General features: G+C 37.4%; 46 protein-coding genes. 37 read left to right on the top strand and 9 right to left on the bottom strand.

Annotated features, from left to right (window positions below):
- Nucleotides 1-132 precede the first annotated feature (132 nt).
- From VXN63_RS05205 to VXN63_RS05170, 8 genes are all read left to right on the top strand, one after another.
- Entirely contained in the window at nucleotides 133-447 is a 315-nt protein-coding gene (locus VXN63_RS05205) for a PadR family transcriptional regulator (protein ID WP_327756927.1), read from the top strand.
- Between the two features lies 1 nt (nucleotide 448).
- Complete coding sequence (locus VXN63_RS05200) at nucleotides 449-1129, top strand: DUF2812 domain-containing protein (protein WP_327756926.1); 681 nt, start codon at nucleotides 449-451, stop codon at nucleotides 1127-1129.
- Nucleotides 1130-1287: 158 nt separating this feature from the next.
- Nucleotides 1288-1557 carry a 30S ribosomal protein S14 gene (gene rpsN, locus VXN63_RS05195; protein ID WP_327756925.1) on the top strand — a complete coding sequence of 90 codons (270 nt, stop codon included), beginning with the start codon at nucleotides 1288-1290 and terminating at the stop codon, nucleotides 1555-1557.
- A gap of 52 nt (nucleotides 1558-1609) precedes the next feature.
- The gene (locus tag VXN63_RS05190; RefSeq protein WP_327756923.1) at nucleotides 1610-2605 is read left to right on the top strand and encodes a CobW family GTP-binding protein; all 996 of its coding nucleotides are present in this window, start codon (nucleotides 1610-1612) and stop codon (nucleotides 2603-2605) included.
- Nucleotides 2606-2620: 15 nt separating this feature from the next.
- On the top strand, nucleotides 2621-2746 hold the full coding sequence (locus tag VXN63_RS05185; RefSeq protein WP_327756922.1) for a putative metal homeostasis protein: 126 nt from the start codon (nucleotides 2621-2623) through the stop codon (nucleotides 2744-2746).
- Between the two features lie 11 nt (nucleotides 2747-2757).
- On the top strand, nucleotides 2758-2907 hold the full coding sequence (gene rpmG / locus VXN63_RS05180; protein ID WP_327756921.1) for a 50S ribosomal protein L33: 150 nt from the start codon (nucleotides 2758-2760) through the stop codon (nucleotides 2905-2907).
- A gap of 220 nt (nucleotides 2908-3127) precedes the next feature.
- Complete coding sequence (locus VXN63_RS05175) at nucleotides 3128-4210, top strand: GGDEF domain-containing protein (protein WP_327756920.1); 1083 nt, start codon at nucleotides 3128-3130, stop codon at nucleotides 4208-4210.
- Between the two features lie 30 nt (nucleotides 4211-4240).
- Complete coding sequence (locus tag VXN63_RS05170) at nucleotides 4241-6463, top strand: glycosyltransferase (protein ID WP_327756919.1); 2223 nt, start codon at nucleotides 4241-4243, stop codon at nucleotides 6461-6463.
- 80 nt (nucleotides 6464-6543) lie between these two features.
- Here the strand turns inward: VXN63_RS05170 and VXN63_RS05165 are convergent, their stop codons facing one another.
- Nucleotides 6544-6906 carry a DUF2512 family protein gene (locus tag VXN63_RS05165; RefSeq protein WP_327756917.1) on the bottom strand — a complete coding sequence of 121 codons (363 nt, stop codon included), beginning with the start codon at nucleotides 6904-6906 and terminating at the stop codon, nucleotides 6544-6546.
- 210 nt (nucleotides 6907-7116) lie between these two features.
- Here VXN63_RS05165 and VXN63_RS05160 point away from each other — a divergent pair, with 210 nt between their 5' ends.
- Together VXN63_RS05160 and purR are read left to right on the top strand one after the other, a co-directional pair.
- Nucleotides 7117-10548, top strand: coding sequence for a pyruvate carboxylase (locus VXN63_RS05160; protein ID WP_327756916.1), 3432 nt, complete (start codon nucleotides 7117-7119; stop codon nucleotides 10546-10548).
- A gap of 177 nt (nucleotides 10549-10725) precedes the next feature.
- Entirely contained in the window at nucleotides 10726-11550 is an 825-nt protein-coding gene (purR, locus tag VXN63_RS05155) for a pur operon repressor (RefSeq protein ID WP_225744708.1), read from the top strand.
- Between the two features lie 46 nt (nucleotides 11551-11596).
- Here purR and VXN63_RS05150 read toward each other — a convergent pair whose 3' ends face one another.
- Complete coding sequence (locus VXN63_RS05150) at nucleotides 11597-12217, bottom strand: general stress protein (RefSeq protein ID WP_327756914.1); 621 nt, start codon at nucleotides 12215-12217, stop codon at nucleotides 11597-11599.
- A gap of 309 nt (nucleotides 12218-12526) precedes the next feature.
- Here VXN63_RS05150 and glmU point away from each other — a divergent pair, with 309 nt between their 5' ends.
- From glmU to VXN63_RS05135, 3 genes are all read left to right on the top strand, one after another.
- Complete coding sequence (gene glmU / locus VXN63_RS05145) at nucleotides 12527-13900, top strand: bifunctional UDP-N-acetylglucosamine diphosphorylase/glucosamine-1-phosphate N-acetyltransferase GlmU (protein WP_327756913.1); 1374 nt, start codon at nucleotides 12527-12529, stop codon at nucleotides 13898-13900.
- Nucleotides 13901-14010: 110 nt separating this feature from the next.
- The gene (locus VXN63_RS05140) at nucleotides 14011-14985 is read left to right on the top strand and encodes a ribose-phosphate diphosphokinase (protein WP_225744705.1); all 975 of its coding nucleotides are present in this window, start codon (nucleotides 14011-14013) and stop codon (nucleotides 14983-14985) included.
- 121 nt (nucleotides 14986-15106) lie between these two features.
- Complete coding sequence (locus VXN63_RS05135; protein ID WP_327756912.1) at nucleotides 15107-15544, top strand: NusG domain II-containing protein; 438 nt, start codon at nucleotides 15107-15109, stop codon at nucleotides 15542-15544.
- Between the two features lie 72 nt (nucleotides 15545-15616).
- Here VXN63_RS05135 and menA read toward each other — a convergent pair whose 3' ends face one another.
- The 3 genes from menA to VXN63_RS05120 all read right to left on the bottom strand — a co-directional run bounded on the left by menA (nucleotide 15617) and on the right by VXN63_RS05120 (nucleotide 18255).
- Nucleotides 15617-16555 (bottom strand): 1,4-dihydroxy-2-naphthoate polyprenyltransferase, encoded by a 939-nt coding sequence (menA, locus tag VXN63_RS05130; protein WP_327756911.1) that lies wholly within the window; start codon nucleotides 16553-16555, stop codon nucleotides 15617-15619.
- Nucleotides 16552-17631: an FAD:protein FMN transferase gene (locus VXN63_RS05125; RefSeq protein ID WP_327756910.1), complete on the bottom strand. Its 1080-nt coding sequence runs from the start codon at nucleotides 17629-17631 to the stop codon at nucleotides 16552-16554. The genes menA and VXN63_RS05125 overlap by 4 nt, the downstream gene beginning before the upstream one ends.
- Nucleotides 17632-17757: 126 nt before the next feature.
- Entirely contained in the window at nucleotides 17758-18255 is a 498-nt protein-coding gene (locus VXN63_RS05120; RefSeq protein WP_327756909.1) for an FMN-binding protein, read from the bottom strand.
- 309 nt (nucleotides 18256-18564) lie between these two features.
- On the opposite strand from VXN63_RS05120, the gene VXN63_RS05115 reads away from it, so the two are divergent.
- Nucleotides 18565-20406, top strand: a complete 1842-nt coding sequence (locus VXN63_RS05115) for an NAD(P)/FAD-dependent oxidoreductase (RefSeq protein ID WP_327756908.1) — start codon at nucleotides 18565-18567, stop codon at nucleotides 20404-20406.
- A gap of 85 nt (nucleotides 20407-20491) precedes the next feature.
- Entirely contained in the window at nucleotides 20492-21472 is a 981-nt protein-coding gene (locus VXN63_RS05110) for a polyprenyl synthetase family protein (RefSeq protein WP_327756907.1), read from the top strand.
- Between the two features lie 145 nt (nucleotides 21473-21617).
- Here the strand turns inward: VXN63_RS05110 and VXN63_RS05105 are convergent, their stop codons facing one another.
- On the bottom strand, nucleotides 21618-22592 hold the full coding sequence (locus VXN63_RS05105) for an L-lactate dehydrogenase (protein ID WP_327756906.1): 975 nt from the start codon (nucleotides 22590-22592) through the stop codon (nucleotides 21618-21620).
- Nucleotides 22593-22952: 360 nt separating this feature from the next.
- On the opposite strand from VXN63_RS05105, the gene VXN63_RS05100 reads away from it, so the two are divergent.
- The 3 genes from VXN63_RS05100 to celB all read left to right on the top strand — a co-directional run bounded on the left by VXN63_RS05100 (nucleotide 22953) and on the right by celB (nucleotide 28460).
- Nucleotides 22953-24929 carry a S9 family peptidase gene (locus VXN63_RS05100; RefSeq protein WP_327756905.1) on the top strand — a complete coding sequence of 659 codons (1977 nt, stop codon included), beginning with the start codon at nucleotides 22953-22955 and terminating at the stop codon, nucleotides 24927-24929.
- A 216-nt stretch (nucleotides 24930-25145) separates the two neighbouring features.
- Entirely contained in the window at nucleotides 25146-26720 is a 1575-nt protein-coding gene (gene aspD, locus VXN63_RS05095) for an aspartate 4-decarboxylase (RefSeq protein WP_327756904.1), read from the top strand.
- A 402-nt stretch (nucleotides 26721-27122) separates the two neighbouring features.
- Nucleotides 27123-28460, top strand: a complete 1338-nt coding sequence (gene celB, locus VXN63_RS05090; protein WP_327756903.1) for a PTS cellobiose transporter subunit IIC — start codon at nucleotides 27123-27125, stop codon at nucleotides 28458-28460.
- A gap of 62 nt (nucleotides 28461-28522) precedes the next feature.
- On the opposite strand, the gene VXN63_RS05085 is transcribed toward celB, so the two are convergent.
- Nucleotides 28523-29161: a uridine kinase family protein gene (locus VXN63_RS05085; RefSeq protein ID WP_327756901.1), complete on the bottom strand. Its 639-nt coding sequence runs from the start codon at nucleotides 29159-29161 to the stop codon at nucleotides 28523-28525.
- A gap of 255 nt (nucleotides 29162-29416) precedes the next feature.
- Nucleotides 29417-31225: a glutamine--fructose-6-phosphate transaminase (isomerizing) gene (gene glmS, locus VXN63_RS05080; protein ID WP_327756900.1), complete on the bottom strand. Its 1809-nt coding sequence runs from the start codon at nucleotides 31223-31225 to the stop codon at nucleotides 29417-29419.
- A 430-nt stretch (nucleotides 31226-31655) separates the two neighbouring features.
- Between glmS and VXN63_RS05075 the strand changes: the two genes are divergently transcribed.
- From VXN63_RS05075 to hpt, 15 genes are all read left to right on the top strand, one after another.
- Nucleotides 31656-33116 carry a PTS mannitol transporter subunit IICB gene (locus tag VXN63_RS05075; protein WP_327756899.1) on the top strand — a complete coding sequence of 487 codons (1461 nt, stop codon included), beginning with the start codon at nucleotides 31656-31658 and terminating at the stop codon, nucleotides 33114-33116.
- Between the two features lie 115 nt (nucleotides 33117-33231).
- Complete coding sequence (locus VXN63_RS05070) at nucleotides 33232-35316, top strand: BglG family transcription antiterminator (protein WP_327756898.1); 2085 nt, start codon at nucleotides 33232-33234, stop codon at nucleotides 35314-35316.
- A 14-nt stretch (nucleotides 35317-35330) separates the two neighbouring features.
- Nucleotides 35331-35774 (top strand): PTS sugar transporter subunit IIA, encoded by a 444-nt coding sequence (locus VXN63_RS05065; protein ID WP_327756897.1) that lies wholly within the window; start codon nucleotides 35331-35333, stop codon nucleotides 35772-35774.
- Nucleotides 35774-36925 carry a mannitol-1-phosphate 5-dehydrogenase gene (locus VXN63_RS05060; RefSeq protein ID WP_327756896.1) on the top strand — a complete coding sequence of 384 codons (1152 nt, stop codon included), beginning with the start codon at nucleotides 35774-35776 and terminating at the stop codon, nucleotides 36923-36925. The genes VXN63_RS05065 and VXN63_RS05060 overlap by 1 nt, the downstream gene beginning before the upstream one ends.
- A 287-nt stretch (nucleotides 36926-37212) precedes the next feature.
- Nucleotides 37213-37767 (top strand): hypothetical protein, encoded by a 555-nt coding sequence (locus tag VXN63_RS05055; RefSeq protein ID WP_327756895.1) that lies wholly within the window; start codon nucleotides 37213-37215, stop codon nucleotides 37765-37767.
- A gap of 150 nt (nucleotides 37768-37917) precedes the next feature.
- Nucleotides 37918-38319, top strand: coding sequence for a hypothetical protein (locus VXN63_RS05050; protein WP_327756894.1), 402 nt, complete (start codon nucleotides 37918-37920; stop codon nucleotides 38317-38319).
- Nucleotides 38320-38491: 172 nt separating this feature from the next.
- Entirely contained in the window at nucleotides 38492-39052 is a 561-nt protein-coding gene (pth, locus tag VXN63_RS05045) for an aminoacyl-tRNA hydrolase (RefSeq protein ID WP_327756893.1), read from the top strand.
- A gap of 58 nt (nucleotides 39053-39110) precedes the next feature.
- Nucleotides 39111-42653 (top strand): transcription-repair coupling factor, encoded by a 3543-nt coding sequence (gene mfd, locus VXN63_RS05040; protein ID WP_327756892.1) that lies wholly within the window; start codon nucleotides 39111-39113, stop codon nucleotides 42651-42653.
- Nucleotides 42646-44235: a putative polysaccharide biosynthesis protein gene (locus tag VXN63_RS05035; RefSeq protein WP_327756891.1), complete on the top strand. Its 1590-nt coding sequence runs from the start codon at nucleotides 42646-42648 to the stop codon at nucleotides 44233-44235. Before mfd ends, VXN63_RS05035 begins: the two co-directional genes overlap by 8 nt.
- A gap of 18 nt (nucleotides 44236-44253) precedes the next feature.
- Nucleotides 44254-45306 carry a MazG nucleotide pyrophosphohydrolase domain-containing protein gene (locus tag VXN63_RS05030; protein WP_327756890.1) on the top strand — a complete coding sequence of 351 codons (1053 nt, stop codon included), beginning with the start codon at nucleotides 44254-44256 and terminating at the stop codon, nucleotides 45304-45306.
- A gap of 1 nt (nucleotide 45307) precedes the next feature.
- Complete coding sequence (locus VXN63_RS05025; protein ID WP_327756889.1) at nucleotides 45308-45583, top strand: RNA-binding S4 domain-containing protein; 276 nt, start codon at nucleotides 45308-45310, stop codon at nucleotides 45581-45583.
- Between the two features lie 169 nt (nucleotides 45584-45752).
- Entirely contained in the window at nucleotides 45753-46196 is a 444-nt protein-coding gene (locus tag VXN63_RS05020) for an FtsB family cell division protein (RefSeq protein ID WP_327756888.1), read from the top strand.
- 197 nt (nucleotides 46197-46393) lie between these two features.
- Entirely contained in the window at nucleotides 46394-46837 is a 444-nt protein-coding gene (locus VXN63_RS05015; protein WP_327756887.1) for a S1 domain-containing RNA-binding protein, read from the top strand.
- Between the two features lie 178 nt (nucleotides 46838-47015).
- Nucleotides 47016-48404: a tRNA lysidine(34) synthetase TilS gene (tilS, locus tag VXN63_RS05010; protein WP_327756886.1), complete on the top strand. Its 1389-nt coding sequence runs from the start codon at nucleotides 47016-47018 to the stop codon at nucleotides 48402-48404.
- A gap of 40 nt (nucleotides 48405-48444) precedes the next feature.
- Nucleotides 48445-48981 (top strand): hypoxanthine phosphoribosyltransferase, encoded by a 537-nt coding sequence (gene hpt, locus VXN63_RS05005; RefSeq protein ID WP_225744680.1) that lies wholly within the window; start codon nucleotides 48445-48447, stop codon nucleotides 48979-48981.
- 154 nt (nucleotides 48982-49135) lie between these two features.
- Here the strand turns inward: hpt and VXN63_RS05000 are convergent, their stop codons facing one another.
- Complete coding sequence (locus VXN63_RS05000; protein WP_327756885.1) at nucleotides 49136-50452, bottom strand: Na+/H+ antiporter family protein; 1317 nt, start codon at nucleotides 50450-50452, stop codon at nucleotides 49136-49138.
- Between the two features lie 637 nt (nucleotides 50453-51089).
- Between VXN63_RS05000 and ftsH the strand changes: the two genes are divergently transcribed.
- The 4 genes from ftsH to VXN63_RS04980 all read left to right on the top strand — a co-directional run bounded on the left by ftsH (nucleotide 51090) and on the right by VXN63_RS04980 (nucleotide 57354).
- Nucleotides 51090-53201 (top strand): ATP-dependent zinc metalloprotease FtsH, encoded by a 2112-nt coding sequence (ftsH, locus tag VXN63_RS04995; protein WP_327756884.1) that lies wholly within the window; start codon nucleotides 51090-51092, stop codon nucleotides 53199-53201.
- Between the two features lie 109 nt (nucleotides 53202-53310).
- On the top strand, nucleotides 53311-54195 hold the full coding sequence (gene hslO / locus VXN63_RS04990; RefSeq protein ID WP_327756883.1) for an Hsp33 family molecular chaperone HslO: 885 nt from the start codon (nucleotides 53311-53313) through the stop codon (nucleotides 54193-54195).
- Between the two features lie 221 nt (nucleotides 54196-54416).
- Nucleotides 54417-55919 (top strand): lysine--tRNA ligase, encoded by a 1503-nt coding sequence (gene lysS, locus VXN63_RS04985; protein WP_327756882.1) that lies wholly within the window; start codon nucleotides 54417-54419, stop codon nucleotides 55917-55919.
- 145 nt (nucleotides 55920-56064) lie between these two features.
- Nucleotides 56065-57354 (top strand): AI-2E family transporter, encoded by a 1290-nt coding sequence (locus VXN63_RS04980; RefSeq protein ID WP_327756881.1) that lies wholly within the window; start codon nucleotides 56065-56067, stop codon nucleotides 57352-57354.
- Nucleotides 57355-57671: the final 317 nt, after the last annotated feature.

Here is a 57671-nt window from a genome sequence, read left to right as displayed (position 1 = left end):
TGATAAAGAATCAGCGCAGATTGAATTCTGTGCTGATTCTTTTATTTACTTGTAGAGTGATATTGGTTATTATTATGTCACGCGGTATATCGTGTGACATAATAATAACTAATATAAAAGGAGGTTTACAAGATGGCTTATAAAGATGGACCAATGACGGAAGCCATGTATTATATACTATTATCTTTATTAAGACCGAACCACGGCTACCAGTTGATGCAGTCAGTTAATGAAGTTTCTGATGGAAGAATCAAAATGGGTCCGGGAACCCTATATGGTATTTTATCTCGTATGGAAAAAAATGCATTGATTGTATTGATTGAGAAAGAAAGTACAAAAAAAACGTATAAATTAACTAAAGAAGGTAGAAAGGCATTGAATAAAGAATTTGATCGGTTAAATGCGATGGTTGAAGATACCGTGCGTGAATTGGAAGGGGGAAAATAAAATGGGGAAATTTGTTTATAAACTTAGACCGACAGATTATTACAAAATGGGGCAGTTCGAAAGTTGGTTGTATGATATGTCCGCTCAAGGATTACATTTGAAAAAATTTGGCTTATTATTGGCAAAGTTTGAGAAAAATGAACCAGAGTTTATTCGTTATCGATTAGATATCAATAGTGGAAAAAAGTACTTAGCAGAACAAGATATATTCTATGCCCAAAACGGATGGGATTTAGTGACGCATTATGGAGACTTCAGTATCTACGCGTCCCCAGAATCTGAGGATATTCCAGAATTACATACTGATCCAGTTGAACAAGCCGATTCATTGAAAAAATTCGAGTTCCAACAAGGCATTTTAACAGTACTATCGCTGATAGTTAATTCGTTACTTGCCTATAGTTTTTATCGGTCTTGGGATACCCAACAATTGATGGATATGGGTTTCAATGACTGGTCAGAACTTTTACTTTCGATTATGTTGCTTAGCATGTGTATCGGATTTGCTATTGATTGGTACAAACTATGGTCTACTAGGAAAAAGTTGCTAGCAGGCACAGCAATAAACCACCAAGCTCCATGGAAAACGGCAATTTATCTTCGCAATAGCTATAATGTAATCGTGTTGGCCATTGCGATAACGATGATTATAATTTCAATATTGAGTATATACAGATACTAAGCGTATTTAATGATAGGCAAAAAGAGAACACCAACTTGCTGGTGTTTTTTTTTGCCTATAAATGTAAGAAAAATTAATAAATTGACTTGACGAAGGGACAGAAATAGCGTAATATTTAAATCGTAAACGTTACGATTTAGAGTAGGAGGGAAAATACAATGGCTAAAAAAAGCAAAATCGAAAAACTGAAAAAACAACAGAGAACAGTTGAGAAATATGGAGCACTTAGAAAAGAGTTAAAAGAAAAAGGCGACTATGAAGCACTATCTTTACTTCCAAGAGATGCTTCCCCTACAAGACTTCAAAACCGCGATAGACTAGATGGACGTCCGCATGGATATATGCGTCAGTTTGGACTGTCTCGTATCAATTTCAGGAAATATGCTCACGAAGGCAAAATTCCTGGAGTTAAAAAAGCTAGTTGGTAGAGTGAAACATCCCAATAAATAAACCGTAATGGATAAATAAAGGATGGGTTCGATGAACAAAATACCTGTTACAATTATCACTGGATTCTTGGAATCTGGTAAAACCACTTTAATCAATCAACTTTTAAAACAAAACCATACTGAGCGTATAGCGGTCATTGTAAATGAGTACGGAGAGATAGGTATTGATCACCAACTGGTTATTAACAGCGAAGAAGAAATCTTCCAAATGAATAATGGCTGTTTATGTTGTTCTTTAAGGGCAGATTTATCCAATGTACTGCATTCAATTTTAGAAGTTTCAGAAGAAAAAGAGATTGAGTTTGATCGTATTGTGATTGAAACAACAGGTCTGGCAGCACCTGGGCCAATTGCACAGACTTTTTTCCGGATGCCTTTCTTACAAGAAAATTTTGTGATCGATAGTGTAATGACTTTAGTAGATTCTACCAATGCTCTCCACCAAATTGCGCATTACGAAGAGTCAGTAGACCAAATTGCTTTCGCCGATCAGTTATGGCTCACTAAGACTGAAAAAGTAGATTCTGAAACAGAGAAGTACTTACGAAGAAAACTGAATAATATAAATCCCGGATCAACAATAGATGTTTTAGATATTGAGAATATTTCTTTTGACTCAATTTTTGGTAAGTATTTGTTTAATGCTACAAATATATTAGAAAAAGCACCAAAAAAGCACCACGATCATAATGAGTATGAGCATGACCACGCCCATACTCACGGAATTGTAACGATATCTTTGCAAGCGGATAGACCCTTAAATCCAATACTGTTCGACGAATGGATGAACGAACTGATTGTGACATTTAATATGGATATGTTACGTTATAAAGGCATTATTCACTTATATGGTGACCCTCATAAAGTCATTTTTCAAGGGGTGAATATGGCGCTTGAATTCACCCATGGTAGTCAGTGGGGAAAATATGAAAGGTCATCTGTTTTAGTGTTTATAGGGAAAAATTTACCTGTAAAAGAAATAGAGCAATCTTTTCAAGAATGCATGGTCAAGGCAGAATTCGTATAGAAAGGAGTTATCAAAATGCCCGAAAAAAAAGATTTAGCAACAGCCAGAAGAATGATGAAAAGTCCAAATAAAAAAACAGCAAGACGAGGACTGCAAGTCGTAAAGGAAGCAAAAAGAATTCGCAGAGGTTTAAAAAAATAGGAGGTTAAGTCATGAGAGTAAATATCACTTTAGAATGTACAGAAACAGGAGAAAGACAATATATTACAACAAAGAATAAGCGTAATAATCCTGAAAGAATAGAACTAAAAAAATATTCACCAAAATTAAGACGAAAAGCTTTGTTTAGAGAAGTAAAATAACCAGTAACTATAAAAAGAATGAGTTTATAATGAATCTCTGCTTAGGATTTTATCTAAGTAGGGATTTATTTTTTGTACATTCAGAGCTTTAATGATACGATTCTCTTTTAGATAGAGAATACAAAAATGTCATAATTAAATCTATTTTTACCAGACTTTTACAATCTAAAAAGTTATGATAGAGAGTATAGATAATAACTGTAGATTAAGGAGAAAAGATATGTTTGAAGATTTTTTCATTAATATCAACATCATGATCGCACTGATTTTTACGTATATGAAAATAAGATGGAGTATTCGTGAGGAAACACACTCTGCCTGGAAGTCTTATGTAATCGATGGATTATGTGGAGGCTTGTTAGGGTGGGCGCTGATGCACTTTTCAATTCGAGTAGGAACGGAAACGCTGGTAGACTTAAGATTCATCCCTATCTTACTGATGTTTCTTTTTATAGGGAAAGTTCCTACTTTTATTTCGGTTATTTTTATAGCCTGTATAAGATTTATTTATGGTGTCAATATATCGTCTTACTCGGCAGTTGTTATGCTGATTAGCTTATTCATAGGCTATATTTTTATTGAAAAATTTACACCAAAAGAAGATAGTGTCATTGTACGTGGAATGTACATGGTGATTTATTCCAACGTCGTTATTTCACTATTATTATATTATGTTGTTAGAGACTTTAATATTTTAATAGCACTGACGCCTACTTACTGGGTAATGGGGTCAATTGCTGGTTTGTCTTCAATACTGTTAGTGAACTACATGAGGACCTCGGAGTATTTGTACCGAAAATATGAAAATGAATCGACGATTGATTTTCTAACGGGTTTAAAGAATGTAAGAAATTTTGATAGTATCTGGAAGTACTCTGAAGAATTGGCCAACAAAAAAGGTAAACCGTTATCTTTAGTTATGTTGGATATCGATCACTTCAAAAGAATCAATGATACTTATGGTCATGCGGCTGGGGACTTTGTCTTGATGGAAATCTCACGCATTATGGAAGAAGTTGTTGGAAATAAAGGTTCTGTATTCAGAAAGGGTGGAGAAGAATTTGCCATCATTCTTCCTCTATTTAGAAAAGAACAAGCAGAAGAAATGGCAGAGACAATAAGAAGTAGGGTTGAAAGACATCGGTTTGCTGTTGATGACGAAACAAAACTGTCGGTGACGATTTCATGTGGCTATGTGAGTTATCCGGAAATTGTTAAGCAAACAGATAATATGGTGGAACTTGCCGACGTAGCACTTTACCAAGCGAAAGAGACGGGTAGAAATAAAGTATTATCGTTGTGATGTAAAACATATAGCGAAAGGATGAAAAATATGACTACGTATCAAATCATCTATCTAGCCACTGTATTACTGATTTTGTCAGGCTGTTACTTTTTTGGAAAGAAAAATCAGACTGTTTTGAGAGTCAGTATCGTATTATTTTTAGGATTCCAGCTTTCTTACCTTATCTGGAGAACGACAAGCACCTTGCCAACCATATCGGTTTTGAGTATCATCGCAGGTCTGGCATTACTCTTTACAGAATGGATGGGGTATATACAGAGTTTAATTACCTCAACGTTATTCTGGAAAAAGAACAAACGTAAAAAGGTTTTCCTTTCTTCTTTCGAAACACTACCGACAGTAGATATTATGATTGCAACATATAATGAACCAGTAGATTTACTTAGGAGAACGATTGTAGCTTCTCAGTTAATGGATTATCCGGATGACTTATATGAAATACTCGTCTGTGATGATGGAAAACGAGAAGATGTGAGAGTGTTATGTGAAGAATTAGGTGTGCGTCATGTGACTAGAGAAGACAATAAGCATGCTAAAGCAGGGAACTTGAATCATGCCATGGATGTTTCAACTGGAGAAATCATTGTAACAATGGATGCAGATATGATTCCAAGAGCTAATTTCATGCAAGAAACTCTAGGATATTTTTCGGATGAGAAAGTCGGATTTGTACAGGCACCTCAGGCGTTTTATAATGATGATCCTTTCCAGTTCAATTTGTTTGCAGGTGACCGCATTAATAATGAGCAAGATTTCTTTATGCAGAAGTTAGAGGAAAAGAAAGATATTTACAATGCTACGATGTATATTGGGAGTAACGCATTGTTCAGACGGAAAACTATGGAGGAAATCGGAGGATTTGCTACTGGCGTCATCACAGAAGATATGGCGACTGGAATGTTGATTCAAGCCGGTGGATGGGAAACGGTATTCGTCAACAAAGTTCTCGCAGTAGGGTTAGCACCTGAAACGTTCAAAGATTTATTGAAACAAAGAGACCGTTGGTGTAGGGGGAACATACAGGTTATAAGAAAGTGGAATCCTCTAAAAACCAAGGGCCTGAGCTTTATGCAGAAACTTCTTTATATGGATGGCATTCATTATTGGTTCTTTGGTCTTTATAAACTGGTTTATCTCATTGCACCTATTCTTTATTTGGTATTTGGAATTGTTGTACTCAATGCTACTTTCACTGATCTACTGATATACTGGGTTCCAGCCTTTGTTTCTTCTCAAGTGTTTGCAAATCTGATTTCTGAGAAAAAACGAACAACGATGTGGACGAATGTATATGATTCTGCACTAGCACCATCGATGTCATGGGCAATTCTTTCAGAGATATTCCTGAAAGGGAATGGGAAGTTCAATGTGACTAGAAAAGGCATTCAAACGAACGAGCGCCAATTTTTATGGAGATCCAGCTGGTTCCATATTGTTCTTGCTGTTCTATCGGTTATCGGTATCTTCAGGGTCATACTAGCTTTAGTTGCACCAGAACTTGTAGATCTTCAAGTAGACAGTGTTTATATCAACTTATTCTGGGTGCTGTATAACCTAGCTGGAGTACTGCTAGTGATTATGATTTTCTTTGAGCGCCCTCGTTACCGGACAGCGGAACGATTCGTTATTACTAAGGGAGCTAACATTACAGATAAAGACCAGAGAATCCAAGCGAATATAGAGGATTTAAGCGAGTATGGAGCACGATTATCTATTGATACTTACGCAATCAAAGAAAAACTGTCCACAGTAGATTTTGTTGTGGAAGGTGGCCCGGCACTGAACGCAGAAGTACGCTGGGTGGATAAGAACAAGGACGGTAAAACGGAACTAGGCATCCAATTCAAGTCCTTGGATAAAGAACAATATCGTTTTGTCATTCAGACAATTTATAGCAATCCAAAAAGTAATATTGGAGAAAAAAGTTACAAAAAAGCGGGGCTCTTACCAACAGCTCTTGGATTTTTCAAACAATCGAAAAAAGCTCCGGCTTCCAAATCACGGATGGTCCTTCGAGAAAAAATCAAGACAAATGGTTTGTTAACATATCAGCATTTGAAATATTCAGTCTCTGTTGTTGACCTTAGTGAAGAAGGCGCACAAATCAAAACAAAAGCAAAACTTAAAAAAGAAGACCGTATTCTTTTAGATGCACCTGAGAATAATATCATAGGGAAAATAGGAGAAGTCAGATGGGTTAAAAAATCGCTAGGGAATACCTACGCGGGGATTCAGTTTGTAGAGAAGTAAAAAAGAAAAAGACTAGTTTAGTTAGAAGTGCTTAAGCACCAATAACAGGCTAGTCTTTTTTTGTTTTAAACTGATTATACTTATTTCATTGAACGTTCATCGGGTACAACATGACTCTTAAGCAACCATGAGTGAAAGAACCATTCAAAGATTGCGATACCAGCAGAAGCAACTAGACTTTCAAGGAAATAACTTTCCCCTAAAGCAAGGTATAGATAACCCCAAAGAATTGCAAGGGCACCACCCATGTCCACAACAGTAGCAACGATATTACCAATTTTTCTTAAAACTAAAAGGTCTCCAATAACATAAATCATTACGGAAACAATCGCACCACCAATTACAGCATGCATAAGCGGGATATTCCAGATTAATGATAAAATAATCCATGAAATCAGAATAATCGCAACTGATTTAATGACGATAGCTTTCAAATGTTTCATTGTATTTCCTCCTTTTTTTAAGATAGAATTATCTTATATCTAATTTTTAAATTAAACAAATAATAAAACTTGTTTTTTTATTCTGTCTTAACGAATGGTTTTGAAAGAGAAAAAACAAAAAGTTTTTGATACCAAATGTAGAAATGTCTGGTAAAATGGTAAGATAATCATGAGTTATAGTTTTGAAATAATGAGTAAGAGGTGAAGGAATTGGAAAAGGTACTCGTAGCAAATAGAGGCGAAATAGCGATTCGAATTTTTCGGGCTTTGACTGAATTAGGAATCGATACAGTAGGTGTATATGCTCAAGAAGATGAAAAAAGTGTTCATCGTTTTAAAGCAGATGAAGCTTACTTGGTTGGAAAGGGTAAAAAGCCAATAGATGCTTATCTAGATATAGAAGACCTTATCCGTATTGCTAAAGATGCTGGTGCGGATGCTGTTCACCCAGGTTATGGATTCTTATCAGAAAATTTGGACTTTGCCAAGCGATGCCAAGAAGAAGGCATCACATTCATTGGCCCCACTACGAATCAATTAGATGTATTTGGAGATAAATTAAAAGCGAAAAAAGTAGCATTAGAAGCAGGTATTCCAACAATACCAGGTACTGAAGATGCTATTCATACAGTCGATGAAGTTGTGGAATTTGCGAACACGCACGGCTATCCAATTATCATGAAGGCTGCTCTTGGTGGTGGTGGACGTGGTATGCGTGTGGCATTTAACGAAGAAGAGGCAATTGATGGATTTAAGAGGGCTCAAAGTGAGGCAATTGCTGCTTTTGGTCGTGGAGATATCTACGTTGAACGTTATATCCAAAACCCTAAACATATTGAAGTACAGATCCTTGGAGATACCCATGGCAATCTTGTTCATTTATTTGAAAGAGATTGCTCTGTCCAACGACGTCACCAGAAAGTTGTAGAAGTTGCACCGTGTGTTACATTGTCGGATGAAGTCAGAGAAGAACTCTGTCAGACAGCGGTCAAACTGATGAAACATGTAGATTACGTGAATGCAGGAACTGTTGAGTTTCTACTTGAAGGAGAGAACTTCTTCTTCATCGAAGTGAACCCGAGAGTTCAGGTAGAACATACCATATCAGAAATGATTACAGGTATAGATATAGTACAATCACAAATTTTAATTGCCCAAGGCAAGGATCTTCATAAAGAAGTCGGGATTCCGCATCAAGAGGATATTAAATTGATTGGCGCGGCGATTCAATGTCGTATCACTACAGAAGATCCATTGAATCAATTTTATCCTGATACAGGAAAAATCAACACGTACCGCTCTCCGGGTGGTTTTGGAGTACGTTTAGATTCAGGAAACGGCTTCCAAGGCTCAGTGATCACACCGTTCTTTGATTCTTTACTTGTTAAAGCATCTGTTCATGCAACGGATTTTGCTGGTGCTGTTCAGAAAATGGGAAGAGTCTTGAAAGAATTCCGTATCAGAGGAGTCAAGACGAATATTCCTTTCTTGGCTAACGTAGTCAAACACCCAGATTTTATATCGGGTAATGCTTCGACAACTTTTATTGATAAAACACCAGAACTGTATATTTTCCCTAAAACACAAGATAGAGGGAATAAAACCCTACAATATATCGGGAACGTTACCGTTAATGGATTTCCAGGTATTGGTAAGGTAGATAAAGAACCATTGAAACCGTCAAGAATGCCAGGGAAATTGATTCTTCCAGAAAAAGATATCATCAGACCTAAAACGTTGCTTGATCAGCAAGGGCCTGAAGCCGTTACTAAATGGATTCATGAGAAGGATGCTGTTTTACTGACAGATACAACATTCAGAGATGCGCACCAAAGTCTGTTAGCAACTCGAATGAGAACAAAAGATATGCTTCAGATCGCAGATAAAATGGAACAAGGGATTCCTGAATTATTCTCTCTTGAAATGTGGGGCGGGGCGACATTTGATGTTGCTTATCGATTCTTGAATGAAGATCCATGGGAAAGACTAAGCAAACTTAGAAAGAAAATGCCAAATACCTTATTCCAAATGTTATTTAGAGGATCAAATGGTGTAGGTTACGAAAACTATCCAGACAACGTTTTGGAGAAGTTTATTCAGGTGTCTGCACAAAACGGAATTGATGTATTCAGAATTTTTGATAGTTTGAACTGGATTCCACAGATGGAAAAAAGTATTCAGTATGTCCGGGATAACAACAAGATTGCTGAAGCAACGATTTGCTACACAGGAGATCTAAATGATCCATCACAGACAAAATACACGATGGACTATTATAAGAAAATGGCAAAAGAACTTGAGCAAGTTGGTGCCCATATTATCGCAATCAAAGATATGGCTGGACTACTAAAACCACATGCTGCCTATCGTTTGATTTCGGAACTAAAAGAAACGGTTGATGTACCGATTCACTTGCACATGCACGATACAAGTGGAAACGGCGTCTATACCTATGGTGCAGCTATACGTGCTGGGGTCGATATCGTGGACGTGGCTCAAAGCGCTTTAAGTGGAAAAACAAGCCAACCAAGTATGGGCAGTTTGTATTACGCTTTAGAGAACACAGCTCGTGCGCCTGAAATTAATATCCAAAACGTTGAATATATTAACAGATACTTTGAAGATGTCCGGAAATCTTATGCTGTATTTGAAGAAAAAATGCCAGCAGCTTCAACGGAAGTTTACAAACACCAAATGCCTGGTGGTCAGTATACAAACTTGAAGCAACAAGCAAAAGGCGTTGGTCTAGAAGATAGATGGGACGATCTGAAGGCTATGTATGCTGTAGTTAACGACATGTTTGGTGATATTGTTAAAGTGACACCTTCTTCTAAGGTTGTTGGAGATATGGCGTTGTTTATGGTGCAAAATGATTTATCTGAAGAAGATATTTTCAACAAAGGGAACAGTTTAAACTACCCACAATCGGTCGTTAGCTTCTTTAAAGGAGAATTAGGTAGACCAGAAGGTGGTTTCCCTGAAGAACTACAGAAGATCATTCTGAATGGCCAAAAGCCCATTGAAGGGCGTCCTGGGGATCATAGAGAGCCGCTAGATTTCAATGCACTGAAAGAAGAAATGGCTGTTTTCCTCGAAAGAGAACCGAGTATCGAAGAAATGTTGAGCTATGCGATGTACCCACAAGTATTCAAAGATTTTATCTTTTTCCAGAACACTTATGGAGATATCACAAAATTTGATACAGCTTCCTTCTTCTACGGTATGAGAACCGGTGAACAGATTGAAATTAGTATCCAAAAAGGTAAAACACTGATTATCAAGTTGAATCAGATTGGTGATCCGGATTCTGAAGGAAATAGAGTCTTGTATTTCGAATTGAATGGTCAAGGCAGACAAGTAGAAATCAAAGATAAGAGTATTACTAATACAAAAGCAGTACGCAAAAAAGCAGAACTATCAGATAAAGGTCATATTGGCGCAACGATGCCTGGATCTGTATTACAGATATTGGTCAGTCGTGGGGATAAAGTCGAAAAAGGCGAACCTGTGATTATTACCGAATCTATGAAAATGGAAACAACCATTCGATCAGGCATTTCAGGTACGATAGAACACTTATACGTGGCTGAGGGAGATCAAATCGAGACGAATGATCTACTGATTGAAATCGAAACAAAATAAATTTAATAGAACAGCGCGCTTTATCTATTGAGTCAATCAGTAGTGAAGCGCACTGTTTTTTAAATTTCCGAACAATTACTAAAAATGTCAAAGAATTAACTAGGTTTTTAACACAATAAGATGTAGAATAGATAATGTAGAAATTGAATGTACGTTAAATAAAAGAGGTGTACGTGTTTGAAGATAAAAAGAAGTGAAAGACTGATCGATATCACCAATTACTTGCTAGAGCATCCGCATACGTTAGTATCGCTTACGTTTTTCTCAAAAAGATATGAGTCTGCAAAATCGAGTATAAGTGAAGATTTGACGATTGTTAAAAAGACCTTTTTAGAAAGAGGTATCGGCATTCTCGAAACAGTTCCAGGAGCTGCTGGTGGTGCAAGATACATACCAAAAATGAAAAGAGAAGATATTGAAGCGTTCATTGAGGAATTGTCTGCAGAACTAAATCATTCGGAACGATTATTGCCGGGCGGATATGTTTACTTATCGGATATGCTTGGCCAGCCAGACTGGTTAAGAAAGATTGGACGAGTAATTGCGTCGTTTTATATGGATAAGAAAATCGATGCAGTGATGACTGTTGCAACTAAGGGTGTGCCGATTGCACAAGCTGTTGCGACTTATCTAAATGTACCTTTTGTGATTGTCCGTAGAGATTCAAAAGTAACAGAAGGATCCACTGTGAGTATCAATTATGTATCAGGATCTTCTTCACAGAGAGTGGAGAAGATGGAACTCTCTCGTCGTAGTCTTAAGAGGGGATCTAGAGTCTTAATTGTAGACGATTTCCTTAAAGGTGGAGGAACAGTGAACGGCATGAAGAGTTTGATAGAAGAATTCGATGCAGAACTAGTAGGAGCTACTGTAATTGCAGAAAATATTTATCAAGGGGTGCGTTCTATTGATAACTATACAGCACTGCTTAAGGTTAAGAGTGTAGACGTTGAAGATAGAACGATACAGGTTGTCCCGGGGAACTTTTTGACATCATTATAAACGACAAAAAAGCTATGGAGCTATTCCATAGCTTTTTTTATATGCTTTAGAGTTCGTCGTTTATGCGTTTTTCTCTTTTGTTCTGAGTGTCGTCTACATCAGCTTGAGCCGTTGTATCCTCAAGTTCTGGAGGGGTACCTTCAGATTGTTCTGGCTCTAAAGGTGGTTGTCCGCCATCAGTCATCCCCTGGACAGCACCTTCTTCAGGAAACCCAGCAATAGAACCCATAGCTCCGGTTGCTTGTGAAAGGTCTTGAACTTCGTCTGAAGAATCTGACTGATCAGCTGAAGAATCAGAACCTTGTCCTTTGAAGTTGTTCACAACAACAATAATCTCACCTGAAGATAGATTATCTCTATAATGATGGAGCAAATCATCTTCAGTTGTGTAATTGGGATCATCAAAATGGTGATCTTCTCTTACTTTAAAGGCATCTTTAATAGAATCCCAGAAAGATTTTTCATTTCCGTGGTCTGCATCATTGCCATTGATATCTGGCTCAGCTACATCTAAATGCTCAGGATTTTTAAGGGAGTCACTTCTTTTTTGATTAGCGAATAATGTGATTTCATCTTTCAAATAGCCTTCGCTCATTAAACGGGTGACGACTTTGATAACTTCCTTTTCAGTTTTGTAGCTTCCAATAACGGTTTGATTTTTTTTCATACGAATTTTCCTCCTATTGTAAGTTATAAATTTTAATAGAAAATGAGAAATATTCTCTAAAACACTTAATTGTGACTAAAATATGTCAAGTCCTATAACTACAGTATAAAAAACTTCCCCTTTTCAAACAAACGAAACAACTCCGTAACTTGAAAAGGATCGTTAGGTAAAGTATGATAGATTCAGTATTCAAAACAAAATTTTTGAAGTTTTTAGTGAAACAGCTTTTAAAGTAATAAAACATAAATGTAAAATATGAGGACAAAAATAGTTCAAGTAATAACAGAATAGTAGAATGGGAGAATGATTGTGAGTAATCGTTATGCAGTTATATTAGCCGCTGGACAAGGCACGCGTATGAAATCAAAATTATATAAAGTGATGCACCCGGTAATGGGTAAACCGATGGTAGGACACGTTGTAGATCAAGCACAGATCGTTGGAATGGACCAAATCGTTACCGTTTCTGGTGTAGGAGCTGAAACCGTTCAAGATTATCTTGGAGACAAAAGCGCCTATGTGCTTCAGGAAGAACAATTAGGAACGGCTCATGCAGTAAAACAAGCTTCTTCTGTCTTAAAAGATAAAGAAGGTACGACACTCGTTATCTGTGGAGATACACCTCTTCTTACAGCTGAAACGCTGGAAGGACTAATAGAATTCCACGAAAAAGAACAGGCAAAAGCAACAGTGCTGACAGCTTATGCAGAAAATCCTTTTGGGTACGGTCGTGTCATTCGTACGGAAGAAGAAGGCGTTACGAAAATTGTAGAGCAAAAAGATGCCACAGATGAAGAAGCAAAAGTAAAAGAAATCAACACAGGTACGTATTGCTTCGACAACAAAGCGCTTTTTAAAGCGTTGGAAATGGTCAAAAATGAAAATGTGCAGGGGGAGTATTATCTTCCTGATGTTATTGAAATTCTGAAAAAGCAAGATGAACTAGTTGAAGCGTATCAGCTAGCCAACATGGACGAAGCTTTAGGTGTGAATGACCGTGTGGCACTTGCTCAAGCTAATAAAGTCATGAAAGAACGAATCAACGAAAAACATATGCGTAACGGTGTTTCGATTATAGATCCGTCTAATACGTATATTGAAAGTGATGTTCAAATCGGTCAAGATACGACGATTGAACCAGGTGTTTACTTGAAAGGTGAGACAACGATTGGGGACGAAGCATTCATTGGAGCTCACTCTGTTATTGTAGACAGCACAGTTGGTGATCGAGTCCAAGTAACCAGCTCAATGCTAGAAGAATCTATTATGGGGAATGATAGTGACATCGGACCGAATAGTCATTTGAGACCGCAAACTGTATTAGAAGAATCTGTTCATATCGGGAACTTTGTAGAAATTAAGAAAGCAACAGTTGGTAAAAATACAAAGATTGGTCATTTGACATATGTTGGAGACGCTGAACTTGGTGAAAATATCAACGTTGGATGTGGAACGATCTTTGTTAATTACGATGGAAAACAAAAGCATAAAGTCATTGTTGGAGACAATTCTTTTATAGGATGCAACGCAAACTTGATTGCGCCCGTTACTGTAGAAAAAAATGCTTATATCGCTGCTGGATCAACGATTACACATACGGTTCCTGAAAATTCTTTAGCAATCGCACGTACCAGACAAACGATAAAAGAGTCATATTTTACAAAAATGCCACAAAAAGATTAGAACTCTCTCTAAAAAAGCGTTATTATTGAAGAAGAATATTGATTTATCTTAAACTTCATCATAAACTTATAGATGGAAAAAATAGACGCATAGAAAAATTGGAGGCCCACATGTCCGAATTGTATTCTGATCCAAAACTTAAGATTTTTGCTTTGAGTTCTAACGTTCCCCTTGCAGAGAAAATTGCAAAAGACGTTGGTGTTGAACTAGGTGACGTTTCTGTCAAGAAATTTAGTGATGGAGAGATTCGTATCAATATTGAAGAAAGTATTCGTGGTGATCATGTCTACTTGATTCAATCTACATCCGCTCCTGCTAATGATCATTTAATGGAAGTATTGATCATGATCGATGCATTGAGAAGAGCAAGTGCTAAAACGATTAATGTCGTGATTCCTTATTATGGTTATGCAAGACAAGATAGAAAAGCTAGATCTCGTGAACCAATCACAGCTAAACTAGTTGCGAATATGATTACTCAAGCAGGTGCAGACCGCATTTTGACGCTTGATTTGCATGCTTCTCAGATTCAAGGGTTCTTCGATATTCCAGTAGATCATCTTCTAGGCGCGTCGCTACTTGCGAACTGGTTCTTAGATAAAGGTCTTTGTGGAGAGGACACAGTTGTTGTATCTCCCGATCACGGAGGAGTAACTCGTGCGCGTAAACTAGCAGAATTCCTTAAATCTCCGATAGCGATCATAGACAAGCGTAGACCTAAAGCGAACGTAGCTGAAGTCATGAATATTGTTGGAAATGTAAATGGTAAAACTGCAGTATTGATTGATGATTTAGTGGACACAGCAGGCACAATCACACTTGCTGCAGATGCCTTAATCAATCAAGGTGCAAAAGAAGTTTATGCATGTGGAACACATGCGGTATTTTCAGGTCCAGCTATTGAGAGACTGGAAGCTTCTCCGATTAAGAAAATGGTTGTTACGGACTCAATCAACTTGCCGGAAGAACAAAAAATTGAAAAAATCGCTCAGGTAAGTGTTGGTGAATTGATGGGACACGCGATTAAACGTATCCACGAAAATAAATCAGTCAGCCCTTTATTCGAGAAAAAATTCAAAAAATAAATTAAACGATATTGCAGGATGAAACACTAGACCTTTAAGCCGTAAATCTTCAAGAGATTTACGGCGTCTAGTGTTTTTAATGTTTACATAGATCCATTGGATAGAAAGGATGAATGAAGTGATGGAGAAGATCAGGTTTCATTTAAGTAAAATGAAACCACTAGATGCTGTTATTATCGTCTGCTTGTTTGTCGCGTCTTTCATTCCACATATTGTCTATGGGGTTCATTTAAGTACGATCGATGAAGATGCCAAAACAATTGCTACAGTTAAGATTGCTGGAGAAGAAGTGTATAGTGTAGAATTGTCTGAGGAAACACCTCACGAATTGATGACGTTCTATCCATCTGACGATCAGTACAATATTGTCGAGGTAGATGGAACCAGAATTCGGAATAAAGAAGACAATAGTCCAGATCAGTTGGGTGTTAGAAAAGGCTGGATCAGTCGTCCAGGAGAAACCGTTGTGGTCCTCCCGCACAAATTGATTATTGAAATCCAATCAAAATCATCTGATGAAAAACAAGATGATCAAGAAGAAATCATTATTCCACTTTAGATAAAAACAGGAGCGTAAAAAAAGAAGCTGACAGTATTTTTATTACTGTTAGCTTCTTTTTGTGCTGTGTCATTATAAAAATAAACTGATAGCGAGTAAAATAGTCTCTGCTCCACAGAATAGAACAAGATTCTTAATTGCGATAACAAATGTCTTTTCTTTGATCTGAGCTCGATTAAACTGCTGTAAATTTTTTCTGATGGGAAACAAGGTCAATAGTATCAGTAATAGAATAGGGTGTAATAGTGTCGATAAAACGGCAACCACAATGACAATATAACTAGCATAAACCAATACATTAAATAACTGGATTCCTCTTTTTTTACCAATATAATACGGAAGAGTATAGCGGTGATTTGAAATGTCTTGTTCAAGATCACATAAGTTGTTTGCCAGCATAATATTCGCAATCAAGAAAACGAGAGGCAACGAAACGAACAAAAGCACGATCAACAACAAGCTATTTCCCGTAACATTAAAATCGGGAAACTGATAAATCAAATCCAATAATAGGCCACTTTCTGTATTGACAAACACAGAAAGGAAAAAAATACCAAAGCCCATTGTTATACCGGAAACAGCTTCTCCTAAAGGCATTCTAGAAATAGGAACAGGACCAAAAGTGTAAAAGATACCAATCAAAAAACATAAGCCGCCCATAAACAACAGTAAAATACTAGTTCTAAAAACGAGTAGAATACCTAGCAAAGAAGCAGTTGCAAGCATAGTAAAGATTAAAGTAATAACGAGTTTTTCTGAAATTTGGGCTTGCCCAATGATGTTGACCTCTTTTTTATATCCATCAGCTTTAGCTTTCTGATAATCCATTAGATTATTAATAGCTGTTGTTGTCATATCAAAGATCAGCATGGAACAGAAAAAAATTAGTGTGTTAACAAAATCAAACATGTGAAAATAGTAAACTGTAAATAACGTACCAATCATGAATGGAAATAAACTGGCCAACTTAGTCTTAATTTCTACTAAATCAAAAAAAACTCTAGCTGTCATTGGTCGTCTCCGTTCATTAGAGTAAACGCATCATTGGTAAGATCAAAGTCTTTTAATCCATCAGATACATAAACCTCTTTATTTTTAGTGACAAAAATGGCATCTACACCATCTAGCTGATTAACAAAATTAAGTCCTTCGTCCAATCCTTTTGAAAAAAGAGAAGTTGATAATCCATCTCCGTCAATGGATTCCTTTGTAACGACACTGACTCCAGCTAGTTCATTGTCAAAAGGATAGCCTGTTTCGGGATTCATTAAATGAGCATATTGTTTGCCATCAACTTCAAGGAAACGTTCATAGACACCAGATGTCACAATGGACTCATCGCTAGCCGGCAAAGAACCAAGAATCGTTCCTCGATCTTCAAAAGGATCTTGAATACCAACTTGCCACTCGGTTTGTTCATCACTTGGGCTGTTGCCCATTACAAACAGGTTTCCTCCTAAATCGATTATAGCCGTGTTTACATCGTTTTCTTTTAGGACCTGGACAATTTCATCAGTAATAAATCCTTTTGCAATAGCGCCAAGATCTAGCCGCATACCAGGGTCTTTTAAAAAGACGGTCTGATCCTGATCATTAAGGATAACCTTATTGTAATCAACGAGCGTCAAAGCTTGATCAATTTCAGCTTGATCAGGTAATCGTGCTTCTGGATAACCAATTCTCCACAAGTTCGTAAGAGGTCCAATCGTAAGATCGAAGCTCCCATTTGTCTCTTGGCTATAAGTAACAGATGATTTAATGAGGGCATAAAGATCGTCTGATATGGCAACAGGTTCTTTACCAGCTTGCTCATTGATTCTGGAAATCATGGAACTTTCTCCATCTTCTTCGGTTGTAATAAATTCTGCAAGTTCTTTAATACGGTCAAAAGCTGTATCTAAAACAGCCTCTGAATTTTTATTATAAATAGCGATCCTCACAACGGTTCCCATTAAAAATTCTGTTTCTTCATAAGGTGTAGTTGCAAGGTTTCGGCTATCAGAGGAAGCAAATGACCCGCAACCTGTTAAAAATAATAATAAACAACACGAAAGTGAAAATAATGTGTACCCCTTAGTTTTTTTCATTTATATAAACTCCTTTAAAAATAAAACTGAATAAAAAAGCAGACCTTAGACGATTATCCAAGGTCTGCTTATCGTAAGGTTCTTTTCCTATTATAATTCAAAATAATAGGGGATGAAAGACCTAGATTAGTTGCTCACTTCAATAGGATCTGTATTGCCTTCTTTAGCAGCGTCCACTAATTGATTGGCATATTTGATAAAGCTTTCGGAAGAGTGTGTCGCACCAGAAACAGCATCGACTTCAGAAGGATCTTGTTTCTCTTCCAATTCTCCGTTTAACTGAGGAATATAATCAGCTGGACCAACACCAACCTTTTCAGACATATTTTCCTGATACTCTTCATTTTCAGATTTCAAGTTTCCATCTGCATCTTCATAATCGTAATCGGACTCTGTGATTTTGCCATCACTGACAGTTAGATCAAACAGGACGCGCCAGCCGTTTTCGTCAAAGTTTGTTTCCTTTAAAGAATAAGTGCCATCTTGTAGTTCAGCAGAAGTTGATTCTTCTGTTGTACCTTCATTAGCGCTAGATGCTGAATCATCTGAATTCCCACAAGCTGTTAATACGATTGTTGAAGCAAATAATGTTGCTGCGAATATGATGCCTTTTTTGATAAACATGGTATTCCCTCCATAATAAGTATGATAATCAAAAGAAGATTTCTCTTGATAAGTATTTAACAAGTGTAGTATACAACACTGAAATTGATTTGTCTATAAGTTCACAAACAATAATTATAGAGTTAGTGTTTTATTTGTTAAATCGTACGATAGTAACGTAAATGCCTAATATAAAAAGATTTTAAAGATCTTATAGACATATTGTCTCGCTTTCGTTATAATAAATGCATAAATAGTTTTGTGAAATGATTATCAATTAAAATTGAAATTTATTCACAATAATTAAGTATCTAAAAGGAGTATACCATTATGCCACAGATTAATATTGTTGTTGTTGGAGGAGGTTTTGCGGGTGTATCTGCTGCGAAACTACTTTCAAAAAAGCTGAAAAAAAATGATCAAGTAGCGATTACCTTGATTGATCGCCATCCCTATCATACTTATATGACAGAGCTACATGAGGTTGCTGGAGGACGAGTTGAACCTGATGCCATCCAGTATGATTTACAACGCTTATTCTCTAGAAGAAAAAACGTTCAACTGATTACGGATAATGTTACTAAGCTTAATCATGAGGACAAAACAGTAATCACAGAAAATGGTCAATACAAATATGATTATCTTGTACTCGGTATGGGTGGAGAAGCGAATGATTTTGGAACGCCGGGAGTTAAAGAAAATGGCTTTACACTATGGTCATGGGAAGACGCTGTTCGTATCAGACGTCATATAGAGGACACTGTTGCTCTAGCTGCTAGAGAGCGCGATTTAGAAAAAAGAGCAGCTATGCTTAGATTCGTTGTTTGTGGTTCTGGTTTAACAGGAATTGAAATGATTGGGGAACTGGTTGATTGGAAACCTGTCCTTGCAGAAAAATATCATATCGATGCAAGTGAAATTGAATTAATTGTAGTTGAAGCACTTCCGGAAATACTGAGTACAATTCCTAAAGTTTCTTCTAGTAAAGTAGAAAAATACTTACGTAAAAAGAAAGTACGCATATTAACCGAAGCACCCGTTGTAAATGTTACGGCGCATTCAGTTGAACTGAAAACGAATGAAGTACTAGCGACACATACACTCATCTGGGCAGCCGGTGTAAAAGCGAATTCAGATATAGAAGATTTTGGAACTGAAAAAGCACGTGCTGGAAGATTAGTTGCGAATGAGTATATGGAAGCGAAAGATCTAGAAGACGTGTATGTCATTGGTGACTTGGTTTACTATGAAGAAAACGGAAAACCTACACCACAGATTGTTCAGGCGGCGGAACAAACAGGACACACAGCAGCAACAAATATTGTAGCTAAAATAGAAGGTGGAGAAAAACATCCACATGAATCAAATTATCAAGGTACGTTGGTATCGGTAGGATCAACTTATGGTGTAGCCTATCTATTTGACAAAATTCATTTAAGCGGATTTCTTGCCATTTTAATGAAACATATTGTAAATTTGAAGTATTTCTTGGATATCCGCTCAGGCTATTATATGACGCAATACATCTTTCATGAATTTTTCCATATTAAAAACAAGCGGAACATTTTCCGCGGACACCTTTCTAGATACGGAAATGTTTTATGGAGTGTTCCTCTAAGGGTGTTTTATGGTAGCATGTGGTTAGTAGAAGGATTGAAGAAAGCGTTTGGTATATTAGGGGCGGAGAGTTGGTTTGGAGATCAGGTGCTACTGCCGTTCTCATGGCTTCAAGATCCGACTTCCGGAGCTTCAGAAGCTGTTGAAGAGGTTGCGAAACCGATATTTGGTCTAAGCTATGCTTATGGAGAGCAGCCGATGATGATTTTAGAGCACGCACCTAGCTGGTTCGAAAGTATAATGAAAATTATGATACCTAATACAGAAATGGCTCTATTCTTTCAGAAGTTTATGACATGCGTTGAAATCGCGATTGCTTTGGCTCTGATTTTTGGATTGTTCACTTGGCTAACAAGTGCAGCAACCATTGGCTTGGTTTTATCATTTACACTTTCTGGCATGTTCTATTGGGTAAATATCTGGTTTATCTTTGTAGCCATCGCATTAATGAATGGATCTGGTCGAGCATTCGGTCTGGACTACTATGTGATTCCTTGGATACAAAAGAAAGCCGGCACCATCTGGTACGGGAAAAGTGCTTCTATACACACGTAAAATTAAATAAAAACAGACAGAGTGGAGGCGGGGGAAGTAGCTCGCTTTCACTTTTTTAAATTCATGGGATTAAAAGGAGATACCAATGAAACTACATTCGATATGGGAACCGTATCCTGAATTAGCGACCGAACTGGGAGAAGTAACCAAGCTCATCGAACGGTCGATTCAGATGCGGAACAAAGAAGTGGAAACTGTTTTAAAGGATGTCTTTAATAGAGGCGGGAAAATGCTTAGACCAGCGTATACCCTTCTTTTTTCGACGTTTGGATCAGAGCATGATGCAAAACGAGCGCAAGCAGTAGCTGCTTCAATCGAACTGCTTCATACAGCCACACTGATCCATGATGATATCATAGATGATTCACCAAAAAGAAGGGGACAGGAAACGATTCAGTCTCGTTACGGAAAAGATGCTGCTGTCTACGCAGGAGATTATCTGTTTACGGTCTCTTTTCGATTGCTTGCACAATACGTACAAAGCAATCAGCAGTTTGAGGTCAACACAAAAGGAATGGAACGAATTTTAATGGGTGAGCTGGATCAGATGAGGCTGTATTATCATACGCACATGACGATTCGACAATATCTCACACAGATATCTGGTAAAACAGCACAGTTATTTGCTTTATCCTGCTATGCAGGAGCTCTTGAAGGTGGACTACCAGAGAAAAGAGCTAGAATCGCTTATCATATAGGAAGCCACATGGGAATGGCCTTTCAAATATTGGATGATGTTCTGGATTATACAATATCCTCAGAGGACTTTGGTAAGCCGGTTCTAGAAGATGTTAGACAAGGCATTTATACTGCGCCATTAATTTTTGCAATGCGAAAAAATCGTAGTGCATTTCTCTCTTTACTGAACAAAAAAGAAAAGATGACAGAAGAAGATACAAAAAAAGTGCGTCAGTTAGTTATTGAATTGGATGGTGTATCTGAAGCAAAGCGACTAGCAGAAAAATATACTGAAAAATCGTTAAAAAAAATCAAATCTTTACCAGATACAAAAGAGAAAGCAATCATTTATCAACTGACTAAACAATTGCTCAGTAGAAAAATCTAAAAAGATCATTCGGGTATTTCTTATCCGAATGATCTTTTTTAACCGTCGATGATCGTCATCTATAAAAACGATTAACCGATAGATAATCGTTTTTTTAAAGCATAATAAAAAGCATGAATCTTTATAGACTCATGCTAAAAGGTGGTTATTCGAAAGCTAAATCTGGACTATTTTTGATTACATCATTCAAGTGTTCTCTAATGGTTTGAGCAGAATGTTTCATTTTCTCTTGTTCAGAATCGTTTAATGGAATCTCAATAATCTGTTTCATTCCACTACGGTTGACTATAGCAGGTGTACCTAGATAAATATCTTCTTCTCCGTATTGACCTTCAAGATAAACAGATAATGGAAGAACAGCATGCTCATTATTCAAAATCGCTCGAGTGATTCTTGCTAGAGACACACCGATACCATAAAAAGTAGCGCCTTTTTTCTCTATAATATTATAAGCTGCATCTCTTACAGAAAAGAATATATCTACCAGTGCTTGCTCATCTGTGTCAGGGTTATGTTCTAACCACTCATTGATGTGTAAACCGGCTACATTCGCGTGAGACCAAACAGGAAATTCAGTATCACCATGTTCTCCAATAATATAACCGTGAACGTTTCTTACATCCACATCTAATAAATTTGCAATTGCTTGACGGAATCGAGCACTATCTAAAGAAGTACCAGAGCCGATAACTTGTTTAGAAGGAAGTCCAGACCATTTATATACAGCATAAGTCAAAATGTCTACAGGATTTGTTGCGACTAAGAAAATACCATTGAAACCACTTGCCATAACACTATCCACAACACTCTTAGTTATGCGTAGGTTTTTTTCGGTTAAATCAAGTCTGGTTTCACCAGGTTTTTGATTTGCTCCAGCAGTGTAGACGATTAAATCAGCATCTGCGCAATCTTCATAATCGGCAACATATAGTTTTTTAGGTGCGGTGAAAGCTAGAGCACTACTTAAATCCATCACATCGCCTTCGGCTTTATCTCGATTAACATCAATAATCCCTAGTTCTTGCCCAATGTTTTGATTGATTAGAGAGTAAGCATAGCTAGATCCTACTGCGCCATCTCCGATTAAGATGATTTTTTGTTTGTCATTTAGTGAACTCATATTGACACGCTCCTCTTAAAATTAAACTATTTTCTACAAGTTCATTATATCACAAACGAGAAATGAATACAGTGTTATACTTAAAAAATCAGAAGAATTTGCATGCAAAAAACTCAAATTAAAAATCAAAGGTTAAATGAGATTTTTATCATTAAACGCTATTGACTATCTAACATAAGAATGGCAAAATTGTATTAAGTTATTTCTATGTATATTAGAATAAATAAGTAGTTATATTTATATCTAAAGTATTAAGTATCTTTTAAAACCTACAAGGATTTAAAAAAAGTTACTTAAAAGCAATAGTTATAATTGTTAGTTATATTTTAATGCAATTTAAAAATGGAGGATGATTTGATTTTGAAAACTTTGACACCTGAAGGTATATTTGATTTAAAAACTGTTTCACAACCGAAAGTTTGGAAAGATCATGTTTTTTTTGTCGAAACGGATCTGAAAGAAGAAACAAATGAATACCGTACCTCTATTTATAGTGTACATCAAAAGACTGAAGAGAAAACGCACTGGGGAGATAGTGGATCTGCTAATGTAGAAATTAGTGTTTCTCCTAATGGTAAATGGTTGGCCTATCTTTCAAATAATACAGAAGACAAGAAAACCCAAATTTTCTTGATTTCACTCTCCGGAGGTTCTGCTTTTCAATTAACTTCGGAAAAAAATGGTGTATTTTCGTATGAATGGACCAGCAATAGCGCAAGTGTTTATTATCAGACCTCAAAGAAAACAAAAGAAGATTCAAACGCTGATCAAACGGAAGAGATTAAAGACAAGAAAAAGCACCCAGAGCCTAAAGTAATTACAACCCTTCAATATAAAATGGATGGAAGAGGTGTCAATCCCGTAGATCTCACTTACCAGATCAAAAAGGTAGATCTTGCGACTAAAAATGACCAGCTTATTTTAGAAAAAGACCGCCCAGTTGGATTGAGCTACGTTTCAAAAGACGAAAGCTATCTTTTGATTTCTGACAAATTGGATCCAGAAGACGAATGGGTTTATGGTGGCAGTGTCTTTAAATATTCTATTGAATCAAAAAAGACAATAACTATCACAAAAGAAATTCCCCAAGGCAGTTTCCAGTTTGTAGCAGCAAACGAGGCTGAAGATTTTTATCTATTAGTAGGAAATGATTTTAAATTTGCATTTGTATCACAAGCGAAGCTTTATGGGTACGATGTAACCGAACAAACACTTGTCTGTTTAACTAAAGAATTGGACGCAGAGGTAGGCGATACGATTATCGGGGATTTCCAGCAGAATGTATCCGACTTCCCGGTTCAGTGGCTAAATAATGAAGACTATCTTTTCCCAGTAACAGAACACGGAAAGTTGCAAATTTTTAAAGGGAATCGAAAAGGCCAGCTAGAGAAACTGGTTGACGAAAAAGTTCAGTTCACAGGTGGAGATCTAACAGATGAACAAGATAGAGTTGCTGTAACCTACTCGACAGCAACAATCCCAAGTGAAGTTGGTTTACTGAATTTGAAAACTGGAACAATTGAAAAATTGTATGATCCGAATGCTACTGTGGTTTCTGAATACACAATCGTTGAACCAGAGATGTTCTGGTATAAAGGAGCTGACAATTGGGATATTCAAGGATGGTATATGCCACCCGTCGATAAAAAAGAAAAACATCCTGCAATTCTTTATGTACACGGTGGACCGCAAGTCTGTTATGGAGAAACCTTCTTCCACGAAATGCAGAAACTATCTGCTCAAGGGTATGGTGTGATTTTATTGAACCCACGCGGCGGAAATGGCTATGGTCAGGATTTTGTTGCTTCAATCTTAGGAGATTATGGTAACAAAGACTATGAAGATTTGATGCTTGGAACGGACTACGTTATAGAGCAACATCCAGAAATCGATACAGAAAAATTGTATGTCGCTGGTGGAAGTTATGGTGGATTCATGACGAACTGGATTGTTGGACATACGGACAGATTCAAGGCTGCCGTTACACAACGCTGTATTTCTAATTGGATCAGTTTCTATGGAACAAGTGACATCGGACCTCATTTCGTAGAATTTCAGTTGCAGCACGATCTTAGCGAGATGCAAGAACTCTGGAGAATGTCTCCTCTAGCATATGCTGAGAATGTAAAAACACCGCTACTTGTTATTCATGGAGAAGAGGACTTAAGATGTCCACAAGAACAAGCAGAGCAAATGTATATCGCAATGAAGAAACATAAAGTCGATACAAAATTGATCACATTCCCTAAATCCAGCCATGGACTTTCGAGAATGGGTTTACCCAATTTACGACTTGCAAGAATGGATGCAATCACAGATTGGTTCGAACAGTACTAAAAAACTAGGAGACTGGCATTCTTAATTTCTAGGGAGGCTAGTTTTTTTGTTTAAATTTCGTCTATTCATTAAATTGTTCACATAATAATGAGCTTATATGAGAATTTATATAAATTCTTTATCTAATGTCCTATAGACTTGGGGTCGTTCGATATCTTTGTTACAATTACAAATGGAGATAAAATAAAATCATTACAAAAAACTAGGAGTGGAATTTTGAAGCAGGATCTTGAAAGTCTGAGCCCTTTTGAATTAAATCTTTATTTAGAAGAACAAATGCAGAAAACCCCTAATACGAAAGAATTTTTGAATGCTGGTAGAGGGAACCCGAACTGGACGGCACCAATACCAAGAGAAGCTTTTTTCCTATTAGGGGAATTTGCAGTCAAAGAAACAATGCTCGGAGAAAACAGACAAATCGCTGGAATGATCAAAGAAGATGATAGTAGATCAGAAAGGTTCGAAACCTTTTTAGATTCCAAGGAAACGCAAGGAGCTCGTTTGCTTCAAAGTATTTGGGAAAAAGGCAATCATTTAATGGGTATGCCAAAAGAAGTATGGTTGAAACATATGCTGGACGACGTGATCGGAGATAATTATCCACATCCGGAACGTATTTTGAATGCCAGTGAAGAACCAATCAAACAGTATTTGCATCATGAACTATTCGACTCAAAAAGTGTCCCATTCGATGTATTTGCAGTAGAGGGTGGAACCGCTGGTATTGTTTATACATTCAATTCTTTAGTTAACAATGCCTTATTAAATCAAGGGGACACCATAGCTTTACTGATTCCTACTTTTGCACCTTATATGGAAATACCAGAGCTGCCAGAGTACGGATTTAATGTTCATTACATTCGCTCAGAACTCGTGACGATTAATGGAGAAACAAGCTATCAATTTCCGAAAGAAGAGTTGGATCGTTTGAGAGACGATGCTATAAAAGCGGTTTTTGTCGTCAACCCAAGTAATCCCACTGCTAATGCAATTTATGGGGATTCTATTGATCAGTTGATTGATATCGTTGAAAAGGACAATCCGGATCTGATGATTTTATCGGATGATGTATACGGCACTTTTTTGAATCAATTTACTTCGTTATTTACTGTTTTACCCTATAATACGGCTTGCATCTATTCTTATTCAAAATATTTTGGTGCAACTGGATGGAGAATAGGAACGATTGCGGTCGCAAAAGAAAATATTTTTGATGACCGTCTGGCTCAATTACCTGAAGATGAAAAAGCTCAATTGAATCATCGTTATGAAACGCTCACCTCAGATCCTGAGTCTATCCGATTTATTGACCGGATGGTTGCAGATAGTCGATCAGTGGCTTTAAATCATGCAGCAGGTCTATCGGCTCCGCAGCAAGTGATGATGACCCTATTCAGTCTTTATGCATTACTGGACACAGAAGATGTGTACAAGAAAGAAGTTATAGGGATTTGTCAGGAGAGAGGCAAGGCTCTATACGATTCTCTAGGTATGCGCATGCCAATCAAAGAATTGAATACCGCTTATTATTGTGAAATTGACTTCGAATGGTGGTTGAAAGAAAAATACGAAGCATCTTTCGTAGACTATATTCAAACCAACTGGTCTATGACAGATATTGTCACTAAACTCGCAAAAGAAGAGCAATTGATGCTACTAAAATCAGAGGCATTTGGTTCAAGTAAGTGGACTGTAAGAGTATCGTTAGCGAATCTTCCGACTAACACGTATAGAGAAATCGGTCAAAGAATCACAAACATGGTTGACCGGATGTATCTTTCATTTAAATAAACAGTAAAGGAGCTGCATATTTGCAAGCTCCTTTTTAATGATGAATATTAAAAAAAATTATCATTTTATAATACAATAATGCATAAAACATACGTCGAGTTATATTGAAAAAAACTTTCAAAATAGATAAGTGTTAATGACGCGCATGTAATGGATTACACACGCTTAATGTTGATATAACAGTAAAGAAAACGCTTGCTTAAAATGTGTTTCCTACATATAATTGTCTTATAGAAAAAGTTATAACTTTTCATTTTTATCTTTTATTCTCTCAGAATGCATAATGATAGAAAGAACTTTTCTTGAGCTCACTTTATGCATTAGAGAAAATCAGGACTGTTTCACTCTGGAATGAAAACGCTTTAAAATAATCAAACTATTTTGAGGAAGAAGGTTTTATATATGGAAAACGCACTGGATAAATTATCGGATGTACTTTCTCCTATTGCATTCAAATTAGATTCGAATCGGTATTTGACTGCTGTCAAGGCGGGGTTCTTCGGAGCAATGTCTCTACTTATTATTGGCTCTATTTTTCTGCTTTTTGCCAATTTACCTATTGAGAGTTACCCTGGATTTATGGAAGGGTTACTTGGAGCAGATTGGAAATCGTATTTTCAAGTTCCCTATGACATGACAATGGAAATCATGACACCTTTTGTTATGATTGGTATGGCTAAATCATTGGCTAACTACTATAAAGTGGATGACATTGGTGCCATCTTAATTTCGCTAGTAGCGTTCTTTGTTTTGACACCTACGATAACCGCCGCAAACGAGGCTAGAGGAATTCCAATGTTGAATCTAAGTGCTAGTGGATTATTTGTTGGAATGATATCAGCTATTATTGCAACAGAAATTTATAGACTTGTCATTCAAAAGGGATGGGTCATCAAACTTCCGGATTCCGTTCCTTCAAATGTTGCAAGATCTTTCTCGGCTCTCGTGCCAGGATTTATTGTTATTGTTCTTTTTAACTTTATTCGAATCGGATTTAGCTTGATTTCATACGAAACAGCGCATGCATTCATTTTTGAAATTTTACAAACACCTTTACTGGCTTTATCTAGAACGTTACCAACAACTTTTATCATCTTTATCTTTGAAGGATTATTATGGTCATTTGGTATACATGGCTCTAATATTGTTGGAGCAGTCATGAATCCAATCTGGTTGAATCTGACTGCAGAGAATGCGACAGCTTTTGCTTCTGGAACGGCTTTGCCGAATATCATCAATGCACAATTTTACAATAACTTTATTAAAGTTGGAGGAGCAGGTGCAACATTAGGTTTAGCACTCTGTATCTTGATGTTTGCTAGATCTGAGCAGTACAAGACGCTAGGAAAATTAGCTTTTGTACCTGGATTATTCAATATCAACGAGCCACTGATATTTGGACTTCCTATTGTTTTAAATCCCATTATGATGATTCCATTCTTATTGATGCCACTGGTGATGTCGGGTCTGACTTACTTTGTGATGTCAGCCGGTATTGTTCCTTACGCAAATGGGGCGAATATTCCTTGGACAACCCCACCAATCATTTCGGGGTTCTTGCTTAGTGGATGGCGAGGTGGAGCATGGCAGATGGTGCAAATATTACTTTCGGCAGGCATTTACTATCCATTCTTTAGAATCGTAGATCAAAAAGCTTACCAACTGGAAACAGAAGGAACAGAGAGTGTCGAACAAGTAGAAGAAGGTGCAGTTCAAGCCACACAACCTACTGAAGCATAAATTTAATGATAAAAAAGAAGCATCAATTCAGTATTTGCCCACTGGATTGATACTTCTTTTTTTTAGTGATTTTTTTCAATCTGGAAATCAGTTATCGTCTGTCTGACAATGATGTTAAAAGACTTACTGAAAGGATGCATGAATATAGTATATTGAATACGTCGTTCAGCATGAGAATTTGTCAGATAAGATAATGTAGTATTTCTCTCAGATACATCTCGGTTCGTTCTACGTACCCATTCAGTATCATCATCCGTATGCAGATAGATTGAAAGATCGATTAGTTCTGGATCGATAAAGGCCACGCTCATACCTTCAACAATTGTAATAGACTTTTCAGGAAGCATTGTCGTTTGAGGTAGATAAGGAACATCGATTGTCTTTAAGAGGAGACCGTTTCTAATCATTGAAAGGTCTCTTTCTAGAGCGGGTATAAAATGTGCTTCTGGGTGACAAGCGGTCATTTTGAATTTATGGGTAGTATCTATATAGTCGTATTCAATCGTTGTATACTTTCTAATACTTGAATCTAGAATATAGGGATCTGTATTCAAGTAGTTGACTTTATGTTTTCCTAATGTCTCAATCAAAGAGAGTGCGAGTGTTGTTTTACCAGCTGCTCCGTGACCGGAAATACCAATAATTATCGGTTCGGTAGTAGTGCTGATTTTCTCTAATATTGAAGCGATTAATGTATCCAAATTTTCACGTCCTTGTGTAGAAATAATCTTCTACACCAAAGTATAAAGGATCTTTACCCAGACAGAAAGCATGAGTGCATTAAAAAAGATTTTAAGGTGAAAAAGGAATAGGTATTAACTGATAGAGTATTAAAAAGTAGATAGAAGGGAGTTTATATCTACAACGACTAAATCAAATAATTGATTTAAAAAATCCCCTTTACGGAACCAACGAAATTGGTCTGCATAAAGGGGATGGCTTTTTTATTCTATTGATTATTCTACAGTTACAGATTTTGCAAGGTTACGAGGTTTGTCGACGTCGTTACCACGGTGTAGCGCAGTGTAGTATGCAATCAACTGAGTTGGAATCACACTGATCAGTGGAGTCAATAAGTCGTGAACTTTAGGAAGCACGTATGCATCTTCCTGGCGATCCAGACCTTCCATAGAAATAATCATACTGTGTGCACCGCGAGAAATCACTTCGTGTGCATTCCCTCTTGTATGAGGACCAGAAACTTCATCTGTAATAATAGAGATAACAGGTGTGTTTTCTTCGATTAAAGCAATCGTTCCGTGTTTCAATTCTCCAGAAGCCCAACCTTCAGCTTGAACATAAGAAACTTCTTTCAATTTCAACGCTGCTTCCATAACGATGTAGTAGTCAATACCACGTCCAATATAGAAAGCATTTTTACTCGTGCTTAAGTGTGTAACAGATAAGTGTTCAAAGATTTCGTGATCATCAATAACTGTTTCAATGGCATTTGCAATAATACCTAATTCGTGAGCGACATCAATAGAGTGTTCTACTCCGTTAAATTTAGCCACACATTCAGATAAAATCGCTAGAACAGCGATTTGAGCTGTATAGGCTTTGGTTGAAGCAACAGCAATTTCTGGACCAGCATGTAAGAGCAATGTGTGTTTAGCTTCACGGGACAACGTTGAACCAGGTACGTTTGTAAGAGTTAGTGAAGGATAACCGGCATGGTTCACTTGAACAAGTACTTGACGGCTATCAGCAGTTTCACCAGATTGAGATAAGAAGATGAAGAATGGCTTCTTAGTCAGTAATGGCGTGTTGTAAGCAAATTCGCTCGCTAAATGCACTTCAGTAGGTGTTCCAGTTACACGTTCAAGAAGTTGCTTGCCAACCCATCCAGCGTTGTAGCTTGTACCACAAGCGACTACATAAATGCGGTCACTCTCTTGGATTTCTTTTAAGATCGTTTCATCAACTTCAAGTTGACCTTCTTCATTTTGGTATTGTTGAACAAGTTTACGCATAACAGCTGGCTGCTCGTCGATTTCTTTGATCATGTAGTAAGGGTAAGTTCCTTTACCTAAATCATTCGCATCGATATGAGCAGTATAGCTGTCACGTTCGATTAGTTCACCAGCTAAATCTTCGATTTTGATTGAATCTTTTGTCAAAGTAGCGACTTCGCCATCCATTAATTCAATGAATTGAGTCGTTTCTTGTACCATTGCCATGGCATCAGAAGAAATGACGTTAAATCCTTCGCCAGTACCAAGTAATAGTGGAGATTTGTTTTTAGCTGCATATAAAGTTTCAGGAGCTTCGCTATCCACTAACGCTAAAGCGTAAGAGCCTTTAAGGGTAACGGTTGCTTTTTTGAAAGCATCAATGGTTTCTAAACCTTCAGTTTCCACAAACCAAGCGATCAATTGAACGATAACTTCCGTATCTGTCGTACTGTGGAAGTGAACATCTGAAAGATAAGCGTCTTTTACTTCTTCAAAGTTTTCGATTACACCATTATGTACAATAGTGAAACGACCGCTTGTAGATTGGTGTGGGTGAGCATTTTCAACACTCGGAACACCGTGTGTAGCCCAACGTGTATGGCCAATACCTGAATAAGCAGTAACAGAGTTGTCGACTTTAGCACGAAGTGCAGAGATGCGACCTTTTTCTTTAAATAGATGACCTTTGTCTGATTCATCCGTGACATAAATACCAGCAGAGTCATATCCTCGGTATTCCAAAGTATCTAATCCTTTTAATAAAATCTCTTTTGCATCTTTATGTCCAATATAACCTACGATTCCGCACATATTTGTTTTCCTTCTTTCTTTTTTAAGGTATAGACCAAAACGATATTGGTATATACTGTTTTTTGTAATTCGTTTCCTTGTCGCATCACAATATTATAATCATTAGAGGTGTTTGTCAAATAGAAACTTGGAATAATAAATAAAATTGGTATACATGACAATAGAAATAGAGTATCGCTGACGTTTCACTTAACAATCTAAAGTTTGACACAGGAGACTTAAGATTGTTAAGTGAAAGGACTCTCTTGGTTAATAATCTAAATGTAAAAGGAGGGTTCTGCACAAAGAACGTCATAACCAAGAGTTTGTCAAAAATGTTGTGACAAAGCCCTGACTAGTTGGGCTAGTATTCAAGAAACGGAGCGCTTACAATAAAAGAGTAAAGAAAGCCATTATTTTAAAAAATATAGATACAAAAGGAGAATGCATAATGCAACAGACACAGAGTAAGGGTGGGAAATCAGCTATTCAACGTTTAGGTTCATACTTAAGTGGAATGGTTATGCCGAATATCGGAGCATTAATTGCGTGGGGGATTTTGACAGCGCTATTTATTCCAGATGGATTTTTACCCAATGCAGAGCTTGAAACGATGGTTGGGCCAATTATCAACTATTTGATTCCGATCTTGATTGCTTATCAAGGTGGTAGTATGGTTCACGGTCAGCGTGGAGCAGTTGTAGGGGTTATCGCTACTATGGGTGTCATCATGGGCGCACCAGGCGCACCAATGTTACTTGGAGCAATGGGTGTTGGACCACTAGGTGGATATGTGATTAAGAAATTTGATGATTTCTTTGGAGACAAAATTCCGACTGGTCTTGAAATGCTTGTTAACAACTTTTCAAGTGGTATTATTGGTTTCGGACTTTCCTTATTAGCTTTCGTTGCAATCGGACCAATCTTCTTAGGACTGAATCAAGCAATGGCTGCCGGTGTAGAATGGATCATTAATGCTAATCTATTACCACTTGTTAATGTCTTTATTGAACCAGCAAAAGTATTGTTCTTAAACAATGCAATCAACCATGGTATCTTTACACCACTTGGTGCGCAACAAACAGCTGAAACTGGTAGATCAATCGTTTACTTGCTTGAAGCTAATCCTGGACCAGGACTAGGAATTTTACTTTCTTATATGGTATTTGGTAAAGGTTCAGCAAGATCTTCATCATTTGGTGCGGTATTTATTCATTTTATCGGTGGGATTCACGAAATTTACTTCCCATACGTACTAATGAAACCAGCAATGTTTTTAGCAGCTATCGCTGGTGGAGTTTCAGGAACGCTTACGAATGTACTTTTAGGAGGCGCGTTGCGCTCACCAGCTTCTCCGGGTTCGATTATTGCGGTACTAGGCGCAACTGCTAGTGGAGCTTATGTCGCAGTTATTGCAAGTGTACTAGTTGCAGCAGCAGCATCATTTGCAGTAGGGTCACTTATCTTGAAGCTAGACCGTTCAGATGATAGCGAAGAAGCGCTAGATGAGGCAATTGCTAAATCGAAAGCAAACAAAGCAACAGCAAAAGGTCAAACAACAATGAACGATGCTGGCGCAGTAGGTGCTGGAGATGTTGCAACAGGTGTTGACGCAGTAGAAAACAAACTGGTTAACAAAATTATCTTTGCTTGTGACGCTGGAATGGGTTCATCTGCAATGGGTGCTTCACTAATGAAGAAAAAAGTAAAAGAAGCGGACTTGAATATTAGTGTAACGAATTCTTCTATCAATAATTTGCAAGATGAAGAAGGATTGCTGATTATTACTCAGGAAGAATTAACAGAAAGAGCTTCACAACGGACACCAAGTGCGGTTCATGTATCTGTAGATAATTTCTTGGGTAGTCCAAAGTATGACGAAATCGTTGAAAAAATAAAAAATCAGTCTTAATAACAATTTGAGCCCACAAGGTTCAAATAATAAAGAGCACAGAAAACAGTGGAGAAATTCACTGTTTTCTGTGTTTCTAAAATCATAATCTGATACGATAAACTTATGAAAAGAGGTGAACGACCTGTACATCTCAAACAGAGAAAAAGTTATATTGGAATTACTACTGAATCAGAAAAACGGAATCACAATCAATTATCTAGCTAGCCAATTAGACGTGAGTACGCGAACCGTCTACCGTGAATTATCTAGTATCGAAAGTACACTAGCCCAATATCAATTGAAACTGTACAGAGAAAACGAAGGATACTTCATTAAAGGCAATAAAGGGTTTATAGAAGAACTGAAATCGGAACTTTATAGCGCATCTGATGAACTGACTACTCAAAAAAGACAAAGTTTGCTGATGGTTACGTTACTTCTAGAAGAAGAGGAACTAAAAACAGAATCATTGGCCTATGACTTAAAAGTCAGTGCAGGTACAGTGCAACAAGATCTACAAATAATAGAAGAGATCTTCAAAGAATATGATATCGAAGTAAAAAAAAGAAAGGCGCGGGGCATCAAAGTAACGGCTTCTGAAGCGTCACTAAGACTCATTGTCAGTGGACTGATTGCGAGTGAATTAAATGAATACAATTTTTTCAAATTATTTGATGAACAAGCTAGAATATCGAAACAGGCATTTCATGAAAGTAGGAATCCTTTCTTGGATATTCTGGACCCAGAAATCATGGAGACTATTTATCGACTTGTTAGACAATATGGAGAATTTCAGTTTGAAGATGTTAATGATACTCAACTTCAAAGTTTGATTTTATTTTTAACCTTTTCAATCATACGTATTAAACAAAACCATACTGTTAAACAATCTATCCATAAAGACAAACTGGACAGTGAAGTTCGTAAGCGTAGTATAAGTATTTCAAAAGAGATATTCAGTGAACTGAGCGAAGTTTATGGATTAAATTCTTTATCGCAAGAAGAAATTGTGTTTCTGGCACTTCAAATTGATGGATTGAATGTACCACTCCGAGATGAGTTTTCTGATGATTACGATTTACAGTTAAGCTTCAAGGTTCGTGAGTTGATTCGATTAGTTTCGGAAGATATGTATATGCAATTTTATCAAGACGAGACATTATTTCAAGATTTGTTTGCCCACATTTCAGCAGCCATTCAGCGAAATAAAGCGCCTATGCCTGAAGTAAACAACCCACTACTTGAAAAAATTCATGAAGAATACACAGAACTAAGCACGGTTATTCGGAACCGAATGGCCAGTTTGTTCCCTGAATTTGAATTTCAGTTCAATGAATTATTATATGTGGTTGTGCATTTTGCTTCAGCATATGAGAGGAACTCTAATGCCCAATTACTAAATGTACTCATTATTTGTTCTAGTGGAATGGGGACTGCCAAAATACTGGAAAGCCGATTGAGGAAAAATGTACCAGAAGTAACGACAGTTGATGTTTCTAGGATTTCGCAGTTACACCAACTGAATTTCGAACAATATGATCTGATTTTATCCACAATTTTTCTTCAGGGGTTTGAAAAAGATTATAAAGTTGTTACACCATTGCTAATGGAAGATGAGCTTAAGAGTATTCGCAAGTACATTGAACAAGTGTTACGTGATAAAATCAAAAAACTGAGACAAGCTGATAGTAGTTTGAAAGTAGGTGTGAAACACCAAACCTTTCAAGATTTCTTTTCAAAAATAACAAAAGTGAACCAGTTATTGGAGTCCTTTGCTATTCAAAAGACAGGCAATTATGATACGCTAAAATCGACGCTGCAGCAGATTTGTTTGAATTTACCTGATAGCGTTTTGAGTGATCCGCTAGCTGTATCAGACAAACTTGAAAAAAGAATGGTTACAGCACCCATTGGTATTCCCAGTACTGGTCTAGGTTTGTTTCATTGTGTGCATCCATCTATTAAAGAGCCGTATTTCAGTATAGTTGATCTTCCAGAACCATTTGAAATGATGAATATGGAAAGAAAGACTATGAAACTAGATCGTATCTTATTGTTACTTGCTCCAGATCCAATGGATGAACTGACTCAAGACATGATGGGAACGATCAGTGCATCTATAGTAGAAAGTGATGCCAATCTGAATTTATTCAATAAAGGTTCAGAAAAACAAATTCAACAGCATTTAAATCAATTGTTTTTAGAGAAAATAAAGTAGGAGAGATGATGAATATGACGATATTAAGAGAAGAGAATGTAGTGTTAAACCAAACGTTCAACAATAAAGAAGAAGCGATTAGAAAAGCGGGTCAATTACTAGTTGACGGAGGCTACGTTCAGCCAGAATATATTGAATCTATGCTTGAAAGAGAGAACACAGTGTCCACTTTTATGGGCAACTTTATTGCGATCCCTCATGGTAAGGAAGATGCTAAGCAACTAATTGATAATACAGGTATTTCAGTTGTTCAAGTACCGAACGGTATCAACTTCGGAGGAGAAGGAGAAGATAAGCTTGCGATGATCCTGATTGGAATTGCAGGAGCAGGAGATGACCATTTAGAAGTTCTTTCTCAAATAGCGATCTATTGTTCAGAAATTGAAAATGTCACAAAACTGGCAGATGCAAAATCTGAAAAAGAAATCGTACAATTACTGGGAGGTATCGAAGGATAATGCTGACAGTACATTTTGGAGCAGGAAATATTGGTCGGGGATTTATTGGTGAGATTCTGAATCAAAATAATTCTCGTATTGCTTTCGTAGATGTGAATAAACAAGTGATTGATGCTTTGAACGAACAAAAAGATTATACAATCGAAGAAGCTTCAGAAGAAAACCGATTGATCTTAGTCAATAATATTTATGGAATTAATAACGCAGAAAATCCTGATGAAGTAATCGATGAGATCGTGAATGCAGATTTGATCACAACAGCTATCGGACCAAATATCTTACCTAGAATCGCTCCACTAATCGCAAAAGGAATCGAAAAGAGACATCAGGCAGATTGTAAAAATCCTATAGATATTGTAGCCTGTGAGAATATGATTGGTGGCAGTAGCTTTTTGAAAGCAGAAGTAGTGAAGCATATTGAAGATGCTGAAGTAATCAAATATATTGAAAAATATATTGGGTTCCCAGATGCTGCTGTTGATAGAATCGTGCCACAACAGACACATGAAGATCCGTTGAAAGTAACTGTTGAACCTTATAAAGAGTGGGTTATCAGTTCAACTCAATCTAAAAATACGAAGTTGAAATTAGAGCACGTACATTACGTCAAAGATCTTGAACCGTATATTGAAAGAAAATTATTTACAGTAAATACTGGTCATGCAACCGTAGCCTACAACGGAGCATTCGCTGGATATAGTACAATTGACGAATCTTTGAAAGATCAATCCGTACTTGACGAAGTGAAGAGTGTCCTTAAAGAAACTGGTGCGCTTTTAGTCGAAAAATGGTCTTTTGATCCTGAAGAGCATGAAGCGTATATTGAAAAGATCATTTCCCGTTTCGAAAATCCAAGACTATCTGATGCAGTTACTCGAGTTGGCAGAACGCCTATTCGAAAATTAGGATACGACGAACGATTTATCAGACCGATCAGAGAAGCATCCGAAAGAGGTCTTGAAGTTGATTATCTTGTCAATACAGTAGGTAAAGCTTTACATTATAACGATGCTGCTGATGAGGAAAGCGTAAAACTACGGACTAAACTTGAAGAGCAACCAGTATCTGAGGTGGTAAAAGAAGTGACAGGTCTTAAAGATGAGATGGTGATTGAAAAAATAGTCAAAGTTTATGATGAGTTGAAAAAGTAAAAGCAGCAACCTAAATAAATAATGATTAATATAACTTGCTAATTATATTGTTATATTAATCATTATTTTTTAATTGTGCAAATTCCAGTTTCTTATCGCGTTTAAATATCGAAATCACCTTTATTAGCAAGGTTTTCTCTATGTAGAATAAGATCTTTAAAATTTCTCGAGGGAAATTTGATTGTTATAAAAACTTTTATATGGTACCATATTCTTGAAAGAAAAATTTGTCTTACTGTCTTGAAAATATCGAGATAGAGAATACGGATAATAGGGGGAGCAAGAAAATGGATTATAAAAAATTAGTGGGGCTTTTAGCTGTATCTGGATTACTACTGGGTGCATGTAACTCAGGTGAAGATGACGCAACAACTGAACCTGAAACGGAGACAGAAACTGACACAACAGATGAGTCAGCAACTGAGACAGAAGGTTCTGATGACAGTGCCATGGACATCATAGATGACATTGACTCGGATAGTTTAAGCTATACTTCTGCAATTGAATTAGAAATTGTTGGAGCACAATGGACTGCAGATGGTTATGTGTACTCTCCAGTAAGTGGAGAAGCTGTTGTTACTGGTTCTGTTGCTGCAACAGAAGAAGGTGTTGAACCAGTTGCTTACGTGATTACTGATGGGGAAGTCACTGAAAAACCTGCTGTTGAAGAAGGCGGATTTACTTACGCTGTTCCGACACCTGAAGAAGATATGACGTTTGAAGTCGGCGTTTCAGATGATGATAGCTGGGAAGTTGGAGACCAAGTAAACGTAGATGATTTAGTTCGTCACGAAACAATTATCGTGTCTTCAGAAGAAGCTGCACCTGCAGAAGAAGAGTAAGCACTCATTAAAAACGAGTAACGACCGGAGTTCCCTTTCGAGGGAACTCCGGTTTTTTGTGCTGATTAAACTGTTTAAATGAAAGATATTCACGAATTCTTAACATTTTTTTGGTACACTGAATAGACAAATAAAAAAGGAATGATTCTTGTGCAATGGATCCAGAAAATGCTTTTTTACATGAATGGACGCTACGGAATAGATGAGCTATCAAAAGTACTGATGATGTTAGGGTTGATTATCAATGTACTTTCTAACTTTGTAGGCGGAATGATTCTCTCAGTTATAGGAATCGCATTAATTGCCTATGCTGCTTTACGTATATTATCCAAAGAAAAAACAAATCGCTACAAAGAATACAGATACTATATTGCCATAAAACAAAAAGTCACGACAAAAATTCAAAAACTAAAAAACAGACAAGCACAAAGAAAAGTCTATAAATTTTATACTTGTTCAGAGTGTAAGAAATCGATTCGTGTACCTAAAGGTAAGGGTAAAATCAAAATTACTTGTCCAAGCTGTAAAAATCAATTTATCAAGAAAACCTAATACTTCGAGCGGGGCTTTTGTAGTGACCTAATGTAAGGTAGAAAGATGTTATTCGTTATACGACTATGGTATAATTGGAGATAAGAGAACAATAAATAAAAATAAAAGTCTGGACGGTTTATCTGTTCAGCTTTTTTGCATGTATATATTAAAAATCAAGAGGAGTTTGAACATGAAATTAGTGATTGGCCTAGGGAATCCTGGTGCAAAATATAGTGATACGAAGCATAATATTGGTTTTATCGCACTAGATGAGTTGGCTTACCAGTTGGGTTTAGCATTTAACAAAAGTAAATTTGAGTCAGTCTATGCTGAAGGGCGGATTGGTTCGGAGAAAGTCTTACTGATTAAACCACAGACTTATATGAATGATTCTGGAAGATCTATTAGACCCTGGATGGATTACTATGATTTGACAGAAGAAGATATTGTTGTTGTATATGATGATATGGATCTTCCTGCTGGTAAAGTTCGTCTAAGAACAAAAGGAAGTGCCGGAGGACATAATGGAATCAAAAGTCTCATTCAACACATTGGCACAAAAGAATTTAATCGTATTCGAATCGGCGTAGGCAGACCTTACCCAAGTCAGTCAGTTGTCTCTCATGTACTGAGTGGATTTGAAAAAGAGGTACATCAAGACATGCTTGAATCTGTTAAAGTGACCGCTGATGCTGTGAAGTACTGGTCAGAAGGCAAAAGCTTTCAAGACACGATGACAAAATTTAATTAAATGAAAAAAACTTGAATCATAAACGAGTAGGTATTTCAGAAAAAGGAGAAGGAAACTATTGTCTACTATAACGAATTTTTTAATAGAAAAACCATCGATTCAAACAGTCTTCTCTCATATAGGGAAACGACAGACGCAACTTGTTACGGGGATTGCTGGATCAGCTAGATCATTATTTGTTTCTTCTTTGTTGAAAGAAAAGCAGAAACAAATCGTGATTGTTACACAGAATTTGTACCACGCTAACCAATTATTGGCAGATTTCACTGGTCTCGTTCCTGATGACCAGTTATTTGTATTTTCAGTAGACGATATGATTCATGCAGAAATGGCCATTGCATCTCCGGAGGCCAGAGCAGAAAGAGTGCAGGCACTTGATTATCTCGTATCAGGAAAACCTGGTATTATCATTGTACCTTTAGCAGGCGTGCGTAAGTTATTACCGCCAAAAGAGATGTTCGAGCAGGCGCACATTACGATTGAACTAGGATCAGAGGTCGAGTTTGATCAATTGGCAGATACGTTAGTGAGAATGGGTTACCGTAGAGAACAAAAAGTTGCAGCCCCAGGAGAATTCAGTGTTCGTGGGGGAATTGTCGATATTTATCCATTAACTGAAAAACATCCTGTTCGAATAGAATTCTTTGATATCGAAGTCGATTCAATGAGATATTTTAATGCGGATACACAAAGATCAATCGGCAATGCAAAAAAACTGTCGATCCTCCCAGCGACTGATTTTCTGATAACAAAAAATCAGATGGCACCAGCAGCTGAGAAATTGAGAAAAGCTTTATCCAAAAACTTGGCAAAAATAGAAGATCATGAAGAAAAACAGAAACTTAGTAAAAATATTCAGGCAGTCATTACTGCTCTTGAAGACGGTGAACAGCCAGATGTACTGGTGAAATTTAGAGACTTTCTATATGAAACCCCAGCTTCTGTAATGGATTATACAACAGAAGATGCCATTATCGTAATGGATGAGTATCCAAGAGTTCTTGAAAGAGATGCATTCTCAGATGAGGAAGAAGCAGAATGGGTAACCGCTCAACTAGAACAAAGACAAATTCTTCAAGGACAATCTTTTTCAAATGATTTCAAAACTGAAATCAAGAAGCATCATCAAGACACGATCCATTTTGCCCTTTTTCAAAAAGGAATGGGTGGGTTGAAATTTGACGCGATTCATCCTTTTCAGTATAGAAGTATGCAACAATTCTTTGGACAGATGCATCTGTTAAAAACCGAAATGGATCGTTGGGGAAAACAAGGCTACACAGTAGTCGTGATGACAGTTGACGAAGACCGTGCAGATAAAGTGAATCGGACTCTTTTAGACTTTGAAATCCCAAGTGTACTTTCAGATGATCAGTCTATTGTTGAAAAAAGAATTCAAGTGATTCCTTCCACTGTTCAACACGGATTTGAACTTCCTACAGAGAAACTAGCTGTACTGACTGAAAAAGAACTCTTTAACCGAGTGAACAAGAAAAGAGCACGTCGTCAGAATATTTCGAATGCAGAAAGACTGAAAAGTTATTCAGAACTAAGTCCTGGAGATTTTGTAGTTCATGTCAATCATGGTATCGGTCAGTATACAGGTATGGAGACAATGGAAATTGGTGGCGTACATCAGGACTATATGTCTGTCGTTTACGACAATGAATCCAAGTTGTTTATTCCAGTCACACAAATTAACCTGCTTCAAAAGTATGTGTCTTCTGAAGGCAAGACACCTAAAATCAATAAACTTGGCGGAACAGCATGGTCCAAAACAAAACGAAAAGTTGCGAGTCAAGTAGAAGATATTGCCGATGATTTGATCGAACTGTATGCAGAGAGAGAAAGAAAAACTGGTTATCCATTTTCTAAAGACAATGCTTATCAATACGAATTTGATGATGCCTTTCCATATACAGAGACAGATGATCAGATCCGTTCAATCAAAGAAGTTAAGCGGGATATGGAAAAAGACAAGCCAATGGACCGTCTGCTTGTAGGCGATGTTGGGTACGGTAAAACAGAAGTAGCTATGCGTGCAATTTTCAAAGCTGTGCAAGACGGTAAGCAAGCAGCGATTTTGGTTCCAACGACTGTACTAGCACAACAGCATTATGAAACGATGGTGGAACGGTTTAGCGATTTCCCTGTTGAAATCGGCTTGATGAGTCGCTTTCGAACAGGACAGCAAATCAAGAAGGTAAAAGATGGATTACGCAAAGGGCAAGTAGATATTGTTGTTGGGACACACAGAGTACTTTCTAAGGATGTTGAGTTTCAAGATCTAGGACTACTTGTGGTGGATGAGGAGCAAAGATTTGGTGTTAAGCACAAAGAGCGACTGAAACAACTGAAAAACGAAGTCGATGTATTAACGCTGACTGCAACGCCGATTCCAAGAACTTTGCATATGTCGATGCTTGGTGTTCGAGATTTATCCGTTATCGAAACACCACCAGCTAACCGTTATCCCGTTCAAACCTACGTTATGGAAATGAATGGAGCAGTCGTTGCTGAAGCTATGAAACGAGAAATTGCTCGTGGAGGACAAGTGTTTTATCTGCATAACCGAGTAAGTACAATCGAGCAAAGAGCTGAAGAGCTACAGCAACTTGTACCAGATGCTAAAGTCGGTATTGCGCATGGTCAAATGACAGAAGGTCAGCTTGAGAATGTTCTGTTTGAATTTATTCAAGGAGAATATGACGTGCTCGTCACAACGACCATCATTGAAACAGGTATCGATATGCCCAACGTGAACACCTTGTTAGTAGAAGATGCTGACAGAATGGGGCTATCTCAGCTGTATCAGTTAAGAGGGCGCGTTGGGAGAAGTAGTAGGGTAGCCTATGCGTACTTTATGCATCAACCGAACAAGATTCTGACTGAAGTGAGTGAAAAAAGACTGCAAGCCATCAAGGATTTTACAGAACTAGGATCAGGATTCAAGATCGCTATGCGGGACTTGTCTATCCGTGGAGCCGGAAATCTACTTGGACAGCAACAGCATGGCTTTATCGATTCAGTTGGATTTGATTTGTATTCTCAAATGCTATCTGAAGCCGTTGCTAGAAAACGTGGAGATAAAACGCATTATCATACAAATGTTGAGCTTGACCTTGCAGTGGATGCGTATCTTCCAGGAACCTATGTAGAAGATGAAAGACAGAAAATTGAGCTTTATAAACGAATCAGAGAATTCTCAAGTGATGAGGATTACATTGAGCTTCAAGATGAACTGATTGATCGTTTTGGGGACTATCCTCAAGAAGTCGCGGACTTACTGACGATTGGGCAGTTGAAAATGTATAGTGATCTCGCGCTAGTTGATACAATTAAGCGTGGAAAAGGGAAAGTAACCGTCACATTCTCAAAAGAAGGAACACAAAGTTTGCCTTTACCGGAGGTCTTTAAAGCATTAAAGTCAATTCAATTGAAAACAGACATGCATACAAACGAGTTATTGAGTATCGACTTCAAAGTATCTCTTAAAATGGCGGCCAACGAATGGCTGGATGTGCTCGTATTATTTACTAAAACAGTTGCTGAGTACAGAGCCAGTAAAGTAGAAGCTACGGTAGGTCAGGAAAATGAATAACACAGTCGGTAAGCATCAGAATCATATGATGCGCGGAGCGGTTATTCTATCTGTTGCAGCATTTATAACCAAAGTTTTAAGTGCTGTATACAAGGTGCCGTTTCAGAACTTAACTGGAGATGAAGGCTTTTATGTTTATCAGCAAGTTTACCCTTTTTACGGTATCGCAGTTGCACTGGCGCTAAATGGACTACCGCTTTTCGTATCCAAACTCATTGCAGAAGAGAAAGATCCAGCTATGCAGCAATCGATCGCAAAGCAAGTAGGAGTTTGGCTTGCACTAGGATCGATCAGCCTTTTCGCTGTGTTTTTTCTAGGGGCATCATGGTTAGCGGAACAAATGGGCGATCCGGAATTACTGCCAGTAATTCGGTCGGTTTCTTTTATTTATCTGTTTATCCCTTTCTTATCAAGCATAAGAGGATACTTTCAAGGGAATTTAGATATGGTACCAACTGGTATCTCTCAAGTTGGCGAGCAGGTTGCGAGAATCGCAGTCTTACTGGTAGTAGCTTATCTGTTTACAATCACCGATTGGACTGTATATGAAATGGGGACTTTTGCAATCTCTTCTTCGTGGGTTGCGGGAGTCATCGGATCAGTTATATTACTGGGGTACGCAGTGAAGCGAATTGAAAAAGCACCGAACTTAGAGCCGGTGGATAAGAAAAAAATTCTAATTATAGGAAAAAGGCTGGCAGTTGAGGGGCTCCCTTTGACAGCAATGAGTAGTATGATGGTCTTATTTCAACTAATGGATTCCTTTACAATTTATAACGGTCTACTTGATTCAGGCGTTTCCGAAGAGCTTGCCATGAGTTTGAAAGGAATATACGATAGGGGTCAGCCGTTTGTTCAGCTGGGGTTAGTTGTTGGTCTAGGAATTTCAACAAGTGCCCTCCCGTTATTGAGGAAGTACAGACAAGAGGAAAAAGAAGCTGAGTGGCAAAATAGTACCTTTTCAGTGCTGAACCTTACCTTACTTTTCTCGGGAGCCGCTTCTATTGGATTAGTCGCAGTCATGCCTTGGATAAATGAGGCGCTGTTCTCCGATAAAATGGGTACAGATGTCCTTCAAGTGTATGTGCTTAGTATCATCTTTGCTTCTCTGATCAGCAGCACACATTCTGTCATCCAAAGCGGGACAGAAAAAATGATGCCTGTGCTTGCGCTCATTATTGGATTAGTATTTAAAGCATCACTTAATCGTTTCGCTGTGATGTATATGGGGATTATAGGGTCTAGCTATCTTACGATTTTAGCACTTTTACTTGTACTAGTGCTCATGAATTTACAGATGCCAAGAACGGTATGGCATAGATTTCTGAACGAGTGGAGAATTGTTAAAATGATTTCTGTTCTAGCCGTTATGGGGATCGTTACCTACATGAGTATGCTAGGGTTAAATCAGTTGCTGCCTACTTCAAGTAGACTACTTTCATTATTGATTACACTGGTAGGAACAGGAATCGGTGGATTTGTCTTTCTGATTGGTCTGATTCGACTAGATTTATTATCCGAACAAGAGTGGCGGTATATTCCATTCAAAAAACTGATGGATCCACTTAGAAAGAAATTTTAAGTTAAAGGTGGTACGAAAATGGGGAAAATCGAAATTATCGGATTAGGTTCTTCGGACTTAGATCAAATTCCTTTAGGTGTATACAGGAAAATCAAACAAGCAGATAAACTGTTTGTCCGTACAGAAGATCATCCAGCAGTTGTAGAGTTGCAAGCTGAAGGTGTTGAAATGAACTTTTTTGATGATTATTATGAAAAATTCGATACATTTGATCAAGTCTATCCAGCCATTGTAGATAAGTTGATAGAACTCTCACAAGAAGAAGATATCGTATACGCTGTTCCAGGACATCCGATGGTAGCAGAACGAACGGTACAGCTATTGATTGAATCCAATCAAGAAGTGGATGTTATCGGAGGGAAAAGCTTTATTGACGATATGTTTCAGACACTGGAACTAGATCCTGTCGACGGCTTTCAATTACTAGATGCGTTTGACCTGTCGACGGACGTCATTCAAACTGGTCAGTCTGTAATCATTATGCAAGTGTTCAATCAGCTGATGGCTAGTGAAGTGAAGCTAACTTTGATGGAAAAATATCCGGATGAGCATCAAATCTGTGTCGTAGATGCCGCTGGGGGGTTATCTGAGCAGAAGCAGTGGATGCCGTTATATGAACTTGATCGTTTTGAAGGTGTGCATAATTTGAGGTCCATTTATGTTCCGCCACTAGACAGAGATGAAAGAACCACCTCTTTTGAGTTGCTTCAGCATTATATTGACGCGATCACAGGAGAATCTGGAGATATCTGGGTGAGGGAACAAACAGCGTTGACCCTTCTGCCTTATTTAAAAGAGGAAACGCAGGAGCTGATTGAAGCTTACGAAAATGATGATATCGATAATGTGATCGAAGAGCTAGGCGACGTTTTGATGCAGATTCTCTATCATACGAACCTTGCAGAAAACAATGGTATGTTCTCCCTAGAAGAAGTACTAGATGGAATCAACCGTAAGCTTAGAAGAAGACATCCTCATGTGTTTGACGGTGTCGAAGCAAACACACCAGAAGAAGTCGATGCCTTGTGGCAAGAAATTAAGAAAAAAGAAAAAGAAGAGAGAGGGTTTTAAAATGAGATTAGATAAATTTTTAAAAGTATCCAGAATCATTAAAAGAAGATCTGTTGCAAAAGAAATAGCGGACAAAGACCGTATTCAAATCAACGGTAAAACAGCTAAATCTTCTAGTATCGTAAAAGTGGGCGATGAGCTGGAAATCAGGTTTGGAAATAAAACGTTGATTGCTAAAGTAGAAGATTTAAGAGACACAACTAAAAAAGATGAAGCTAAAGAGCTTTATAGTGTGATTGAAGAACGCTATAAAGACCAAGATTCATCAAAGGAATAGAAGATAATCTTTGATGAACTGATTAAAAGTGATAATCTTTCTAGAACAAAACATGTCATTTAATCCATAAGTATTAAATTAACGTGACAATCCTTTGCTTAAGGAAAGATTATTGCTATAATCAGGGTTATTACTAGAAAAGAGATTCTGCGAAAGGATAGAGGGTAAAATGGAAAAGAAAAAACGACCAGTCGTCACTAAATTGGAAAACCAGTACATAGAAGAAAAAACACTTGAGAATATTCGAAATAAAAAAAGAAAAAAAATGATCAAAAGACGGACGACGCTGATCATGGTTGTAGGATTGTTTTTCGTTTCTCTTTTAGTTGCACCTTTATTCAGGAATCAGTCTCAACTTCAAGATTCAAGGATTGAACAAGCAGAAGCTAGGGAAAAGTTTGAATCTTTGGAGATGGATCAAGAAAAACTGAATTATTACATCGGTCTGCTGGAAAATGAAGAATACGTTTTGAAACTAGCTAGAAGCGAATATTATCTAACAAAAGATAATGAAATTGTCTTCAGCTTTCCAGAAGATAAAAAGCCAGATCATCTGAATGTCAAAGACCAAAAAGGGTCTGATCAGGAAACAGAAGTTGATGAACAAGAATAGTCTACAAGATAAAAATAAAAAATTGTAGACCAGGTAAAGGTTATTTGTAATTAAAAAAGTACGTCTTGTGGTGGAAATAAAGTAGGAAAAAGCGAACGATTTTGAACATTATAGTCAAAACCTTTCTAAAAGACTTTATTCTAAAAAATCAGCATGGTATAATACGTACAAATTAACTAGGAGGCAACAAAGAAAACATGTCAATCGAAGTGGGAAGCAAAGTAGAAGGTAAGGTTACAGGGATTGCGAATTTTGGTGCATTTATCGATCTTGGAGATAAAAAAACAGGATTAGTACACATTAGTGAAGTATCCGACAGTTATGTAGAGAATATCAACGAAGTATTAGAAGTGGGACAAACCGTATTGGTTAAAGTCTTGACTATAGCAGATGATGGGAAAATCGGATTATCTATCCGTAAAGCTCAGGAAAAACCTGCCGAAGAAGCTCCTAAGAGAAAAGCGCCTCAACGTCCAAAACCAAGTAATCATTCGAACAAACGCAGTAGTGCTGCAGCTCCTAAAAAAGAAGACTTTGATTCTTTAATGAATTCTTTCTTGAAAGACAGCGAAGATCGCTTGACGACTTTAAAACGTAGTACAGAAAATAAACGCGGTGGACGTGGCGGACGCCGAGGATAAGTGAAACATACTATCCTGAGGGGGTCACCCGATTCTATTTCGAATCAGGCGCACCCCTCTTTGCTACTCAATTAAACAAATGTATGTTAAAAAAGGGTTTAGGGAAGTTACCTAGCCCTTTTTTGTTTCCAGTAGACTGTAAAAGAGTATGGTGGAATCAAAAAAAGGAGAGAGCTGAATGCAATTAGCTGAAAGGTTTGCCGAGTGTGTGATACGTCAGAGTTACTTTTCGAAAAATGATCAAGTACTTCTAGCGGTATCCGGCGGCGTGGATTCTATGGTCCTCTTAAACTTGATGCTTCAGTTACCAACTGAATGCAGACCGCATATTTCAGTCGCGCATCTGAATCATCAGCTGCGAATAGCCTCTAAGAAAGAACAAGAAGCTGTTGAACAACTTTGCAAACAGCACAAACTACCTTTATACACTCAAAAGTGGTCAAAACAAGATCATCCTAAATCTGGTCTAGAAGCCGCTGCAAGAAACCAGCGGTATGCATTCTTTTTAGATACAATGGTCCAAAACAATCTCAACAAACTTGTAACGGCTCATCATAGGGGCGATCAAGCAGAGACCATTTTGATGAAGCTGGTGAGAGGTAGCGCGCTAGAACATCTTTCAGGAATAAAGGCTGTAAGAGACTTCCATGATCGAAAGATTATTAGACCACTTCTAGAGTTTGCCAAGAAAGATTTATATGAATATGCTGAGAGTTCTCAACTCGTATACTTTGAGGATGAGACCAATCAATCTCTAATGTATAGTAGAAATCGATATAGGAATCAGATATTGCCTCTTTTGGAAAAAGAAAACGAAGCGGTTGAGGCACACCTCTCTAATTTTTCGCAGGAAGTCAATGAATTATGGTCAATTGCATTACCAATAATAGAAGAACGAACCAATCAATGCGCTGAGTACACAGAAAATAAAATTAAAATAAATCGTTCTAAATTCTTGAATGAAGATAGAAGTATGCAAAAGCAAATACTTAAACAACTACTAGAAAAATTGTATGAACAGTCAGAAAGTCAATACAAGCTGAGTCATACCAACTTATTGATTGATTGGCTGAAGCAAAAAGATCCCAATAGCTCACTTGATCTACCGGGTGGATATATTGCGGTGAGAGAGTACGAAAAGATTTTAATTCAGACTCCAAAAGAGCCTTTAGCCATTTTAACGGAACCGAAGTTTATGAACGTTGGAGAATGGGCTGAAATTCCTGGGGGAAAAAGGTTAGGTTTGTTTCGTTCAGATTCTAATTCACCAGTTGAAAGTGTCGTAAAACAGATTACGCTTGAAGTGGATTCAATTTCATTACCACTTAAAATTAGACACCGGGAAACAGGTGATAGAATTCGAATAAAAGGTATGAATGGTTCAAAAAAAATCAAAGATCTTTTGATTGATAGAAAGATTCCAATGTCTCAAAGAAATCAGTTGATTATTATAGAAGATGCAAGCGGACAAGTTGTCTGGATTGTTGGGCTGCAAGAATCAAGATTGTCTATCCAGCCTAAACCTGATAGAATGCATTACGTGTTGTTACTTGAAGATCATCATTAAAAAGAAATCATCAAATAAAATAGAAGGAGTCGATTAAACAATGAAATCAGATATGGAGAAAATTCTAATCTCAGAAGAAGAAATTCAAGCGAAAGTACAGGAGCTTGGAGCAATCTTAAAAGAAGAGTACCATGATAAGAACCCTTTACTTGTAGGGGTACTAAAAGGTGCATTACCTTTTATGGCAGATTTAATAAAAGCCATGGAAATTTATCTTGAAATCGACTTTATGGATGTTTCTAGTTACGGAAATGAAACCACTTCTTCAGGAGAGGTTAAAATCCTTAAGGACTTGGATACTAATGTAGAAGGCAGACATGTACTGTTTGTAGAAGATATTATCGATACAGGTCGTACGCTAGCGTACCTCAAAGATATGTTTAAATATAGAAAAGCAGCTTCTGTGAAGATCGTTACGTTACTAGATAAACCATCTGGTCGTGCAGTAGATATGGAAGTAGACTGGATTGGATTTGAAGTTCCTCATGAGTTCGTAGTAGGATATGGTCTTGACTTCGCAGAACGCTACCGTAACCTTCCATATATCGGCATTTTGAAACCAGAAATCTATCAATAATTGAGTCAAAGCGTTCAGTTTTAAATATATCTAACCAATGTGTTTAAACGAAGTAAAATAAGAAGCCTACTAGTCTAAATGGACTAGTAGGCTTCTTATTTTTTATTTTCCTTGAGCTGATTAAATATAGTATTTTAAAAGTATACCGAAATGATTATAATATCATTGCACCAACGATCCCGAAAATCATGATTGGAATGTTGTAATGAAGAAATGTAGGTACACAGGTATCCCATATATGATCGTGCTGATTGTCGATATTCAGTCCTGCTGTAGGTCCTAGTGTACTATCAGAAGCTGGCGACCCGGCATCTCCCAGTGCAGCTGCTGAACCAATTAACAACACGATTGCCATAGCACTGAAACCGAGCTCTGTTGCAAGAGGAACATAAATGGCAGCAATAATGGGGATAGTTCCAAAAGAAGTCCCTATACCTAAAGTAATAAGCAATCCTAAAACAATCATGCAAGTAGCAGCTACAAGCTGATTTGTTCCAATGATGCCAACCACCGATTCAACCAAAGTATCGATGCCTCCAGTCGCTCGAATCACATCACCATATCCTGAAGCAACCAACATGACAAATGCGATAAAGCCCATCATACTAATACCACTTTTTAACATATCATCAATATTTGACCACTTGATAGCTCCGCTGACAACCATAATCGTCAAACCAAGCAGTGCACCTAATATTAAAGATCCAACGGTTAGCTGAACAATTAAAGCAGCCACTGCTCCGATGACTGCAAAAGCATGATCTTTATTGAACAAAATCTTCTGCTCGTTTTCATCACTTGTTTCGGAACCTACACTATCTTGTCTTGCGTTTTGATAGGCTCTTGGTTTCGCGTAACTAATCAAAACAGCCACCAAAAGACCAACGACCATGGCGAGGCCAGGTATCCACATTACTTGCCATATCTCCAGATTGTTAAGGACTAAGCCGCTCGTTGCCATCTCATTACGAATAGTCGTATGAAAGATCAAACCATAGCCAGCTGGAATGACGATGTAAGGAGCTTTCAGACCAAAAGTCAAAGCTGAAGCAACAGCTCTTCTGTCAATATTCAGTTTATTCATGATGGGGATAAGGGGAGGGATAAGAATTGGAATAAAAGCAATGTGTACTGGAATGAGATTTTGTGAGAATATGCTGATTAGGGCAATGATAAAAATGAGTAATTTTCCAGTACCTTTCATACTTTTAGATAAGGATTGCGTAATAATCTTTGCTGCTCCAGTTTTTTGAATCGCGGCAGCCAAAGCGCCTAACAAGATATAGTTTAATGCTGTTTCTGCATTCTTTCCCATACCGCCAATCAAGACTTCCATAGTGTAGTCCAAAGGCATTCCAGCTACAAGTCCACCAGCCAAAGCAGCGATAATCAATGCTAATAAAACATTCAACTTTAACAGTGATAAAGTAATCATGATTGCAACAGAAATTAAAACGGGGTTGCTCAACACAAAAACACTCCTTTTAAATCGATTTTTTCAACAGATTTTATAATAACATATGAATGATGCTGAAACTGAAAAAATGATAAAATTCAAAATTACACAAAAAGTGTGTTTTAAGATAGAGTGGCAACTAATTAATAAGGAGCAGAGAGAAGAAAGGAACGTAATAGACTTATTAGTAGGAATATTTGAGTGTATACGGTCATTTCCAATTGCGATCTAGAAGACAGTAGTTCTATTCTAAAGAGGCGAAACCACAAAAGATTGTATTCAAGCAAAAAAAGAGAGTTAGATAAAAGGATAGTCGAATCAATTTTTAAGTTAAAGTGCTATAGAATCAGTATGAAATAAGGAACATCTACTATAAAAAGATGATTGAATTATGGTATAATAAAGGAGTATGGATGCCCTATCTTCTAAAAAAAGTGTAAACAAGGAGAAACAGAAAATTGAGTACGTGTTCTGTTTATAGTTATAGTAGGCCAATAGGACATAACGTAAGAACGATGGTTAAGGAAAGGTCAAACATTTTTCATAGTCAAAAAAGGTCTAGTATGTTAACATAGTTAAGAATAAAACAATTATATTTCTAAATAGTAATTACTATTTAAATAAGATAACTTATAGTTAGATGGAGGATGGCATGAAGAAAGGATTTTTCAATAGCGGTCTCTTCTACATCATTGTATTTTTTGGAATCATCGGATTAGTTAGCTACTTCACGAGCGGTTCGGGTGAAACCTCACAAGGATATAGTTCAACAGAGTTTGTTCAACTCCTTGAAGATGATAAAGTAGAAGAATTTACGATTCAACCAACTGGAGGCATCTACGAAATCACGGGTACATTCCGTGCAGGAGAAGAAGTCCAAGTTGAAAACGAGACAGGTGTATCCCTTTTTGGGAATGTAGAGCAAGAAACAAGAAACTTTTCATCAGCAATTCTACAAAATGATTCTGCTGTACAAGATGTTCAAGCTTTAGCGAATCAGAACAACGTAGAAATCCAGCCAATCGAAGAGCCTTCGGTTAGTATCTGGGCAAGTCTTCTGATTTCAGTATTACCTCTATTATTACTTGTCGGGTTCCTTTACTTTATGATGAACCAGGCTGGTCAAGGTGGCGGCGGAGCAGGTGGCGGACGTGGCGTAATGAACTTTGGTAAGTCCAAAGCTAAAGAAAGCGATGCTAAAACCAGTAAAGTTCGATTCTCGGATGTTGCGGGTGCGGATGAAGAAAAAGAAGAACTTGTAGAAATTGTCGAATTTCTTAAAGATCCTCGAAGATTCTCAAACCTTGGTGCTAGAATTCCAGCAGGTGTTCTGCTTGAAGGACCTCCAGGAACAGGTAAAACATTACTTGCAAAAGCCGTTGCAGGTGAAGCTGGTGTTCCTTTCTTCTCAATCTCAGGTTCTGAGTTTGTAGAAATGTTCGTCGGTGTTGGAGCAAGTCGTGTAAGAGATTTATTTGAGAATGCGAAGAAAAATGCGCCAGCGATTATCTTTATCGATGAGATCGATGCAGTTGGTCGTCAGCGTGGAGCTGGAATGGGTGGGGGTCACGATGAGCGTGAACAAACCTTGAACCAGTTACTTGTTGAAATGGATGGTTTTACAGGTAATGAAGGAATTATCGTTATAGCGGCTACAAACCGTCAAGATGTTCTAGATCCTGCATTACTTCGTCCAGGTCGTTTTGACCGCCGTATTTTAGTTGGACGTCCGGATGTTAAAGGACGTGAAGCGATTCTTAAAGTTCACTCTAAAAACAAACCAATGGGACCAAGTGTTGATTTGAAACAAATTGCTAAACAAACTCCAGGGTTTGCCGGAGCAGATTTAGAGAACTTGATGAACGAAGCCGCATTGATTGCTGCTAGACGTGATAGTAAAACAATCGAAGCTTTAGATGTAGATGAAGCACATGACCGAGTCATTGCGGGACCTGCTAAGAAAGATCGAGTGATTTCTAAAGTGGAACGTAGCATGGTTGCTTATCATGAAGCAGGACATACTATTGTCGGATTAGTATTGAGTGATGCACGTATCGTTCATAAAGTAACAATTGTACCACGTGGTCGTGCAGGTGGATATGCTATTATGCTACCAAGAGAAGACCGCTTCTTAATGACTAAAAAAGAAATGTTCGAACAAATTGTTGGGCTTCTTGGTGGTCGAGTCGCAGAAGAAATGGTATTTGACTCTCAATCAAGTGGTGCTTCAAATGACTTCCAACAAGCAACACAATTAGCTCGTAGTATGGTAACAGAATACGGTATGAGTGATTTGCTTGGACCGGTACAATATGAAGGCAATGGTCAAGTATTCTTAGGAAGAGATTATTCTCAATCTAAAGCTTACTCTGAACAGTTTGCTTATCAAATAGATCAGGAAGTTTTAAGAATCTTGAACGAAGGACATGACGAAGCAAGAAAAATTCTTGAAGAGAATAAAGCTGCTCATGAATTGATTGCTCAAAAACTGCTTGAAGTTGAAACGCTGGACGAAAAAGAAATCAAGAGCTTGTTTGATCATGGTGTAATGCCTACCAAACGTGCTGACGGTTCAGTAGAATTTCCTCGTGAGAGTGAAGAAGCTGAGAGAGATCCTAAAGAGGAACCAATCGGAACTTCATTCGAAGAAGCGAAAAGACTTCGCGAAGAACGTGAAAAAGAGCGTGAAAAAGAGTTTGAAGCAAAACAAGAATACGCTGAGTCAGATTCTGAAGATTCCTCAGAAAAAGATAAAGATAATTAAATCAAAGAACTAGTTAAGAAGAGGAGGTGATACTTTAACCCTCCTCTTCTTTCCTTGTATAATTAGATATCTAAAAAGTAGAATGGACCCACACTAAGGAGAGAATAGATTGAACGATAAATTAATCAAAGCACTGGCGTATGAAAATGAAATCAGAGTATATGTGATCGATGCAACAGAAATGGTAGCTGAAGCACAAAGAAGACACGATACATGGGCAACGGCAACGGCAGCTTTAGGAAGAGCAATGATTGGAACAACACTTTTGGGTGCAACTCTTAAAGGGAATGACAAGATTACGGTTAGAATCGAAGGGGACGGACCAGTCGGATACATTTTAGTGGACAGTAATGGTCAAGGGAAAACTAAAGGGTACATCCATAATCCTCAAGTGAATTTACCATTGAATGAAAAGGGTAAATTGGATGTTAGAGGTGCAGTTGGGACAGAAGGTATGTTAACAGTTAGTAAGGACCTTGGAATGAAGAAACCATTTGTAGGTCAAGTACCCTTGATCAGTGGAGAGCTCGGAGAAGATTTCACTTATTACATGGCTAATTCAGAACAGGTGCCTTCCGCTGTTGGCGTATCTGTGCTCGTAAATCCTGATGAGACGGTAAAAGCAGCAGGTGGCTTTATGATCCAAGTATTACCTGGAGCTAAAGAAGAAACAATAGCAAAAATTGAATCGATCATCGAAACCTTACCCTTAGTCTCAACATTAATGGAAAACGGAGAAACGCCAGAACAAATCCTTGGTAGACTAGTAGGAAGCAAGGAGTACAATATCCTAGAAACAACTGGAGTCGAGTTTGAGTGTGACTGTTCAAAAGAACGTTTTGCGGATGCAATTATTTCTCTAGGAGTAAACGAAATCCAAAGTATGATCGACGAAGACCATGGCGCAGAAGCTGTATGTCACTTCTGTCGAACAAAATATCAATATACTGAAAGTGATTTAGAAGAATTGAAAATAGAAGCGGCAAATCAGTAAGATAAATAAATGAATGGTTAAAGACACATTTTGAACCTTTCAGAAGGTGTAAAGATGTGTTACTATAGTTCAGAATGTAACTCATTCAACGAACTTGAGATTTGTATGAGTTTAACAATAGTGATAAAAAGAATACGTTGGTGTGAAAATTGACATCAAATATACCTTTTAAGGAATCGTATTTAAAATAAAAATGGTAAAGATAGGGAGCGAAGAAACGAATGACTCAAGAGCCGTCTAATCAAGAAACATTGAATGACCAATTAATGGTGCGTAGAGAAAAGATGAACGAATTACGCGAACGTGGAATCGATCCTTTTGGAGGGAGATTTGAAAGAACTCATTTTTCTTCAGAATTACATGAAGCTTTTGAAGATAAATCTAAAGAAGATTTATCTGAAGAGGAACACTCTGTTACGATTGCTGGTCGTATGATGACCAAACGTGGTAAAGGAAAAGCTGGATTTGCTAATTTAAAAGATAAAAAGGGTACAATTCAGATCTATGTACGTAAAGATGCTGTAGGTGATGAAGAATATGAAAGTTTTATAGCAGCTGATCTAGGGGACTTTTTAGGTATTGAAGGTACAATCATGAAAACAAATACAGGAGAAGTTACTGTAAGAGCTAAAAAACTGACATATCTTTCAAAAGCACTACGTCCTCTACCAGATAAATACCATGGATTAACCAATGTAGAACAAAAATATCGTCAAAGATATCTTGATTTGATTGCAAATGAGCATTCGTTTGATCGATTCACTAAGCGTAGTCAGATTATTCAGGAAATTAGAAATTATTTGAATGGAAAAGATTATCTTGAAGTTGAAACGCCACTCCTACACAATTTAGCAGGAGGCGCAGCGGCTCGTCCTTTCATCACTCATCACAATGCATTGGATATGGAACTTTATCTACGAATTGCTATCGAATTGCATTTAAAACGTTTGATTGTTGGAGGAATGGAGAAGGTTTACGAAATCGGTAGAGTTTTCCGTAACGAAGGAATTGATACAACACACAACCCGGAATTCACGATGTTGGAGCTTTATACAGCTTATCATGATGTATCAGATGTTATGAACTTAACGGAAGATATGATTAAGTCTGTAGCGAAAAAGGTTATCGGCGCAGATACATTGACATATGGAGAAGAAACAATTGACTTAGGCTCTTCTTGGGCTCGCAGACATATGGTAGATTTAATCAAAGAACAGACAGGCATTGATTTCTGGCAAGAAATGTCAAATGATGAAGCACGTCAACTTGCAAAGGATCATAATGTTGCAGTAGATGATTATGCTACATTTGGCCATGTAGTGAATGAATTCTTCGAAACTTTTGTAGAAGAAACTTTGATCCAACCTACTTTTGTGTATGGACACCCGCTTGAAATATCACCGTTAGCGAAGAAAAACGATCAGGATCCAAGATTTACTGACCGCTTTGAGCTATTTATAGCACGTCACGAATATGCAAATGCATTCAGTGAATTGAATGATCCTATTGATCAAAGAGAACGATTTGAAGCGCAAATGAAAGAAAAAGACCAAGGTAATGATGAAGCTCATGAAATAGATGAAGACTTTATCGAGTCTCTGGAATATGGTATGCCGCCAACAGGTGGTTTAGGAATTGGGATTGATCGCCTAGTAATGTTATTAACAGATGCGAATACAATCAGAGATGTTCTGCTCTTCCCAACGATGAAAAACCAAGATTAAAATCATGAAATAGATACATGACCTCTTATCGCAGTAAAACGATAGGAGGCATGTTTTTTTATATCTCACTTTGCTCGATAAAAATGCCTATATACTATAGAATAGGTATAAGTAAAAATAGAATCGTCAGAAAGTAGGAATAAAAATGAAAAAAACATCAAGGTGGATTAATTTTTTAGGAGGCTCTAGTTTAGTCTTCACGCTAAGTATTTTGATTATGATTGGAATTATCGTTTTGTTATTCAATCAAGTAGATTTTATCTTTTATCCAATCGTTGTACTATTCTCTAGCGTACTTATGCCAGCGGTCATTGCCTTACTGCTTTATTACTTATTAAATCCAGTTGTCGACTTCTTAGAAAGTAAGAAGATCAAACGACTATGGGGTGTATCAATACTTTATGTAGTCATTATTGCAGTCATTGGATTATTGATTGGTACATTGATTCCGCTCTTAAGGGGACAATTTGAAAGCCTAGTCGAAAATTTTCCGAGTTTCGTAGAAAGTATTTCAAATACGGTATCAGGATGGACAGCTAACTTGCCATTTGGTCAAGATGTAGATGCCTACATTGAACAGGGAGAATCGTTTATAGCGGATATCCCGAATAATGTTAGTGAATATTTGAATAGTGGATTAAGCGGCGTTTCATCTGTCGTGTCCAGTGTCACTAATATTGTCGTTACCTTAATTACTTTTCCGCTTATCTTATTTTTCTTATTGAAAGACGAGAAAAAAATGTCAAAAGCTGTTCTATCTGCAGTGCCGCCAAAATGGAGAGAAGATTTATTAAGAGTTTCAAGTGAGATCAATTCACAAGTAGGTGCCTATATAAAAGGGCAACTGATTATTGCAACTTCAATTGGTGTAATGATGTTTATTGGATTTTCTATTATCAGACTAGAATATGCCATCGTACTAGCAATAGCAGCAGGATTTTTATCAATTATACCGTATGTTGGTCCGACACTATCCTTTATCCCAGCGTTTATTGTTGCGGTTATTGATTCGTGGCAAATGGTCTTCTTGTTAGTTTTAGTTTGGATGGTCGTACAGTTTGTAGATGGGAACTTAATTGAACCGAACGTTATGGGGAAACAATTGAATGTACATCCATTGACGATCATCATCGTGTTATTGGTAATTGGAGATCTTCTAGGTATATTCGGACTTATATTCGGGGTACCGATCTATGCGATCTTGAAAGTTATCGTTGTTCATTTCTTCCAGAAATACAAAGAACGGTATAATAGATACTACGGTGATGTCGCAGGTGAGTATAAAATTAACTCAATCGAAGACGCTATTAGAGGCAAAGATCATGAAGATAGCCAGTTTGTTAAAAACATCAAAAAGGCTAGAAGAAACAAGAAAAAAGAAGATGATCGAATTGCTGAACAAGATGAAAAAGAGTCAAATGATACTGAAGAGTAAGATGGAAAAGCTACTTCTAATTATGGAGTAGCTTTTTTTTAGTTTTTTTCAAGAAAACTGTTGACGAAATTGTAATAACTTGGTATTATTAATCTCGTTGCTGCAAAACAATTAAAGCAACGGTAATGAAAGATAATTCAAAAAGTTAAAAATACTATTGACAATCTAGTTTAAATCAGATATACTTTAGTAGTTGTCACATCAACAGGTGTAACGCTTACAACGATTAGTTATAAAAAAATAACTTTTCAAAAAAGTGTTGACAGCACACTGACAACATGGTATGATATATGAGTTGCTGTTAAAACAACAACGAC

Source organism: Marinilactibacillus sp. XAAS-LB27, assembly GCF_036039175.1.
GTDB lineage: Bacteria > Bacillota > Bacilli > Lactobacillales > Carnobacteriaceae_A > Marinilactibacillus.
This window is presented reverse-complemented; position numbering and strand designations above follow the sequence as displayed.

Coding starts and splice junctions, on each gene's coding strand:
- lysS (WP_327756882.1), top strand. CDS start 54,417: ATGACTCAAGAGCCGTCTAATCAAGAAACATTGAATGACCAATTAATG.
- VXN63_RS05125 (WP_327756910.1), bottom strand. CDS start 17,631: ATGAAAAAAACTAAGGGGTACACATTATTTTCACTTTCGTGTTGTTTA.
- VXN63_RS05200 (WP_327756926.1), top strand. CDS start 449: ATGGGGAAATTTGTTTATAAACTTAGACCGACAGATTATTACAAAATG.
- VXN63_RS05150 (WP_327756914.1), bottom strand. CDS start 12,217: ATGAAAAAAAATCAAACCGTTATTGGAAGCTACAAAACTGAAAAGGAA.
- rpmG (WP_327756921.1), top strand. CDS start 2,758: ATGAGAGTAAATATCACTTTAGAATGTACAGAAACAGGAGAAAGACAA.
- celB (WP_327756903.1), top strand. CDS start 27,123: ATGGAAAACGCACTGGATAAATTATCGGATGTACTTTCTCCTATTGCA.
- VXN63_RS05065 (WP_327756897.1), top strand. CDS start 35,331: ATGACGATATTAAGAGAAGAGAATGTAGTGTTAAACCAAACGTTCAAC.
- VXN63_RS05185 (WP_327756922.1), top strand. CDS start 2,621: ATGCCCGAAAAAAAAGATTTAGCAACAGCCAGAAGAATGATGAAAAGT.
- VXN63_RS05060 (WP_327756896.1), top strand. CDS start 35,774: ATGCTGACAGTACATTTTGGAGCAGGAAATATTGGTCGGGGATTTATT.
- hpt (WP_225744680.1), top strand. CDS start 48,445: ATGAAATCAGATATGGAGAAAATTCTAATCTCAGAAGAAGAAATTCAA.
- VXN63_RS05140 (WP_225744705.1), top strand. CDS start 14,011: ATGTCCGAATTGTATTCTGATCCAAAACTTAAGATTTTTGCTTTGAGT.
- tilS (WP_327756886.1), top strand. CDS start 47,016: ATGCAATTAGCTGAAAGGTTTGCCGAGTGTGTGATACGTCAGAGTTAC.
- VXN63_RS05075 (WP_327756899.1), top strand. CDS start 31,656: ATGCAACAGACACAGAGTAAGGGTGGGAAATCAGCTATTCAACGTTTA.
- rpsN (WP_327756925.1), top strand. CDS start 1,288: ATGGCTAAAAAAAGCAAAATCGAAAAACTGAAAAAACAACAGAGAACA.
- VXN63_RS05190 (WP_327756923.1), top strand. CDS start 1,610: ATGAACAAAATACCTGTTACAATTATCACTGGATTCTTGGAATCTGGT.
- VXN63_RS04980 (WP_327756881.1), top strand. CDS start 56,065: ATGAAAAAAACATCAAGGTGGATTAATTTTTTAGGAGGCTCTAGTTTA.
- menA (WP_327756911.1), bottom strand. CDS start 16,555: ATGACAGCTAGAGTTTTTTTTGATTTAGTAGAAATTAAGACTAAGTTG.
- VXN63_RS05015 (WP_327756887.1), top strand. CDS start 46,394: ATGTCAATCGAAGTGGGAAGCAAAGTAGAAGGTAAGGTTACAGGGATT.
- VXN63_RS05035 (WP_327756891.1), top strand. CDS start 42,646: ATGAATAACACAGTCGGTAAGCATCAGAATCATATGATGCGCGGAGCG.
- VXN63_RS05055 (WP_327756895.1), top strand. CDS start 37,213: ATGGATTATAAAAAATTAGTGGGGCTTTTAGCTGTATCTGGATTACTA.
- VXN63_RS05165 (WP_327756917.1), bottom strand. CDS start 6,906: ATGAAACATTTGAAAGCTATCGTCATTAAATCAGTTGCGATTATTCTG.
- ftsH (WP_327756884.1), top strand. CDS start 51,090: ATGAAGAAAGGATTTTTCAATAGCGGTCTCTTCTACATCATTGTATTT.
- VXN63_RS05020 (WP_327756888.1), top strand. CDS start 45,753: ATGGAAAAGAAAAAACGACCAGTCGTCACTAAATTGGAAAACCAGTAC.
- VXN63_RS05105 (WP_327756906.1), bottom strand. CDS start 22,592: ATGAGTTCACTAAATGACAAACAAAAAATCATCTTAATCGGAGATGGC.
- VXN63_RS05110 (WP_327756907.1), top strand. CDS start 20,492: ATGAAACTACATTCGATATGGGAACCGTATCCTGAATTAGCGACCGAA.
- VXN63_RS05205 (WP_327756927.1), top strand. CDS start 133: ATGGCTTATAAAGATGGACCAATGACGGAAGCCATGTATTATATACTA.
- VXN63_RS05030 (WP_327756890.1), top strand. CDS start 44,254: ATGGGGAAAATCGAAATTATCGGATTAGGTTCTTCGGACTTAGATCAA.
- VXN63_RS05135 (WP_327756912.1), top strand. CDS start 15,107: ATGGAGAAGATCAGGTTTCATTTAAGTAAAATGAAACCACTAGATGCT.
- VXN63_RS05175 (WP_327756920.1), top strand. CDS start 3,128: ATGTTTGAAGATTTTTTCATTAATATCAACATCATGATCGCACTGATT.
- pth (WP_327756893.1), top strand. CDS start 38,492: ATGAAATTAGTGATTGGCCTAGGGAATCCTGGTGCAAAATATAGTGAT.
- VXN63_RS05120 (WP_327756909.1), bottom strand. CDS start 18,255: ATGTTTATCAAAAAAGGCATCATATTCGCAGCAACATTATTTGCTTCA.
- VXN63_RS05025 (WP_327756889.1), top strand. CDS start 45,308: ATGAGATTAGATAAATTTTTAAAAGTATCCAGAATCATTAAAAGAAGA.
- VXN63_RS05170 (WP_327756919.1), top strand. CDS start 4,241: ATGACTACGTATCAAATCATCTATCTAGCCACTGTATTACTGATTTTG.
- VXN63_RS05115 (WP_327756908.1), top strand. CDS start 18,565: ATGCCACAGATTAATATTGTTGTTGTTGGAGGAGGTTTTGCGGGTGTA.
- glmS (WP_327756900.1), bottom strand. CDS start 31,225: ATGTGCGGAATCGTAGGTTATATTGGACATAAAGATGCAAAAGAGATT.